The sequence below is a fragment of the Acinetobacter parvus DSM 16617 = CIP 108168 genome, from assembly GCF_000368025.1.
In the GTDB taxonomy this organism is placed as follows: domain Bacteria; phylum Pseudomonadota; class Gammaproteobacteria; order Pseudomonadales; family Moraxellaceae; genus Acinetobacter; species Acinetobacter parvus.
In genome coordinates this window covers 1-57671 of record NZ_KB849212.1, presented here as the reverse complement: position 1 = coordinate 57671, position 57671 = coordinate 1, and the positions used below count along the sequence as shown (strand labels likewise).

Here is a 57671-nt window from a genome sequence, read left to right as displayed (position 1 = left end):
CTTGGGTTATTTCTCACACCGTTTATTTACCAGTTATTTGTAAAGCCTGAAATTATCATTGAATCCTCGCCATTCACTTTAATTGTAGCAGGGCTTTTGGTTGGCTTTGGAACACGTTTAGGTTCGGGCTGTACCAGTGGGCATGGTATTTGTGGTATCAGCCGATTGTCTCTACGCTCAATTATTGCAACGGTGACATTCATGCTTGCAGGAATGATCACCGTCTATCTTGTGCGTCATGTCATAGGAGTCCATTCATGAAAAACCTGTTTGCTTTCCTGTTTGGTGGTTTATTCGCTTTAGGTTTAATGGTCTCAGGCATGTCAAACCCTGCAAAGGTATTGGGTTTTCTGGATGTGTTCGGCGATTGGGATATTAGCCTGATGTTTGTCATGATTGGTGCAATTGCGGTGGCAATCATTCCATTTCAAAAAGCCATTCGACATCCTAAAACTTTATTGGGTGAAACGATGCTATTACCCAACAATAACCAAATTGACCAAAAACTGATGATTGGGGCTGTACTGTTCGGTATCGGCTGGGGAATTGCAGGTATTTGTCCAGCACCTGCAATTACTTTAATTGGACTGGGTTATTCACAAGCCTGGTATTTTATTGCTGCAATGATGTTTGGAATGTTTATACATCGCTTATGGGCTGAACGATAGGAGATATACTTATGCAACATCCTCAAGTCAAGGCTTTTTTTGACCAAAAGACTAATACGTTCAGTTATGTGGTCACTGATCCAGGTACACAGGTTTGTGCAATAATTGACAGTGTGTTGAATTATGATGCGGCATCTGCCTCAACATCGACTCAGGGTGCAGATGAAGTTATTCAATACATTGAAGAAAATCAGCTTAAGGTGGAGTGGATTTTAGAAACTCATGTTCATGCGGATCATTTAACCGCTTCTCAGTATTTAAAAAGCAGGGTAGGTGGCAGAATTGCCATGAGTGAAAAGATCGCGATTGTGCAGGAAACTTTTAGTGCAATCTATCATATTGATCTTAAATATTTTAATACCCATCAAACCTTTGATTATTTGTTTAAGGATCATGAGCATTTTAAAATTGGTGAGTTGGATGCCTACAATATTCCAACACCAGGTCATACGCCAGCCTGTCTAAGTTATGTGGTTGGCGATGCAGTTTTTGTGGGTGATACATTGTTTATGCCTGATTATGGGACAGCACGCTGTGACTTTCCAAAGGGGAGTGCGGAAGTCTTATATGATTCTGTGCAGCAGCTTTATAAGTTACCTGAACAGACTCGCGTTTTTCTTTGCCATGATTATAAGCCTGATGGGAGAACTGAGTTTGTGTGTGAAACCAGTATTCAAGCACAAAAGCATGGAAATATTCATTTAAATGCCAAAACAGCTAAACAGGATTTCGTGCATATGCGTCAGGCGCGTGATGCGACATTAACAATGCCCAAATTGATTCTACCTTCCATACAAATCAATATGGATGCAGGACGTTTTCCTGAACCAGAATCCAATGGAATACGTTATTTGAAATTACCATTAAATTATTTCAAGTCCTAAGCTGATTCGCAAAGAAGCCTTATTTTTGCAATAAGGTTTCTTTTTAGTTCGATTATAAATAGCCTAAGTGAATTTTAAAAATTTGCAGAATAAAACTATCTCATAAATTTAAATCAATTATTAAATATCAATGTCTTGTTTATTATCAATAAAGAAATAAAGACAGCGGATCCATTAATGCGCTGTTTTTAAAATTGAATTTGAAAATTAACTAGTCAAAACTTCTTTATTCCAGCCATAACAATTGCTAAGGCAATTGGCAAGAACAGTGTGATCAATCCAGAATCCATAACTGTTTCTTCCTTTGATATGTTTTTGTCAAAATTTTTAGAAAGCATTCTACTGTAACAATTCATCCCAGAAAAAGTTATCATAATTTTCTCTAGTAAAAATATCCCCACTTAAACAATAACTTAAAAACAGGATTTAATGTTTAGACAATGGTGACGTGTGGGCAAGTGGTTCGTGGGGAAATCGTGACAACTCAAGCAGTTTGACAAGAATTTAATTTCTTATTTTGAAGTGGGGCGAATTTGATGCAGATATGATAATCAACACTAAGAGATAGAAAGGTGATGTTTATCGTAGTAATTTGCATCCTGAGCTGCTTAAATTATTAGTGAATAGGTATTTTTTAGCGGCACGATGATAGAAATAGAAACCCATCCACTCACTCCATTTTTGCCTGGTAATGCAAAACTGCTGATGCTGGGGAGTTTTCCACCACCCCAGAATCGGTGGAAGATGAACTTCTACTATCCAAACTATCAAAATGATATGTGGAGAATATTTGGCCTGATTTTTTTCAGTGATAAAAACCACTTTTTAGATTTACCCAATAAAAATTTTAAGGAAAGTCAAATCCGTGAGTTTTTGTCCCAAATTGGAATTGGGATATTTGATACGGCCTATCAAATTAAACGCTTGCAGGGCAATGCCTCAGACAAGTTCCTGGAAATTGTGACTCCAACCGATTTGTCAGCTTTGCTTGAGCAAATACCAATGTGTAATACCATTATGACAACGGGAGACAAGGCTACAGATACGCTGATGCAGCATTTTCCAGATCAGCCTATCAAGCCCATGATCGGTCAATCGGTAAAGGTGGGTTATGATAATCGTGAGCTAAGCTTATATCGGTTGCCTTCATCATCACGGGCCTATCCATTGGCACTGGAAAAAAAAGCGGACATTTACAAACAGTTCTTTCAACAAATTGGCTTGGTTTAATTATAAAAAGAGGAGAACAGCAGGCAGCCAAAGCAATTGAACATGATTTTCAAGAATTATCCAGCTATTTAAAATCACCTAAATAATCTTATGCTGATTTATGGGGCATAGGCATTAAAATGAAGCCGTTTTGGCACCAAAGCTAAATCTATTCATCAAAAATCAATTAAATAAAAAAATAAGTTATTAATTTATAATAAAAAATGTATCTGGCACATTTTATGCTTTGATTCATCCAAACTTGTATACAAGATAGGATTCATAAAATGTATGAAATAAAAACTTTAGGCTGGACAATTTCAGAATGGCAAACAGCTTATTCAAAAAAAGAAATCCAACTTAATACTTTAAAAGATTTAGTTGCATCAATTGATCCTCAAGATAATGCGTGGATTTCGATTGCCACAGTAGCGCAGATTGAACAGCAAATTCAGGCTTTAAATCTTTTAACGAAAGATACTGAAAATTTACACAAGCAATTTCCATTGTATGGAATTCCATTTGCAGTGAAAGATAATATTGATGTGTCTGGTTTTGCAACCACCGCAGCTTGCAAGGCTTTAACCACAATTGCAGAGCAAGATGCGGAAACAGTGCGTTTGTTGAAGCAAGCGGGTGCGATTGTAATTGGTAAAACCAACCTTGATCAGTTTGCAACGGGTTTGGTGGGAACGCGTTCACCTTTTGGTGCAGTACCAAACAGTTTTAAACCTGAATATATCAGTGGTGGATCAAGCTCTGGCTCAGCAAGTGTGGTTGCTCGTGGATTTGTCCCTTTTGCATTAGCCACAGATACTGCAGGTTCTGGACGTGTACCTGCAGCGTTTAACAATATTGTGGGGCTCAAACCAACTAAAGGGCGGTTTTCAAATCGTGGTTTATTGCCTGCATGTAAAAGTCTAGATTGTATTTCGATCTTTGCTTTAACCGTTGCAGATGCAGACTTGGTTGCAAATGTTTTAGAAACCTATGATCCATTGGATAGTTATTCACGTAAACATCCAAAGAATGTTCCAGCGCATTTCTCTAGCAAATTAAAATTTGCCATTCCAGAGGAACTAAATTTCTTTGGCGATCAACTGGCTGAAAAAGCATTTCAGCAAACAGTTCAATTACTGCAAAGTTTAAATGCTGAAATTAGCCAGATTGATTTTTCAGACTTTGAGCAACTGGCGGTGCAACTCTATCAAGGTTCTTGGGTGGCAGAACGTACCGCAGCCGTTGAATATTTACTGCAAACTAATCCTGATGCATTTGATCTAACGGTATTAGACATTATTAAAAACGGCGAAAAATATTCAGCGGTGGATGCCTACAATGCAGAGTATTTAAAACAAGATTTAGCTCGAAAAATCCAACAAAGACTGGCTGACTTTGATGCCTTAATTGTTCCAACCGCACCTACAATTTATTCCATTGAGCAGCTTCAACAAAATCCGATTGAATATAACGCTCGTTTAGGAACCTACACTAACTTTACCAACTTGGCAGATTTGAGCGCTTTAGCTTTACCAGCAGGATTTAGGGCTGACCATTTACCATTTGGAATCACTCTAATTGCGCCAGCTTGGCACGATGCGGCATTGGTGCATTTTGGTAAGGCATGGCAAAACTATCTTGCACTGAAATTAGGAGCATTGGATAAAAGTCTGCCTTTAAGTTCTGTAACATCTGTTTCTCCGCATCATATTCGTGTTGCAGTCGTTGGTGCTCATCTAACAGGTATGCCGCTGAATTTTCAGCTCACCACACGCAATGCCGTGCACATCGAAACCACAACAACGTCTAAAAACTATGCGCTTTATGCTTTGAATGGAACAGTTCCGCCGAAACCTGGCTTAGCACGTCAGCAAGATGGACAAAGCATCATTGTTGAATTGTGGGATGTTCCTACTGCTCGATTTGGTGAATTTGTGGCAGAGATTCCAACACCTTTAGGCATGGGCAATGTCGAATTAGAAGATGGACGCTGGGTAAAAGGTTTTATCTGTGAGCCTTATGGCATAGATGATGCAGAGAATATTAGTCATTTTGGTGGATGGAGAGCCTATATCCAGCATCGTAACAGCCAAGCAGCAAACACAGCGAATTAATTGGGGGAAATCATCATGTTTAAAACTGTACTTATTGCAAACCGTGGTGAAATTGCTGTTCGAGCGATTCGCACCCTTAAAAAATTAGGTGTAACCAGTGTTGCAGTGTATTCAGATAGTGATCGTTATGCACAACATGTCGAAGATGCTGATATTGCGATTGGATTAGATGGTTTAAAACCAGCCGATACTTATTTGAGTATCGAAAAATTAATTCAGGCAGCTAAACAAACTGGTGCTGAGGCAATCTTCCCTGGTTATGGCTTTCTTTCTGAAAGTGCTGATTTTTCTCGCGCTTGTGAAGAAAATAATATTGCTTTTATGGGACCAACGGCTGAGCAAATTCTAGAATTTGGTTTAAAACACCGTGCTCGTGAATTGGCTGCTGCTGCTGATGTGCCGATGACTCCAGGAACAGGATTGCTGGATAGTTTAGAAGAGGCACTGACTGCCGCAGATCGTATTGGCTATCCAATTATGCTGAAAAGCACCGCTGGCGGTGGGGGTATTGGTTTGACCCGTTGTGATACGCCACAAGCGTTAACCGATGCTTACGAAAGTGTAAAACGTTTGGGCGAGCAGTTTTTCAAGGATGCAGGTGTATTTATTGAATGCTTTATTGATAAAGCGCGTCATGTCGAAGTACAAATCTTTGGTGATGGAAAAGGGCAAGTCGTTGCCTTTGGTGAGCGTGATTGTTCTTTGCAACGTCGTAACCAAAAAGTAGTAGAGGAAACTCCTGCGGCAAATTTACCTGAAGCGACACGAAAAAAACTACATCAAGCAGCCATAGAACTGGGGAAATCCGTTAATTATCGTAGTGCAGGAACAGTGGAGTTTATTTACGATGCCAATCGAGATGAGTTCTATTTTCTAGAAGTGAATACACGCTTACAGGTTGAGCATCCAGTCACTGAGATGGTGACAGGTTTAGACTTAATTGAATGTATGCTGAAAGTGGCAGCAGGTGATGAACTGGACTGGGACTATTTAAGTAATATTCAGCCGAAGGGTGCAGCGATTGAAGTACGAGTCTATGCCGAAGATCCTGTGAAGAATTTCCAACCAAGTCCAGGTGTACTGACAGAGGTTGCATTCCCAGAGGGGATTCGGGTTGATACTTGGGTAAAAACGGGCACAGAGATTTCTCAATACTTTGATCCGATGATTGCCAAGATTATTGTGCATGCTGATGATCGTGCGGCTGCGATTGAAAAACTCAAAACAATATTGGCGGAAACTCGCTTAAATGGCATTAGTACCAACTTGGATTATGCACGTGCCATCGTTTCAGATCAGCGTTTTGAATCTATGCAAATTTGGACAAGAATGTTGGATGATTTCAACTACACGCCAAATGTGATTGAAGTGATTCAGGCTGGCACTCTCAGCTCGATTCAAGATTATCCAGGTCGTACAGGTTACTGGGATATTGGTGTACCGCCATCAGGTCCAATGGATGATTATGCATTTCAGCTTGCCAATCGTATTGTTGGAAATGATGCTAAAGCCGCAGGTTTTGAGTTTACCTTAGTTGGACCAACCTTAAAATTTCATACAGATACGATTATTGCTTTGGCAGGAGCAAGCTGTACTGCATTGTTAGATGATCAGGAAATTGATTTTTGGCAACCTGTTGAAGTTAAGGCAGGACAAATTCTAAAAATCGGTCAAGTTGAATCAGGTTGCCGTACATATTTAGCGGTACGAAATGGTTTGGATGTTCCAGTATATTTGGGCAGTCGCTCTACCTTTGCGCTTGGTAATTTTGGTGGTCATGCAGGTCGTACTTTACGTGTCGGCGACATGATTAAAATGGTTGATCCAGCATTTGCTGGTGCAGAATTGCCACTTGCACATGACGAACCGCAAGCGTTGTCGGCTGACTTGATTCCTGAATATAGTAATGTATGGGAAATTGCGGTTTTATATGGCCCGCACGGCGCACCAGATTTCTTTAAACCTGAGTATGTAGAAGAGTTTTTTGCATCAGAGTGGACGGTTCATTTTAATTCAAATCGTTTAGGTGTGCGTTTGTCAGGACCAACACCAAGCTGGGCACGAGAAAATGGTGGTGAAGCAGGTTTACATCCATCCAATGTCCATGATTGTGAATATGCGATTGGCGCAATTAATTTTACAGGCGATTTCCCTGTAATTCTGGCAAAAGATGGTCCAAGTTTAGGTGGTTTTGTTTGTCCTGTGACGATTGCCAAAGCAGAACTTTGGAAAGTGGGACAGCTAAAAGCCGATGATAAAATTCGTTTTTATCCAATTACGGTTGAACAAGCCAATGAACTTGAACGTCAGCAAATTGAAAATATCCAAAACTTCGCGGAAGCAAGCAAAGTTGTAGAAACGATTGAGCCAATTCAAGAGCTTGTCAGTACGATTTTGTCACAACGTGAACCAACTGAATTGTCGCCAAAAACAGTGTACCGCCAAGCAGGTGATAGTTATATTCTCTTAGAGTATGGTGAAAACGTTTTAGATTTGGCTTTACGGTTACGTGTGCATCAACTGATTCAAATGATTCGTGATGCAAAAATTGCGGGCGTATTGGAACTGTCACCAGGTGTTCGTTCATTACAGATTAAATACGATGGCTTAGTGATTCCACAATCACAATTGATTGCTCAATTACTTCAACTTGAAGAAGAAATGGGCGATTTGAGCCAATTAAAAATCCCATCTCGTATCGTACATTTGCCGATGGCATTTGAAGACAGTGCCACTTTAGGCGCTGTTGAACGCTATCAAGAAAGTGTTTGCTCTAAAGCACCGTGGTTACCAAATAACGTTGACTTTATCCAACGCATTAATGGCTTAGCAGATCGAAATGAAGTTAAAGATATTATTTTTGATGCAAACTATTTAATTCTTGGATTGGGTGATGTGTATTTAACAGCACCTTGTGCCGTACCGATTGACCCACGTCATCGTTTACTCAGTTCTAAATATAATCCAGCTCGTACCTTTACCGCAGAGGGAACGGTTGGGATTGGTGGTATGTACATGTGTATCTACGGCATGGATTCACCGGGCGGCTATCAATTGATAGGGCGTACTTTACCAATTTGGAACAAGTTTAAGAAAAACAAACAATTTGGTGATAAACAATGGTTCTTACAATTCTTTGATCAAATCAAATATTTTGAGGTGACAGAAGAAGAACTGAATCAATGGCGCGCTGACTTTGAAAATGGTCGTGCTGAGATCAAGATTGAAGAAACAGAGTTCGATTATGCGGATTATGTAAAATTCTTAGAGAATGAAGCTGAAAGTATTGCCGAGTTTAAAGCTAAGCAACAACAAGCATTCACAACTGAAGTGGATCGCTGGAAAGAGGAGTTTGCAGCTCAACCTGAAGAACAGATTCAAGAAAATAATCACTCTGATTACAGTCATTTAGCATCATTAAATGCATCGATGACAGGTAATATCTGGAAAATTTTTGTTGAACATGGTCAAGAGGTTAAAAAAGGTGAAACTATTGCTATTATTGAAGCAATGAAAATGGAACTTCCTGTTTATGCAGAAGAAGATGGCATTGTAAAAGCTATTATTTGTAGAGCAGGGCAAACCGTACATAGTGGTGAACCACTGGTTTATATGGAATAAGGCAAGGTTGCATGAAAGAAACCAAAATAAAAACAACAAAAAGCTCAGACAATTTGTCTGAGCTGGTTTACCAACGCATCAAGAATGATATCTTTGATTTCAAACTGATGCCAGGTGAACGTTTCACTGAATCTGAAGTTGCAAAAGCTTATGATGTAAGTCGCACCCCAATCCGACAAGCACTATATCGTTTGCAACAAGAGGGTTATGTTGATGTGAGTTTTCGTAGCGGTTGGCAAATCCGACCGCTCAATTTTCGTTATTATGAAGAACTTTATGATGTGCGGATCGTATTAGAAAAAGATTCGATTCGTAAACTTTGTCAGATGGATCATCAAAACTCGGTTGAATTATCCGTTTTAAAAGATTTATGGTTGATTGAACCTCATCAATATCTAAAAGACATTAAACAATTGTCACAACAAGATGAGGATTTCCATTGCGCTTTAGTTCGTGCCTCAGGGAATAATGAAATGGCGAGAATTCATCGTGATTTGAGTGAGCGAATCCGTATTATTCGTCGCTTAGACTTCTCTAAAGATTATCGCGTTGAAGCGACTTATCAGGAGCATCAAAAAATACTGGGTTATATTTTTAATCGTAAAGTAGATGAAGCCATTCAAGCGATTGAAGCACATATCATGCAAAGTCGTGATGAAGTGAAAAAGATTACCTTACAGATGTTGGATTCGAGTCAGTTTTATTAGGCGATTGCATAGATTGTTTTTCGGTAAACCAGATTCTCAATCCATTATTATTTCAACTTCCAAATAAAAACAGGCTCATAAGAGCCTGTTTTTATCTATTTAAAGATTAGCGGTTTGGCAAAACATCTTTTAAAGCCGCATCCATTTCCAACAGGGCTTTTTCAGTAGTATCCCAGTCGATACAGCCATCTGTCACAGATTGACCATAGACGAGGTCACAAAGATTTTCAGGAATATCCTGACGGCCGCCTTTTAAATGGCTTTCCACCATGATTCCCACGATTGACTTATTCCCATCCAGAATTTGCTCCGTGATGTTCTTTAAAACCAAAGGTTGCAGGTACGGGTCTTTGTTTGAGTTGGCATGACTGGTATCAATCATGATCTTGTTGCTGACTTTGGCTTTTGCCAAAGCTGCTTCTGCTTCCGCAACAGAAGAAGCATCGTAGTTTGGCTTGCCATTACCGCCACGTAATACCACATGCGCATAAGGGTTGCCTTTGGTATTGATAATTGCCACCTGACCATTTTCATTTAGACCCAGGAAGCTGTGGCCATGCTTAACCGACTGCATTGCGTTGGTTGCAACAGTTAAGCCGCCGTCTGTACCGTTCTTAAAGCCAACTGGGGAAGATAAGCCTGAAGACATTTCACGATGCGTCTGGCTTTCAGTGGTACGTGCGCCAATCGCAGACCATGAAATCAGGTCTTGATAATATTGTGGTGAGTTCGGGTCAAGCGCCTCAGTGGCACATGGCAGACCTTTTTCATTAATATCAAGCAAAAGCTGACGGCCAATATGCAAACCCTTTTCAATATTGAATGAATCATTCATATCTGGGTCATTGATCAGGCCTTTCCAGCCCACAGTGGTACGTGGTTTCTCAAAATAAACACGCATCACCAGATATAAAGTATCTTTGACCTTTTCACTCAGTTCTTTTAAACGGTCAGCATATTCATGCGCCGCTTTTGGGTCGTGGATGGAGCAAGGGCCAATTACCACGAACAGACGCTTGTCTTTACCATCTAAAATATTACGTACAGTTTCACGACCTTGCAGTACCGTTTGAGAGGCGATGTCAGACAAAGGCAGGTCTGCTTTGAGTTCCGCTGGAGTAATTAAAGTTTGAATGCTTTTAATATTAACGTCATTGATATCTGGCTGAGAAACTGGATTTGGCTGTAGAGTATTCATTGCTGTCACAAATTCAATCGAAAGAAGAGGTTATTTTGTCTACGAATATAGCATGAAAAGCCGATTGATTAACTAGTGAATCGCATGATTTGTGCAGAATCAATCGGCAATTGGGTTTTAAACGCTGCTTGTTGCTGAACTAGTCTGTTGGATCACCATCGCCTGATGCGTTTCAACTGGTTTTGGCTTGGCTTTAATTGGATTGACCATAAAGTTGATCCCCAATGCAAATAATGTGATACCCAAAATTTTACGAATTAGTCTTTCAGGCATACGGGAGCTAATTAAAGTGCCCACAATAATGGCAGGAATTGAACCAACCAATAGCCACATCAATAATGTAAAATCGACATTACCTGATGACATATGGCTTAAACCAGCGACAGCAGTCAGTAAAACGGCGTGAACCACATCTGATCCAATAATACGAATCATAGGCAAATTTGGAAACATAATCACCAGGGCCATGATACCAAAAGCACCAGCACCTACTGAAGATAGTGTAACAAACACGCCTAGTACAATCCCCATAATAACGATATAAAAACGTTTATGTTGCAGTGCATGTTGCTCGCTTTCCATGTTGACTTGTTCACGATTTCTAAATCGATCAAAGAACTTTTCAATTTGGGCGCGGAAGACAATTGAAATCCCTGTTAAGGTCAACATAAAGCCCAAAACCATAGTCAAAACAGCTTTATAGTGTGTTGACTGGCTTAAGTAATGCTCCAGTACCCAGGAGGTTGCAAAAGAAGCGGGAATACTTCCCAATGCAAGCCAGAGCACGATGGGCCATACAATATTCAGCTTTTTGGCGTGAACAACTGAACCACAGAATTTTGAGATTGAGGCATAAAGTAAATCTGTACCAATTGCGATATGGGGTTCAATTTTAAATAAACTGATCAGGATAGGGGTCATCAATGAACCGCCCCCAACACCTGTAATTCCCACACAGAAGCCAACTAAAACACCAGCTAAAATGAACTCAATAGGACCAAACATCAACAATATGCCTAATTATGCTAAAACTCGCATATCTTATGCTTTTTTTAGATAACTCGTTGTGATGAATAGTGATTTACTTATGCAAAAAAAAGCTAAAGAATTTTAAAAACGCTTTAGCTTTTTTTGATCATTCCAATATTTTTATTGTGAACTATACCCTTGTCGGAGACTTTTTTATTTAAGTTAGGCCAACTGACCTAACGGGTTAATCTTATCATAGTACATTGCTTCAAACTTAAAAGGCGATACATAACCCAGTGCACTGTGTACACGCTTTTTATTGAACCAATCTACCCAGTTTAGTGTCGCAAGTTGTACATCTGCTAAACCTTGCCAATCTGCTTTTAAATATTCAATCACCTCTGTTTTGTATAAGCCATTCACCGTTTCAGCCAGAGCATTATCGTATGAATCACCAGTTGTACCGACTGATGCTCGTAAATTTGCTGCTTCTAAACGATTGGTATAGCGAATAGAAAGATATTGAACACCTCTATCTGAATGATGAATCACATTCTTAGGCATACCTCGATCGTGCAATGCTTGCTCAAGTGCATCGAGTACCATATCTGTATTCATCCGTGTAGATACTTTCCATCCAACAATTGCTCGTGAGAACACATCAATAATAAAGGCGCTATAGACCCAGCCTGAATTTGTTTGAATATAGGTAAAGTCAGCAACCCACAAGTGATTAGGCTGATCAGCTCTAAAATTCCGTTTCACCAAGTCAGGTGCTCGTTTTTGGTCATCTCGGCTACGGGTGGTTTGTTAGTTCTTACCTCGCCAAACACCTTGTATACCTAGCTTTTTCATTAATCAAGCAACAGTACAGCGTGCAATAATATAGCCTTCACGTTTCAGTTTTTGCCAGACTTTACGCACACCATATCGACCTGAACTTTCTTTCCAAATTCGTTTAATTTGTTCAGCATGATGCTCATCATGTAGATCTCGTTTCGCTCGATGTTCTGGATTGTCAGCGAGATCTAAAGTCTGGTAATAGGTTGAAATCATGGACTATCAGGCAGGCAACGATGATAAAGTCATTCGTATTCAATGAATCTTGAATAAATTCAGCACGTTCGGCATTGTCATCAATGAGTGAAATTTTAAGTTTTGACATATTACAGCTTTATTTTGATCCAATGATCGGTACATCTTGAACACATTTATAGGCAATTTCTGCGCCATTTTTATGCAATATTAAGCAGGGTTTTCTGCATTTTTATGATTCTTTTTTGTGCAAAAGTTTTGAAACAGTGCAATTCCATCAATGTCGTACGGGATGGCAAAGCTTATAAAGAAGTTGGGCTAGCGCTTTATCCCTAAAAAATAAGTAAAAAAGCCTTTTTTATAAAATTGGCACAGATCCTGCTAAGTATTTAACAAGATAAAAGTACTGAGTCAAAGGCGACTTATACCTGAAAATTTAGACGGCCAATGACGTCCGTTCTGTTCAATTCTGACCTGCCAAACCCACAGGCTAGGATATTTATAACGTTCAGTTCTGGAGGAAGATGGTCATGTCTTCAAATTTACAAGCTCAAAAAGCAACAAAAATAAGTCTATTCAGTTTTTCCAGCGCAGCGATGCGTGCCTTCCACATGAGCTGGCTAGCATTCTTTGTCTGTTTCTTCGCTTGGTTTGCCTGTGCGCCGCTGATGCCGGTCATTGCGGGTGAATTCAATCTGACCAAAGTACAAATCGCCAATATCAATATTGCTGCGGTTGCTATCACTATTCTGGTTCGTCTGATTGTGGGGCCTTTATGTGATAAATACGGTCCACGTAAAACCTATTCTGCATTACTGATCATCGGCAGTATTCCTGTCTTTGGTGTCGCAGCTTCTAATAGCTACGAATCCTTCCTGTTCTTCCGCTTATTGATTGGTGCCATTGGTGCCAGCTTCGTGATTACCCAATATCACACCAGCATCATGTTTGCACCAAATGTCGTAGGTACGGCAAATGCGACAACTGCAGGCTGGGGCAATGCAGGTGGTGGCGCCACGCAGGTATTGATGCCATTAATGCTGGCTGCCCTGGTGATGTTCGGTGTTGAACAGGCAATGGGCTGGAGAATTGCATTGATTGTGCCAGGCATGATGATGGTGATAGTAGGCTTCCTGTACTGGAAACTGACTCAAGACTGTCCGCAAGGCAACTTTAGTGAATTACGTGCCCAAGGCGTCAGTGTCGGCAGCGATAAAAAAGGCGGCATGGCGATTCTGATGCATGCAGCGAAAAACTACCGCGTCTGGATCCTGTTTGGTGCCTATGCTGCCTGTTTCGGTATCGAAATCTTCATTCATAACATCGTGGCAATGTACTACGTAGAAAACTTCGAGTTTGGCCTGAAAGAAGCGGGTATGGCTGCGGGGATCTTTGGTTTGCTGGCGTTATTTGCACGCGCCCTGGGCGGCATCGTATCTGACAGAATCGCACTAAGCAAAGGTCTGGATGGCCGTACCAAAGTATTGTTTCTGATGATCCTGCTGGAAGGTGTGTTCCTGGTGGTGTTCTCACAAATGAACAGTGCAATGCTGGCAATCCTGACCATGACGGTATTTGCCCTGTTTACCCACATGGCCTGCGGTGCGACCTATGCGCTGGTGCCATTTATTGATCGTGATGCACTGGGTGGCGTGGCGGGCATTATCGGTGCAGGCGGTAACGTAGGCGCAGTTGCAGCGGGCTTCTTATTAAAAGGCATGCTGGATATCCAGACCACATTAATGGTGCTGGGTGGGCTGGTAGTGATTGCTGCGAGCTGTGTATTGATGATCCGTTTCTCGGTTGAGCATAAGGAAAAAGAACAGCGTCTGTTTGAACAGGCGATCCAGGATCGCAACCTTGCTGAAGCGCAAAATTAAGACCAGATATTTTAAAATTAGTAGGAAGTAAACATATGAAAATTATCATGATTGGTCATGGCATGGTGGGCCACAAATTTATCGAATCTGTACTTGAACAGGCGGGCGATGAGGTTGAAATCACTATTCTGGCTGAAGAACCACGTTTGGCATATGACCGTGTTCATTTAACTGAATATTTCAGTGGAAAATCAGCAAAAGACTTGACCCTTTGCCGTAGCGACTTTGCGGATGCATATGGGATCGACCTGCGCTTGGGCACTAAAGCAGTTTCAATAAATCAGCACACTCGTACTGTGACTACCCAGCATGGTGAAGAGTTAACTTATGACAAGCTGATTCTGGCAACAGGTTCCTATGCTTTTGTTCCGCCAATCCCGGGGAATGACCGTGAAAATTGTTTTGTTTACCGTACGATTGAAGACCTGGATGCCATTCGTGCAGCGAGTTTAAATGCAAAAACTGGTGTGGTAATCGGTGGTGGTCTGTTGGGTCTGGAAGCAGCTAAAGCCCTGCGTGATCTAAATCTGGAAACACATGTGGTTGAATTTGCGCCACGTCTGATGGCAGTCCAGATTGATGATCTTGGCGGAAAAGTTTTACGCTCAAAAATTGAAAATCTGGGTGTTAAAGTTCATACCCAAAAAGCAACCTCATCTATTGAAGACGGTGCCAATGCCAAACATGTGATGAAGTTTGGTGATGGTGCGGAACTGGAAACCGATATTATCCTGTTCTCTGCAGGGATTCGTCCACGTGATGAATTGGCACGTCAAAGCGGGCTGGCCATTGGTGAACGTGGCGGAATCATGATCAATGATTATTGTCAGACTTCTCATCCAGATATTTACGCGATTGGTGAATGTGCACTCTGGAATAACAAGATTTTTGGTCTGGTGGCTCCAGGCTATGACATGGCACGTATCGCTGCAAAGCATGTACTACAAGAAGAATGTGCCGCATTTGCTGGCGCAGACATGAGCACCAAGCTGAAACTGATGGGTGTAGATGTTGCTTCGGTGGGCGATGCACATGCCATGACACCAGGTTCACTAAGCTACTTCTACGCCGATGAAGCAACACAGATTTACAAGAAAATTGTCGTAAACGCAGAAAAAACTAAACTGCTTGGTGCAGTGCTGGTCGGTTGTGCCAAAGAATATAACGACCTGCTGCAAATGATGCTGAATGGGCTGGCTGTACCTGAGAATCCTGAAAGCCTGATTATGCCAGGCTTCGATCAGGCGACTGCTAAAGCAGGTGGTAGCGGTGTAGATCTACTTCCAGACAATGCAACCATCTGTTCATGTAATAACGTGTCTAAAGCAGATATCTGCTCTGCGATTGCTGATGGTTCAACTTCACTCGGCGCTCTGAAAAAATGCACCAAAGCAGCAACCGCCTGTGGTGGCTGTGCGCCACTCGTCACTCAAGTATTGAAGTCCGAGTTGCAACGCCAAGGCGTAACGGTAAATAACCATTTGTGTGAACATTTTGCTTACTCACGTCAAGAGCTGTATCACCTAGTTCGGGTTAATGAAATCAAAACGTTTGATGACCTGATTCATCAACATGGGCATGGGCTGGGCTGTGACATCTGTAAACCAACAGTAGCGAATATTCTCGCATCTTGCTGGAATGATTTCGTCTTAAAACCAAGCCATGCTGGCTTGCAGGACAGTAATGACTACTACCTGGGCAATATCCAGAAAGATGGTTCTTACTCAGTAGTGCCACGTATGGCGGGTGGTGAAGTTACGCCTGATGGCCTGATTGCGATTGGTCAGATTGCTAAAGAATATGGCCTATATACCAAACTGACAGGCGGTCAACGTGTCGATATGTTTGGTGCACAAGTGCATCAATTGCCTGAAATCTGGGAAAAATTGATCAATGCCGGTTTTGAATCAGGTCATGCTTACGGTAAATCCTTACGTACCGTGAAATCTTGTGTCGGTAGCACCTGGTGCCGTTATGGCGTAGATGACTCGGTTGGCTTGGCGATCTTCCTGGAAAACCGTTATAAAGGCCTGCGTTCTCCACACAAACTGAAAATGGCTGTGTCTGGCTGTACCCGTGAATGTGCCGAAGCACAAAGCAAAGACGTGGGCGTGATTGCCACTGAAAAAGGCTGGAACCTGTATGTTTGCGGTAACGGCGGTATGAAACCCCGCCACGCGGAACTACTGGCATCTGACCTAGATACTCAAACCCTGATCCGCTATATCGACCGTTTCTTCATGTTCTATATCCAGACTGCAGATCGTCTGCAACGTACATCGGTATGGCGTGACAACCTCGAAGGTGGCCTGGATTATCTGAAAGATGTCATCGTGAATGACTCGCTTGGTCTGGCCGCTGAACTGGAACACCGTATGCAGCGTGTGGTGGGTACTTATCAGGACGAATGGCGTACTGCGATTGAAGATCCTCAAGTTCGTAAACGCTTTAAAACCTTTATTAATGCCAAAGCTGAACTGCAAAATGATCCTCATGTTCAATTTACTGAAGTACGCGGCCAGATCCGTCCGAAAACTGAAGCTGAACGTGATATCACACGTATTCCAGTAGTTGAAGCCTGATTCAAAGCATAAGGAAGAATGAAGATGACCATTTTAAAAGATATGAATGAACTGAATTGGGTGGAAGTGTGTGCACTGGATGATATTACCCCGAATACCGGTGTAGGTGCATTAATTGAAAATCAGCAAATTGCTTTGTTCCGTGTAGGACATGAAAAGCGTGTTTATGCCTTAAGTAACCAGGATCCATTTAGTAAAGCATTTGTAATGTCACGCGGGATTCTGGGTGATCTGCAAGGGGAACGCGTCGTCGCTTCACCGATTTACAAGCAGCATTTCAGTCTGGCAACCGGACGCTGTCTGGAAGATAAAGACCAAAAGCTGCTGGTATTTCCGAGCAAGATTGAAAATGGCAAAGTCTGGATCAGTCCGACCCCTCAAAAAACCTATATCACCAATAATGGCATTTCTCAGGAAAAGATGAAGCTGGTTTTGGTGGGTAATGGCCTGGCTGGTATGCGTTGTTTGGAAGACCTGCTGGATATGGCACCTGACCGTTATGAAATTACTGTGATTGGTGAAGAACCGTGGGGTAACTACAACCGTATTATGCTATCACCAGTACTTTCGGGTGAGAAAACTATTGATGACATCATGCTGCATCCACATGCCTGGTATGCTGACAAAGGCATCCGTCTGTTTGCCGGTGATCTGGCAGTTCGCATCGACCGTCCTCGTAAACACGTATATACCGAAAAGGGCGAAGTGATCAGTTATGATCGCCTGATTCTGGCGACTGGTTCCAAACCATTTGTTCCACCGATTCCAGGGAGTGATTTAAAAGGTGTACTGAGCTTCCGTGATATTTATGATGTCAACAGCATGCTGGATTACTGCAAGACCTGGAAAAATGCCGTAGTCATTGGCGGAGGACTTTTAGGTCTGGAAGCAGCGTATGGACTAAAACAGCAAGGCATGAATGTCACAGTATTGCATCTGATGGATCGCATTATGGATCGCCAGCTGGACAGTAAAGCCAGCCAGATGCTGAAAACAGCGATTGAGCAGAAAGGTATCACGATTCTGACTGCAGCGAATACCGAAGGCTTGATTGGTGAAGAGGGTCATGTGACTCAAGTCAAACTCAAAAACGGGACTGTGCTGGATGCTGATCTGGTGGTGTTTGCCGTGGGGATCCGTCCAAACATGACTTTAGCACAAAGCGCAGGCTTACGTTGTAACCGTGGTGTATTAGTGAATGACACCATGCAGACTTTTGACCCAAGTATTTATGCGGTGGGTGAATGTATTGAACATCGAGGTCAAACTTTTGGTCTGGTTGAACCACTTTGGGGCCAGGCGTTTATTTGTGCATCACATTTGGCCGAGCATGGCAGTCTGACGTTCAAAGCGCCAACTGTTCCGACTCAGCTGAAAGTAAGTGGCTGTGATGTATTTTCGGCAGGTGATTTCGAGCCAAAAGAGGATTTTGAAGATATCGTGCTAAATGATGAGAAACGTCAGATCTATAAACGCATTATTATTCAAAAAGATAGAGTAATTGGTGCCGTGCTGTTTGGTGATACTGAGGATGGTGCTTGGTATGCTGAGCTAATTGCAGATCAGACACCAATCACTTCGATTCGAAATAAACTGCTATTTGGTCGGGATTTTGCATTAAAGAAAGCAGGTTAAAAAATCAATTTGTCATGGTGAAACCAAGATCCGCGGAAACGTCATCCGCAACTGTTTGAGCCAGTACAAAATATGGGAATGAATGTTTCTGCGACCTTTTTGATACATGCCGGATGAGGGCGAGTTTTGCGGATCTTACGCCACAGTGTGGCTCAGGTTTTGCCTACTTTCCCAAAAGAAAAGTAGGTTGAACCGAAGGTTGATCCAAATAAATGAGTTGCATTGAAAAGACATCGTTGTAATGAACATTTTTTGAAAAAAATTAAATTGTGTTTCAACTCCTAAGGAGCATGCATGAACAGTATTCCCGTTGTGGAAATTGAAAGCTCCACAGAATTAAAAACTAAAACCACACAGACCACATGCCCATATTGCGGCGTGGGTTGTGGTGTGACTGCACATGTAACGCCGACCACATCAGGTCCGAAAGTGACTGTTGAAGGTGATGTCAAACATCCTTCGAATTACGGAAAATTGTGCATCAAAGGCAGTAATCTGGCCGATACTTTAGGCTTGGAAACCCGTTTATTGCATCCAATGTTAGGCCGTAAAGACCAGCGTGAAGTTACTGATTGGAATACTGCAACTTCAACGATTGCCCATAAATTCCAGCAATACATTGAGCAGTATGGCCGTGACAGCATTGCCTTTTATGTCTCGGGTCAGCTGCTGACTGAAGACTATTATGTGGTCAATAAGTTCGTCAAAGGCTATCTCGGCACGGCAAATATTGATACCAATTCACGTCTATGTATGTCTTCCGCTGTAGCTGCACATAAGCGTGCCTTTGGTGAAGATCTGGTTCCAGCCAGTTATGAAGATTTTGAATATACTGACATGGTGGTACTAGTGGGTTCCAATACTGTATGGTGTCATCCGGTGCTCTACCAGCGTATCATGAAAGCCAGGGAACAGCGTGACCTGTTCGTGGTCGTGATTGATCCGCGTTTTACCAGTACCTGTGAAGCAGCAGATCTGCATTTGCCTATTCTGCCGGGGCAAGACGTTGCACTATTTAATGGCCTATTACAGTACTTATATCAGCATGGTGATGTAGATCAGGAATTTGTTGCTGCACATACCCAAGGGCTGGAACAGGCCTTTGCCAGCAGTACTGCGGAAGCTTCGATTAAAGATGTTGCGGCACGCACCGGTATTTCAACTGCTAAGCTGAGTCAATTCTTTGAAAAATTTGCCCAGATTGACAAAGTCATGACGTTGTTCTCCATGGGTGTAAACCAATCCTCCCGTGGCGTAGATAAAGCCAACAGTATTATTAACTGCCATTTGCTCACGGGTAAAATTGGTAAGCTCGGTGCAGCCCCATTCTCTATGACTGGCCAGCCAAATGCGATGGGTGGACGTGAAGTCGGTGGTCTGGCCAATATGCTGGCCGCACATCTGGATTTAGAAAATCTGGAGCATCAACAGCTAGTGCAAAACTTCTGGCAAAGTCCATATATTGCCAAGCAAGCGGGTTTCAAGGCAGTTGATCTATTCCAGGCGGTTGAAAGCGACAAGATCAAAGCCATCTGGATCATGGCCACTAATCCGGTCGTCAGCTTGCCCGATGCGGATCAAGTGAAGCGTGCTCTAGATAAATGTGAATTCGTAGTGGTCTCTGATATCTGTCAGGATACGGATACTACTCAATATGCTGATGTATTACTTCCAGCTTTAGGCTGGGGCGAAAAAGATGGAACCGTCACCAATTCGGAACGCCGTATTTCAAGGCAACACGCCTTTTTAGATGCGCCGGGTGAAGCCAAAGCCGACTGGTGGGCGATTGCACAGGTGGCGAAGCAAATGGGCTTCAGAGGGTTTGATTTTCACAATAGCCATGAAATTTTTAAAGAGCATGCCGAGCTCTCTGCTTATCAGAATGTAGAAATTTCCCAACGTCTAGAAACCCCATATTTTCGTTATTTTAATCTTCAAGGCTTGAGTAATTTAACCACACAAGAATATGACAAACTGGAACCAGTACAATGGCCAGTTTGGGATAAACAGCAACCTGTTAAATCTGTAGCCCGATTATTTGCCCAAGGCCAGTTCAGTCATGCTGATGGTAAAGCCAAGTTTATTGCTACAACTGCGATTGATCCGGTCAATCAGGTTTCCAGTGAATATCCTTTAATTCTGAATACCGGCCGGATTCGTGACCAATGGCATACTATGAGCCGCACTGGATTATCTGCCAATCTCAGTACACATCGTGCCGAACCGTATTGTGAAATTCATCCGAATGATGCACTGAAATACGGGATTCAGGATGGTGAGCTGGTCGAAGTTCGTTCTGAATGGGGACAATGTATTTTACGTGCTCAGGTTAGTGACAATATCCGTCGTGGTCAGGTCTTTGCACCAATCCATTGGAATGATCAGGTGGCATCCGATGCACGTATCGGCAAGCTGGTGAATCCAGTGGTCGATGCCATTTCTGGCGAGCCTGAGTTTAAGCATACGCCAGTGTTGATCCAGCCATTCCATACCCAGTGGCAGGGCGTGCTATATGTGCGTGAAGGTTTTGAAAGTTATGTGCAGTCATTTGTTGACAAGAGCATCTGGTGGACCAAGGTCAAAGCGGTCCGAGCAACGCGTTATGAAATTGCGGATCGTCAGAAATTTAGCACCACGACCGAGCAGCTGAAAAGCCTGTTGCCATTTACTGAAGAAGATTTTGAATGGCTGAATCTGGATGACCAGACTGCACATATCAGTCATAGCGTAGTGTTGCAGGACGGCAAGCTGATTGCCAGCCTGTATATCGCACCAAAAGAGCTGTTGCTAGATCGCGAGTGGTTATCGGGGCTATTTCAGCGTGAACGACTCAGTGCCATGCACCGTAAAGCGTTGTTGGCTGGTCAGGCGATCTCAATGAGCAAGAGTGAAGGTGAGCTAGTGTGCAGCTGTTTTAAAGTCGGTAAAAACCGCATCATCCAGACGATTAAAGAAAAAAATATCACCAATGAAAAACAGGTGACCGCATGTCTAAAAGCCGGCGGCAACTGCGGTTCCTGCTTACCTGAAATTCGTGGCCTGATTAAAGCTTGCCAAACGGAGTCCGAATAATGAAAAGAATCCATAAGAATATGAATTATCCACCCACCGATTTAGTCATCCTAGCCGGTGGCCAGGCGCGTCGGATGAATGGCATTAACAAGTTGCTGCAAAAGTTTGATGATGAAATTCAACTGATCAAGATTCACCAGCAGCTCAGATCATGCGTTGGTCAGGTCTGGATCAACAGCCACCGTGATCACTCTATTTATGAACGCCTTATTCCATCAATCCGTTATTTTCAGGATGATGAACCAGGCTTTCAAGGACCTTTGATGGGCATGAAAAGTGCCTGGTCTCATGTGCAGTCTGACTATGTGTTATTTGTACCGTGTGATGTGACTTACATTCCAAAAAAGGTTATTTCTGGATTATATCGGGCTATGCAGCGAGATCCTTTTTGTGAAGTGGCTGTAGTAGAAATAAATGATATAGCGTTGTATCCATTCTGCTTACTTAAACGAAGCAGTTTGCCGACACTGGTTCAGCATCTCGAACAAAATCAGCGCAGCTTAAGACATTGTTTTGCGAAAATGCACATGCAAAAGGCGCGATTTAAAAATCATGCACTGTTTTTTCACAGCATTAACTCCTTTGATGAGTTGCAGCAGCATCAGCAACTGCATTTTCTCTAAGTGCTGATTGAGTAGTGCTTAAAAGCAGGGCAATACACCTTTTTAAAACTCTTATTTTTCTTAAACTCCAATAAATCGCACTCAAATATTAAAAAGCCGCAATTTCTGCGCAAAGTTGGAACACTTATTGCATTTCAACACTAGAGCAATAGTAATTTAATAGGGCATCGGTCAGCAAAAATTTGGCTAGAAACAAAGTTGATGATCGACCCTGATGGAATAAGCAATGAATCACAGCAACTCTTTACAGCAGGCTGAGGCCTCAGTATTTCGGGATCAGTTTGGACGTAATAAGCGTAAGCTCCGTATCTCTGTGACGGATCGCTGTAATTTTAAATGTGTTTATTGCATGCCAGAACATCCGGAATGGATGAAAAAACACAATTTACTCAGCTTTGAAGAACTCTACCATTTTTGTGAATTCATGGTTCGCCGTGGTATTGAACAGATCCGGATTACTGGTGGCGAACCTTTAATGCGCCAAGGTGTGGTGCATTTTATTGCCGAATTACAACAACTAAAAAAAAGCGGCCTGAAACGTATTTCAATGACTACGAATGGTCATTATCTCAAACAATATGCAACAGAATTAAAGCAGGCCGGACTAGATGACCTGAATATCAGTCTGGATAGTCTGGATGCAGAGCAATTTGAACAATTAACTGGAAAAAAACTGCAACCCGTATTAGAAGGCATCCAAGCAGCCCAACAGGCTGGCTTTCAAATCAAAATTAATACGGTGCTGATCAAAGGCATCAATGATGACCAGATTCTGTCTTTGGCACACTGGGCTAAACGCGAACAAGTTGAATTGCGTTTTATCGAGTATATGCCACTCGATGGCGACCAGAACTGGTCACGTGATCATGTGGTTAGCGAGCAGGACATTCTGGATCACCTGGCACAAGCATTTGAAGTAAAGATCAGACAAGATCAGGGGGCTAATCCAGCACGAAGCTATTACATTGAAGGTATGTCGATCGGCATTATTTCAACGATTACCAATTCATTCTGTGGTAACTGTGACCGTTTACGACTGAATGCTCAAGGTGAATTATTTAACTGCTTATTCTCAACTCAAGGTCTAAAACTCAAAAACAGTATTCAACAGTTAAGACAGCACCTAGCATCAGCTGAATACATGCTGCAACAACAGCTGCAACCCTATATCTGGAATAAAGCTGCTGGCTTTCATGCCATTCAGGCTCAGCAAAAACTGTTCAATCCATCCCATAAAACCCATTCAAATTTCCGAAAAATCAGTATGCATATGATAGGAGGCTAATATGACTACAAAACTTCAATCATCGATTATGATCAAAATCGAATCTTTCGGTGCGATCGAACGTCAGTTGCCTCAAGATTTAACTGTGCAATGTCAGATAGACAGTCTGGTTGCCGATGTACTCAATGAAGTCATTCATTCCTTTCCAGAGGCTTTCAGGTTGTTAGAGCGTTGTGCCTGTGCCATCGGTGAAGACATTATTTCTCGCCAGACCCGGTTAACCCAGGACAGTACTCTAGTGTTGCTGTCACCGGTCGCAGGAGGTTGAAATGCAACTAAAACAATTTACCCGTATTCAGGACACACCGCTGCAACAGGACGTATTTGATGGGATTCAATATTTTCCTGAATGTGGGGGAATCGGTATTTTTGTCGGAACAGTACGAAATCATCATGAAGGTAAAGCGGTTAAGGCACTGAAATATACCGCTTATGCACCTGTTGCTGAAAAGATGATTCGCCAGATCGAGCAGGAAATTCAGGCTGAATATGACGTGTCCTATGTCCGAGTTGTACATCGTATCGGTTCACTGGATATTGGTGATATCGCCATTATTGCCATGGCCTATGCATCACATCGTCGGGAAGCTTTTCAAGCCTGCGAAAAAGTCGTGGAACGAGTCAAGCATGAAGTACCGGTCTGGAAAGAAGAATTCTATATGGATGGCAGTAGCCAATATGTCGAAGGTTGCTGCATTCGTCGTGACCAGGGTTCAGATCATCACACTCATAGAAAGCATGTGCATACGCATAACTGTACTGATGCACATAAATCTGAAAAATTGCCTTTGAACCTGATCCAGCCAGATGTTCCTGTTTATCAATGGCCGCTATAAATTCAAGTTTGAGTAAAAAATGAAAAGATTCAAGAAGGATAAGCCATGAAAGATATCGGAATGAAACCAGAGAGTTACCGCACTGCTATTGCCACCGGAATTCTGCATGCGCCGCCACACTGCATTGAATTACTGCGTAATGGTAATACCGACAAAGGTGATGCGCTAAAAACCGCCCGGATCGCAGGGATTTTAGGCGCAAAACGTACTGATGAACTCATTCCTCTATGTCATCCACTGCCAATTTATCGGGCCGATGTGGAATATGAGCTTGAAGAAGCCCATGTAGTGATTACTGCGGTAGTGGAAACGATTGGTCCAACGGGTGTGGAAATGGAAGCACTGACAGCAGTCAGTCTGACAGGTTTGACCCTTTACGATATGCTGAAACCACATTGTGAGCCGGAAGAATTATGTCTGGATCAGGTTAAACTGGGGCAAAAAAAGGGAGGAAAATCACATTTCACCCGTGTTCTGAAAGAACCTTTAGCAGCCTCTGTCATTGTACTTTCTGATACCGTGGCATCTGGCAAGAAAGCCGACACAGCTGGGCAGAATGTGATGGAAATTCTGGAAGAAGCTAATTTTGGCTATATCCACTATCAGGTGATTTCGGACAGCCCTGAACAGCTAAAAGCTTTAATTGAACAGCAAAAAAATGAATATTCATTAATTCTGACAGTGGGTGGTACGGGACTTGGCCCTAAAGATCTGACAGTGGAAACTATTCAACCCTTACTAACCCGTGAAATTCCGGGACTGATGGAAGCTGCACGCAGTTTTGGTCAACGTCGTACACCTTACGCAGCACTGAGCCGCGGGGTCGCAGGTTATATTGAAAACAGTCTGATCCTTACCTTACCAGGTAGCCGCCAAGGGGCTAAAGAATCCTTAGTGGCGATTTTACCTGCACTCGTACATCTGTTTGATGTACAGAAAAATATTCCCCATGCAGGAGGTTATCAATGAACTCTGCTGTAACGACAGCACATTCCGCCTGTGGCAGTGAACTCGGCCTAATTTCTGTCGATCAGGCTCTGCAGATGATTCTAGATCATACTGATCATCTAGGCGTTGAAACACTGCCCTTAAGTCAGGCACTGAACCGTTTTGTAGCCGAAGATATTTACTCAAAAACTCAGCTGCCTATATTTTCGCAAAGTGCTGTAGACGGTTATGCCATCTGTATGGATACCGACATGCCAGCAGAAAGTAGTTTTGAGCTGATCGGGGAAATTCGTGCTGGACAGGGAGCTGATCTGATACTTGAACCAGGTCAGGCAGTACGCATCTTTACTGGTGCGAAAATTCCGTTGCAGACCACGACGGTGGCACGACAGGAAATTGTACAGCTCAGGGACTCGACCATTATCTTGACTGAAGCCTTGCGACTGGATGCTGATATTCGTCAAGCGGGTGAAGAAATTCGTATGGACCAATGTCTGGCTGTTCAGGGGCAGCAACTCAGTATTGGGACAATTGCAGCCTTAAGTATGGCAGGGATCCAGGAGGTTTCAGTTTATCGCTATCCTAAAATTGCAGTGGTGATTACTGGGGATGAAGTGGCTGACACTGTGGAAGACCTGAATTCCGGCAAAATTTTTGATGCCAATGCTCCTTTAATTCAAGCCTGGTTCCAGTCCAGAAACCAGCAGGTTGAGATCATGCATGTTGCCGATACCGAACAGGCGGTCAGCGCGCTATTTCAAAGGTTGAGAACCCAGTATGATCTGATTTTGACCACTGGTGGTGTATCGGTAGGAGATTATGATTTTGTCCGCCCGGTAGCACTGAAAATTGGTTTTGAACAGTTATTCTGGAAAGTCAAACAGAAACCTGGCAAGCCAATGTTCTTCGCCAAATCTGAGCGACCCGATCAAAATCCATGTTATTTACTCGGCCTGCCGGGTAATCCGGCTGCAGTCTATATAGCCATGCAGATCTATGTATCAACCTTAATCAGTACGGTACAAGGTCAAAAGCAATTACCGCAATGGTTTAGTGCAGTAATAAGTCATGACTTGAAAGTTGATAGCCGGGAACGTTTTTTGCGTATGGCATTAAGTTTTGACTCGGGAATGCTAAAGCTTTCCAGCTTGCCGAAGCAACAGTCACATATGCTGAGTAACCTGATGCAGGCCAATTGTATTGTCCGTATTCCGGCAGCGCAAAGCATCCAGGCTGGTCAGATCCTGCAAGGTCTGTTTATTTAAGGAATATGTCACCGATGAAAAAGGGATTGATCTTATTCAGTGCAGTTTTACTGTCCTGTTCAGTCCAGGCCGGAAGTACCGTCCGAGTTTATGCGGCCGCCAGTCTGAGCAATGCGGTGACGGAGATTGCCAGACGTTATGAAAAACAGTATCCCTCAATCAAAGTAGTGCTGGTCTTTGCAGCATCTTCATCGCTCGCCCGACAAATTGAAACTGGCGCACCGGCTGATATTTTTTTCTCTGCCGATCAGGACTGGATGAACTATCTGGTAAAAAAACAAAAAATAGCTAGATCTCAAGTAAAGCCCTTATTAACCAATGAACTGGTATTAATCATTCCTCTACAGCGTCAGCAAAGCTTTCAGGCCAGTTCTCAATTTAATTTTGCCCAGTCCTTTCAGGGGTATGTATGTACCGGACAAATGGAATCTGTGCCTGTCGGTAAATATGCCAAACAGAGTCTAACCAATCTGAAATGGTTAAAGGGTCTGCAAGGCCGCATTGTCGAAACAGATAGTGTTCGTTCGGCCTTGGCTTTTGTGGAACGTGGTGAATGTCAGGCTGGGATGGTGTATAAGACCGATGCGTTACAGAGTAAAAAAGTGAAAATTGCTGGGGTCTTTCCAGCTCATACGCATAGCCCGATTGTCTATCCAATTGCCTTGACTGAGCAGGGCAGTAAAAATGCCGATGCAGTCAATTTCATGCATTTTATGAGTCAGCATACCGAGGCGAAAAAGATTTATCAGCACTATGGTTTTAAACTCTAGGATGGTTCCAGTATGCTGACACCAGAGGAACTCAGTGCATTGTATCTGTCAGCAAAAGTTGCAGGTTTTGCCACAGCGATCAGTTTACCGTTTGCCATTTTATTGGCATGGATTCTGGCACGTTATGAGTTTCGCCTGAAATATGTGGTGGAAGCCCTCTTACACCTGCCGATGGTTTTACCACCTGTGGTATTGGGCTATTTATTATTGATCGTCTTTGGTGGCAATGGTTGGATTGGACAATGGTTGCAGCAGTGGGGCATTCAGCTGGCTTTTAACTGGAAAGGTGCAGTGCTGGCTGCCATGATTGTGGCTTTCCCCTTAATGGTGCAACCGATCCGGGTGTCATTTCAGATGATTAATCCGCAGCTGGAACAGGTAGCAAATTCTTTGAGTGTTCAGCCCTATAAAGTTTTTTGCAGTATCAGCTTACCGCTGGCGTTGCCTGGTATTCTGATTGGCGGTATTCTCTGTTTTAGCCGCAGTCTTGGCGAGTTTGGTGCCACCATCACCTTTGTTGGCAATATTCCTGACGAAACCCGCACTATTCCGATTGCGATCTATTCCCTATTACAGCAACCTGATGGCGAACAGATGGCTTTACGACTAATGCTTTTATCTTTAGGTCTGGCTTTTGCAGCATTATTGGCGAATTACTGGATTATGCAAAAATATCAGCAGAAAATTCAGGAGCGCTAATGCTGCAATGTGAGTTTCATTATCAAAAGGATGCCTTTAGTTTAGATGCAGCAGTCCAGATGCAGAATTCTGTCCTGGGAATTGTTGGACCTTCGGGAGTAGGCAAAACTACTTTTCTTAAATTACTCCTTGGACTCTATCAACCACGATCTGGCTATATTCATTTAAATAAACAGATCCTGACTGATACAAATCAGAAAATTCATATTCCAGTCCATCAGCGTAAAATCGCTTTGATATTTCAGCAGGCGATGCTGTTTCCACATATGAATGTTGAACAGAACCTGCTTTATGCCAAAAAATGGGGCAAATTGGAACAGGAGAAATTCCAATTAAAAGAGATTGCCGAATTACTGGAAATTGATCATCTATTGCAGCGTCGGGTTCAGCAATTATCGGGTGGGGAAGCACAGCGTATTTCGATCGGGCGGGCGCTGTTGTCCAGTCCTAAATTACTGCTCTTGGATGAGCCATTGACTGGCCTAGATACCAAACTGAAACAGCAGATCCTGCCATTTTTTACTCGCATCCGTGATGAAATACAGGTGCCGATGATTTATGTGACCCATCATCATGAAGAGCTGGAACAGCTGGATGCAGAAATTATTGAATTACAGGATCATCAGCTAAGTAATTCACCGATTTTGAGTTTGAAGCAATCTACTATGATAAGATTAATCCGTTAGGTCAGGTGGCCTAACTTAAATAAAAAAGTCTCCGACAAACCCGGTACGGTTCACCCAGTATGAATGTGAAAGCAAAAAGATAAAAAATACTGAGTCGATAGACAAAAGTTGGGGTGGTGGATTTAGCCATAAACAGTCATAAAACACTAAGCCGAGAAGAAATAAAAGATGAAAATGATTATTGTTAATAATATTATTTAAGTAAAGTTCAAGCAATTATTCCTTTATCGCAAATCCAGATGGTATAAGGATTATTTAATGCTATCTTAGATGAGACGCAATTTTTACTGCACATCAACAAATTAGATGATTTTTTATGATTCGGTGTAAAATCATTTTGTTAGAATACTTTTAAATACTGGCAAGGGGCTTAGGTCTTGTTAAAGCAAAAACTAAAAATTGGCATTGTTGTGGGTGAAGTCTCTGGAGACACTTTAGGGGCAAAGCTCATGCGTAGTTTTCGCGAACAAGGAATTGATGCTGAATTTGAGGGGATTGGTGGTCCACAAATGATTGCTGAGGGTTTCCATAGTTATTACCCAATGGAAATTCTATCCGTCATGGGGATTGTTGAAGTATTAAAGGACCTGAAAAAATTATTTGCAGTCCGCGATGGTCTGGTTGAGCGCTGGACTGAACATCCAGTCGATATTTTTATTGGGATTGATGCACCTGATTTTAATTTACGTTTATCTAAAAGCATCAAGGAAAACAGTCTACCCATTAAAACCGTTCAGTATGTCAGCCCATCGGTCTGGGCATGGCGGCAAGGACGGGTACATGGCATTAAACAAAGTATTGATTTAGTACTGTGCTTATTTCCCTTTGAAAAAACCTTTTATCAAAACTATGATGTCCCTGCGGCATTTGTCGGGCATCCACTGGCAAAGCAATTGCCCTTAAAAAATCCAATTACCGAAGCAAAACACCAGCTTGGACTGTCTGCCCATAAAACCCATATTGCTTTACTCCCTGGTAGCCGTCGGGGTGAAATCGAGCGTTTACTGCCTTTATTAATCGGTACAGCCGAAATTTTGCATAAGAAATATCCCGATCTTGAGTTTTTAATCCCTGCAATTAATGACGCACGTAAGCAGCAGATTGAGCAAGGAATTCAGAATATGGATACCGAACTAAAGGTAAAAATCCATATTCTGGAAAATACTGATGCAGAATCCAAAATTGGTCGTATGGTGATGAATGCCAGCGATATTGTGGCACTTGCCTCTGGTACGGCGACGCTTGAGGCCATGTTGTTGCATCGTCCAATGGTGACGTTCTATAAACTGAACTGGCTGACTTATATTATTGCCAAGTTTCTGGTTAAAATTCCTTATTACTCATTGCCGAATATTATTGCGGGCAAGAAAGTGATTGAGGAACTGATTCAGGCAGATGCCACACCACAGCATTTGGCAGCAGAAATTGAAAGATTGATGGATTACGAAACCGCACATATTCAAATGATGCAACACCTGAGTATGCATAAACAGTTAATCTCAGGAAATACCGAAGACCCCGTACAGGCAATTTTGAGTTGCTTAAAAACAGAAGAAGTATAGAAAAGGTGGCTTAAATGCCACCTTTTTATTTATGCACGTAGGATTAATTCATAACCCGTATATTTACGGATATTGATCACCCCAATATCCAGTAATAAATACTGACCTTTAATGCCCTGCAAGACACCACGAATTTTCGGTGTCTTGTCCAGATTCAACGATTTAATCTTTTCTGGATATTGCTCAACTGGATAAATAAATTCTCTGGGCAATTCATTTTCCAAAAATTCCAGATTTTCATCAAACTCAAGGTTTTGGCTAAATTCATCACGAATTGTTTGAATTTTAGGAGCAAATTCCTCAAGAATCTGATCGCGTTGTTCAATCAGGTTTAAAGGTTCAGCTTCACCTTTGAGTAATTTACGCCAATCTGTTTTATCGGCAATCTGAGTACCAATTAATGTTTCCAGATGACCAGATAAGCGGCGTGAACCTACTTTCAGGATGGGAAGCGCCTGCGTTGCGCCTTGGTCCAGCCAACGGGTTGGCATGTTCATAATACGGGTAATCCCGATTTTTAAAGCACTGGAATTGGCCAAATAAACAATATGCGGCTGGAAACAGACACTATGTGCAAACTCATCTTCACGGCATGTATCCAGATGGTAATGGCAGGTTTCGGGTTTCATAATACACAAATCACATTCCGCCTTGGTTTTAAAACATTTAAAACAATGACCCTGTGAATATGACTTTGGGGTTTTGGCACCGCATGAGGTACAGAAAATATTACCTGTCCATTCAATCTCCAACTCCTGCCCCAAGACAAAGGGTAGGTCGATTTCTGAACGATCCAGTATAAATTTATATTCAACATTTGCCTTGTGTATTGCCTGATCAGGTACACTATGCGTCTTGAGCGCTGCGTGCATTTTATGGCAAATGCCTTGTAGTTCCATCATCCTCTCTCTTTTCAACTTAGGTGGCTTATGGCTGGACAAAATGTCATCACTTCGATGCTAGACGATTTATCTAAGGAACAGCCCATTGCTACCGCACTGTGTATTGGTCAAAACATTGACCATCATGCTTCAATTCAATGGCATTATTTTAACGTAACTGACTTTTTAAATCTGCCATTTACACAGCGTTATGATTTAGGTTTTGTATTATTTGATACTGAAGAAATGCAGGACATCAATCAAACGCAAAAGGCACAGTTATTGGTGAAGTTGCGTGACCTCATGGCAAAACGAATTGTTGTGGTCAGTAAACTGGATGATGAAAAGTTATTGCGTTCACTGGGTTTTACCCAGCTCATTGACAAGACCACACATGATAGTAATTTTGCTTTATGGCAGTTTAATATCTTGACCTATAAGCATGTACCAGACTGGTTTAACTCCAAGTTCTGGGCCAATCCTGAAAACTGGAATAAATTCCGCTGGTAAATCTCAGCAATGATTTAATTTCTGTGGAACTTCAACCATTCAATAGGCAAGATTGGATAGAGATTTATCGCAAGCTCTTGCAAAATTTAACAATTCAATTTTGTTTTGTGTATTCAAAGCAGCGTATTCTTTTGGATAAATAATTCCAAAAGGAACATATAAGTCATGACAGATTTAACCAACATTGTTGAAATTTTAGCAAAACAGGCTTTAGGCGGTCAGCAGCAATCAGGTCAGGGTGGTGGTTTAGGCGGAATTTTAGGTTCGGTATTGGGACAGCTTGGTGGACAACAGCAACAAAATACCCAAAACCAGCAACAAGGTGGTCTAGGCGGAATTTTGGGTTCTGTACTGGGTCAATTAGGTGCTGGTAATACTTCAACACAAAGTAATGCAGCAGGTGGTAACACAGCACAAACATTGTTAATCGCCGTTTTGCCTTTAATTCTTGCATGGATTCAAAAACAGGGCGGTTTGCAAGGTGCATTGGATAAACTGAAAAATGCAGGTTTGGCAAATCAGGTACAAAGCTGGGTCGATCCACACCAGCAAAATGCACAGGATATTCCAGCACAAAATATTCAAAGCCTATTCGATGACCAGGATGTGGAGCAGGTTGCCCAGCAAACCCAAACACCAAAGTCAGCAATTTATGGCGCAATTGCTTCAGTCTTGCCCCAAGTGATTGATTCCTTAACTCCACAAGGTGGAAACACTAATCCACAGGAAGCCAACAATGATATTCAACAAGTTTTAAACTTGCTCAGTGGTTTCTTAAAGAAATAAAATGGATAAAACAAAAGGGCATATCGCCCTTTTGTTTCTTTATTTAGAACTGAACTTCAAATTAGAAGTTATATTCCATACCTAAACCAATATTGGTTTTCTTATCATCTTTAGTTAACCAGTCACGTTTTTGCTGAGCAACAATACCGTAGAAACGAGCTTGTTTGTTGATTTGGTAGTCAGCACCAAGACCATAAAGATCTTGTTTACGATCATCACGACCGTCTGATTCAGTCGTTGCAGAAATGTACTGTGCTTTTAACTTCACAGGTGTTGATGGAATTGCATACGCAGCCGTTACACCAAAAGCATTTTCTTTTAAGCCTTTAAATGAATTATTAGTGACTGTGTCTGGTTTCCCAGTTTCTTTAGTCGTTGTGATGACAGCCACAACATCATCTGTAGGCTTAGCTGTTTGCCATAATGCGCCAAATACCAAACCATCAACACCAATTGGGGTAAAGTCTAAAGAGCCTGTAACACGAACGGCATCAGCATAAACGCCAGTTAAGTTATGTGCACTAAATTTAGTTGCTACAGCACGGTTTGCAGCAACTGCCGCAGCTAAACCGACATCTTTATTTTCATACGTTAAAGATGCTGAAACACCATCACCAAAACCATCACGTGCATCTTTTAAACCATAGTTTGTAACTACAGTTGTTTCTTTAGTAACGCCAGCTGTTGAAGTTGTAGATGTTTTTGCAGTTGCAGATGTTGCTGCATTTTCACCTTGCTGGAACATGATGTTGAAAGCTAAGCCACCCAGTAATTTTTTATCAGTTTCAAAACCAATAACATTCTTTAGGCGATCTTCACCAGCTAAAACTGCTGTCATATCAAGTTCATTGTGATCGTTAAAAATATCTTGGTTATTACCAGCTGCAGTTTTGAAGTAAGAATCGTAATGACCAACTTTTAATGTTGCAACGCCGTTAGATTTAATACCGACAAAACGGTTACGCATACCTAAGTCTGTACCGTCGCCATCAGTATTGACTTGCCATTCAGCCAAGTAAACTGCTGAAAGACTATCAGTAAGTTTCTCTTCACCCTTTACACCAATACGCGAAGCGTTAGAATTTACTTTAGTTACGCTTTCGTCTTTAAAGCCATTTTTATCAATTTGATCCAAAGTCACATTGAGCTTACCATACAATGTTGGTGCTGCTTGCGCTGCATTCATGGCTAAAGTTGCTACAGTAGCAGCAAGAAGCAATTTTTTCATTGAGATTTCTCCAAAACACTTTTTTGTAAATGGCAGTTGCCTTAGTTACGGTTATAAGCTTGCTTATGTACAAAAAGTTACACAGCTCACTGACTTGTATGCAGTATCGGTAAACTTTGTGACAGAGAAGTGAAAGGAAAATGACAATTTGATGACAGTTTATATTTGGTAATAATTCTATTTGTTATTGATTATTAAATAGTTATCAAATAAAAAAACGGAGTAACAACTCCGTTTACGAAAAAATTATCAGTTACAGGGCGGCCTTAATCTTTTCAGCAAGCGCCTTAATCTTCTCCTGATCACCCATTTGAGCCGCATGACGACCTAGATGATGAATTGAGCCTGGAATCAAATGAAAGTGTACATGCGGCACAGTTTGACCCGCAGCTTCGCCAGAAAGTTGCATCAGTACAATACCCTTAACATCCAATGCAGACTCAATCGCACGGGCAATCTTTTGAACGATCTGGATGGTATAGGCAGCCGCATCGGCAGGCAGGTCTAGCAATGTCACTGCTGGCGTTTTGGGAATAACCAAAGCATGACCATCTGCCTGAGGCATGATATCCATAAAGGCAAGAACCTGTTCATCTTCATAAATTTTAATCGCAGGCAATTCGCCACGAAGAATTCGGGCAAAAATATTTTGGTCATCGTAAGCCATGATGAGTCCCTTAATATAAATAATTCAAGTTTCCTCTCCTAAAAAAATAAAAAGGAGAGGACAAAATCTAATAATCAGTTTCTATTTACAGTCTAGCTCTTTTTGGCGAGCTTTAATCTCATCGAGACGTTGTTGCTCTTTGTCAGAAAACTTTGGTTTGGTGGTATGGCAGTTTTCATTGCCGTACTTGGCTTTAGCATCTGCATCCTTGAAACAGAAACCCTTAGACGCATAAATGAGGTTATAGTCATCCTGCAACTTTTTACAGTCTTGTTCTGGGGCTGCGGCTTGAACACTAAACCCTGTAAGGGTTATTAATCCAGCAAAAACCGCAACTGTAAACTTCTTCATGAGGTGATCCTCTAATTTAAAAGGTATAAACCAAAAGTCTTGTGGAATAGAAATATTCTACATGCTTTGGTCGCAACGTTAGTACTAATATAAGGCGTTTTAATGAAAATTCAATAGTGTATTTGAATATCTAATAAGCTTTACATTGTGGCGGTTTCTACTTTTACTTCACCAGATGGCAATGTAAAGATAACGATTGATACAGTTACCGCAGCAAGCGGTCATGGTTCATACGTGGTAAACCAGAGTAATGAGGAAGAAGCGTCCAGACTGCTTAATTTATTAATAGACTCATTCAAATAATTACAAAAATGATGACTGTTCACTGTTGAATCTGTCTGGCAATTATTTAAGCATGAAGTGACATAGCTTGATTAAGGAATAAAACAACATGATAGATCAGAATAAGCCTTTAAATTTTCAAGATGATGATGAACCTCTGGATTTTGAAGATGAGGAATTTATAGATGATAAGAAAGAGGATGAGTTATACAACAGCATTACCAAAGATGGTTCCAGTGTTGACCCAGCCGATGATGGTGAACGGCATATTCGCCCAAAAGATGGTGATCCAATAGAAATTGAGGAATAAACAAGACCCGCTTTATTAAGCGGGCTTTTTTAGACTGGTATCTTAATTAGATATAAAATATTGTTTTTAAATGGTAATTCTATTCCAGTGTAATTTTACTCCATGATTCATACAGTTTAACTGCTGCGGAGAAATCACTATTCGCTTCGGCAGTTAAACTTGCAGCCTGAATCAAGCTTTGGGTCAGGGCAAGTATAGGCGCTGGAAGTTTCGCGTTATGTACTAAATCTAGCGCAATTCCTGTATCTTTTGCCAATAAAGGCAAGGCAAAGGTGCAGGGAAACTCACGACTCAGTACGCGTTGAGGAAAAATATTTTCAGTGACTAGACTTTTGCCACTGGAAGCATTAATACAGTTGAGTGCCGCGTCCAGATTGACACCATGTGCCTTTAATGTGGTAAATCCCTCGGCAACTGACCATAAATTGACGGCAAGCAACATATTGTTGATGGCTTTTACTGCAAAGCCTGCACCTGAATCACCGACATGCTGAATCAATTTTCCAACGGCTGCCATCGCAGAATAAGTACGCTCAAAAGCACTAACATCGCCACCTACCATTACGGTTAAAGTCGCATTTTCTGCACCGATGGTTTGTCCACTCACAGGTGCATCGAGAAAATCGACGTTCTGTACTTTTAGCTTTTCGGCCAGACGGCGAGCTGTCTCGGGCACACCACTGGTACAGTCAATCCAGATTGCACCTGATTTAATATTCACACCATCAATCAAGGCTTCAACATCTGCACTTGTTGGCAGGCATGAAAAGATAATATCTGCCTGTACTGCCTGAGCCAGTTCAACCGCTATAGTTCCATATTCTGTTGCATGTTGTTGAGCTTTACTAAAGTTTCGATTCCAGACATAAACTTCCTCGAAATGCTTTGGTAGATGGGCTGCCATACGATAGCCCATAGCGCCTAAACCGATAAATGCAACAGATTGACTCATAGTTTACCTTTTGATAGGAGTTGATCGTTCGGCCAACCAGTTGGTCAGTGTTGGCCAGAACTCAATAGAACTGTTTTGACTGGACATTAAACCTAAATGTCCGCCAGGGATTAAAGTAAAGGTGACATCCTGACTGCTTGTCAACTGGGTCAGTGGAAAAGCGGCATCGGAAGTCACCAGTTGGTCACCTTTACCAGCACCTACCAATAAAGAACAATTGATGTTCTTCAGTTCAATCGTCTCATTCTTGAGTTTGATTGCGCCATGCTTCAATGGATTTTGTAGCCATACATTAAACAGCATGTCCTGATTGATACCACCTGGATAGTCAATCATGTTATTCAGGAAATGGCTCAGTGTGGCATTTTCCTGAACCAGCTTGAGATTATCCAGATTTTTGAGTAACTGGATATTGCCATCAATCCAGCCTTTTGGATCAAGTAGTTTAAACCCTAAAGAGTTTAGGAAGCCTGGTGAATGAATCATCAGCTTTGGCAAACGGTTATAGGCATAATCTTTAATGGTTGGGTTACGCGTCGTAATATATGCCAGTGTTTTGTATAGTTTGCCAATATAGCCTGAAGCATAACTGTCAATTGGGCTACCGAGTACGACCAAATTTTTAACTGGATTGGATGGATGGCGGGCTGTGTAAAGTGTGACAAAAATGCCAGCCATACTCCAGCCATGTAGAGAAATTTTTTCAGATTTAGAATGTTTCTGGATGGCTTCAATACAGCGTGGAATAAACTTATCAATAAATGACAAGAAATTAACCTGATAGTTTTTATAAGTGAGTTTGCCCCAGTCAATCAGGTACACATCAAAACCACTGTCCTGGAAATGTTTGACTAAAGAGCGATAGGGATATAGGTCATAAATATCCATATTAATCGCAAGCGGCGCAACAAAGACCAGTGGCTCTTTATAACGTTTGTTTTCTGAGCCATAAAAACGAACACGGGTTTGTTTAAACTCGGCAATCACTTGATAGGCGGTTGATTGAGACAGCACCAGCCGATCTGTGTCAAATACACGCATGGCTAAATGTTTAAAGTTTATTTTTTGTTGATCCATAAGCGATTTCATCTTTGAAAGTCTCATCATGAGTCAAGATTGCACGAAGTCTAAGCGATAATTTCATCTTACGCCTTGACCTTAAATACCCTGGACGCTCAAAATGTTGGCATATTGAAGCATGATGATCATAAGGCATACAAAACCATGAATCCAAGCGATGATTTAGAATATCAACTCGACACTCTGGCAATTCGCACAGGGCATGATCGCACCTTTGAGGGCGAACATAGTGAACCTATCTTTTTAACATCTTCTTTTGTTTGCGAAAGTGCAGCTGATGCTGCCGCAAAATTTTCTGGGCAAATCGTAGGTAATACCTATTCACGCTATACCAACCCAACAGTGCAAGCCTTTGAAAAACGTTTAGCTGTTCTGGATGGCGCAGAGCGTGCGGTAGCAACCAGTTCAGGGATGGCAGCAGTACATGCCATGTGTATGGCGTATTTAAAAGCGGGCGATCATGTGATTTGTTCACGCGCCGTTTTTGGTTCAATCATTGCCTTATTTGAAAAGTACGTTGCAAAATTTGCTGTTGAAGTGACTTTTGTTGATTTAGATGATCTTGAAGGCTGGAAACAGGCAATTCGTCCAAATACACGTATTCTCTTTATTGAAACACCCTCGAATCCTTTGGCACAGGTGGGCGATATGCAGGCAATTGCAAATATTGCCCACGCGCATGGTGCTTTATTTGCAGTGGATAACTGTTTCTGTACACCTGTGTTACAGCAGCCGATTAAGTTTGGTGCCGATTTGGTTCTTTATTCAGCAACTAAATATATTGATGGTCAGGGACGGGCTTTAGGTGGTGCAGTTGTTGGTAAGAACGATTTGGTTGAAGAAATTAACGGCGTTGTGCGTACCCTTGGTAATTCAATGAGTCCATTCAATGCATGGATTTTCCTAAAAGGCTTGGAAACGCTCAGTATCCGTATGAAAGCGCACTGTGAAAATGCACAAAAACTGGCTGAATGGTTGCATCAACATGACAAGGTTGAAAAAGTGTATTACGCAGGTTTGCCTGACCATCCTGGGCACGAGCTTGCTAAAAAACAGCAAAAAGGTTTTGGTGGTGTGGTTTCATTTGTTGTAAGAGGTGAGCGTCAAGGCGCATGGGCGGTGATTGACAACACGCGTTTCCTATCGATTACCAGTAATCTGGGCGATGTAAAATCAACAATTACCCATCCAGCAACCACCTCGCATGGTAGAATGTCTGCCGAAGCCAAACAAGCCGCAGGGATTGAAGAAGGATTGATCCGTGTATCTGTTGGCTTGGAAGATATTAATGATATTATTCGTGACTTATCACGCGGTTTAGATTTGATTTAAGAGAGAGACTTATGAATATTAATATGCTCATGCAGCAAGCCCAGCGCATGCAAAAGGATATGGAATCCAATATTAAGAAAGCCAAAGAAGAGCTTGCAAAAACCGAAGTTCACGCTGAGGCGGGCGGTGGTTTGGTTAAAGTGACCATGACCTGCCGCAATGTTGTAAAGCGTATCGAAATTAGTCCAGAGCTGTTACAGGACGAAGCGGACATGATCGAAGACTTGATCGCTGCTGCAATCAATGATGCGGTACGTCAGGCCGAAGTCATTTCTGAAGAAAAGCTTCAAGGTGCCAACTCAGGTATGGGCTTGCCACCAGGTTTATCTGGTTTATTCTAATTCAAGAAAATCTCCAGCCTTTTTATAAAAGACTGGAGAAGCTTTTGTAAAACAATCGAGTCTATTTGTGTTTAGTGAACGATTTGAACAATTGGTTCAGGCATTACGTATCTTACCCAGTGTTGGTCCAAAATCAGCACAGCGTATGGCATTGCATTTGCTGATGAAAAACCGTGAGGGTGCATTTGCTTTATCGCACGCCTTACATGAGGCATCAAGCCATATCCATGAGTGCCGCATTTGTCATTCCTTAACTGAAAACGAAATTTGTGGCATTTGTGCCTCTGTGGAACGGGATGAACAACTTCTCTGTGTGGTTGAATCACCTGCGGATGTAATGGCAATTGAACAAAGCGGCAGTTTTCGTGGCAAGTACCATGTACTCGGTGGGCATTTGTCACCGTTGGATGGGATAGGCCCTGAGGAAATTGGAATTCCCTATCTGGTTCAACGCCTAAGTGAGGGGAAAATTGAAGAGGTGATTCTTGCCACCAATGCGACAGTTGAGGGGCAGGCAACGGCGCATTATCTGGTTGAGGCAACTAAACATTTGCCAATTCACATGACCCGAATTGCTCAAGGTGTACCTCAGGGTGGTGAACTTGAGTATGTGGATAGCCATACACTAAGTCAGGCTGTACATAACCGTATGAAGATGAAATAGGATGTTTATCCATTATTATTTTATCTACTTTAAATTTATGATGTTAATTTAAACAAATAATTAATTTTTTACATTTTGTCTAACATTATCGTTGATATATTTGCTGTAATTTGTGGCACTATGGACAGGCGAAAAGGATTTTCGTTTTTTGATGATATAGAAAAAGGAGTAATTTTATGTTTTGCATGTGGAATACTGATTAAATTTATTTTTGTATTTGATTTCGCTTGAGCAATGACTGCAATTTGGCAGTGCCATTGCTAATGGTTCTTTATTATTTTACTTGAGCAAATATGTTTCAGTTTATCCAGCAGCAACAAGATTTAGCTGTTCTCCTTACTCAAATGGAACAATGTTCCACCTATGCACTTGATACTGAGTTTATTAAGGTTGATACCTTATATCCAAAACTTGGGGTGTGCCAAATCAATCTGAATGGTCAGGTTTCCCTGTTGGATGGGACTGCACTGGATTTGGCACACTTCTGGCAAAAAATATTTGACGCACAACAGAACATTTTCCATGCCTGTGGTGAAGATATTGACCTGATTTATCACTATGCAGACCAGAAACCACTTGGCAATGTCTTTGATACTCAAGTGGCAATGGCTTTTTTGGGACATGGTCTACAAGTCAGCTACCAGAATGCCTTAAAAACTCGTTTGAATATTGATATAGAGAAAGACCAGACACGTTCAGACTGGTTGGCTCGACCGCTCACTCAGGAGCAAATGAGCTATGCAGCCAATGATGTTCTTTATTTAACCAAACTTGCTGATGCATTGAAGAATGACCTAAAAGTGAAAGGTCTCTATCAATATGTATTGGAGGATTGCCAAAATCTCACCAAAGAAATTGCACTGGAAACGCCACTTGCAGCGCTTTATACCGATATTGGTAATTACCGCCACTCACGTAGAGAGTTAATGCAGTTACAACAACTCAGTATCTGGCGGGAACAAATCACCAAGGCACTCAATCAACCACGCAGTTTTATCCTTAAAAATGCCACCATGATTGATTTGGTGGAGAAAAATCCACGTAATCATTTCCAGCTTGCTCAGGTGAAAGGCATACGTCCGAATATTGTGCGTGAACATGGTAAAACCATTTTAGATTTATTGAAGTTTTTGCCCCCTGAAAATGAGTGGCCATTAAGAATGGCTCGGCCTGTAAAAAGTAATTCCAAGGAAGTGGTACCACAAATAGAGATTTTAATAGAGCGTGTGGTTCTTGAAACAGCCATTCCCAAAGAAGTCTTGCTACGGAAAAAATGGCTGAACGCGATTTATGAGCATGTGGTTTTTCATCTGGATGAGCAGGATTTACCCAACTATTTATTGGGCTGGCGTTATGAAATCTTAACCAGACCATTGATTGAACTGTTGCGGCAGGATATTGAATATTTGGGCACACAGATGAAGATTTCCCAGTAAACAAAACACGACTGCTGCGTTAACATTCCTTGATGTACCTGTTATTTTTTTCATGTATGCTGTTTTTGATTGATAAGAGTTGTGAGTAAATATGCACTGCGATATTTATAGATCGAGCAAAAAAGACGAAATGTATATGTATATTGCTCGTCCAAACTATCCTGATGACAAGGAACCAGAAAATCTGTTTGATGGTATTCCTGAAGCCGTGTTGCAAGCATTTGGCAAGGCGACTTTTGTCATGCATCTGGAGCTGCACAATGAGCGCAAGCTTGCCCGTGTGAACGTTCTTCATGTTTTGGACTCACTACACAGCAAGGGGTTTTTTATCCAGATGCCGCCTGAGGGATTAATTAATCCAAATGCGGTGGAACCAGAGGGTTTGCGCGGTGCTTGAAACTTTAACAGCGATCTGGTCCAACATCCTGTCAGTGCTGGATCAATTCCCTGAAGAGAATGTTGCGATCATTGTTTATGTGACAGGAACACTCATTGCATTATGGTGCTGGTATCGCCTGATGTCGCGTTTACCCAATCCAGTCGGTGGAATCCTATGGATTATTGTATTTGCCATTCTGGCAACACCTACGATTTCCGAGGGTCCAAACTCGGCATTAGCACCAGCAGTCTTTGGCCTGATTTTTGGTATATTGACCAAAGAGCATATTTTAATCTGGTCAAACCTGTCACTAATCCTGTTTGTCATTGGTGTAGGTCTACTGGTTGGATTTTGCTGGTCAAAGTATTCCGCAAATAAAACTGTACGTTCCGCTTAAATATTCACACTAAAGTAAAGATAGAAAAATAAGGTTGTTTAAATGTCTGCTGATACTCAACACTTCACTGGTACAGATCAATATATTGCAACTGAAAGCCTTAAACTTGCAGTAAAAGCTGCGCGTGCTTTGCAAAAACCACTTTTGGTCAAAGGTGAGCCAGGCACAGGTAAAACCTTGCTTGCAGAACAGGTGGCTGAAAGTCTGGGTTTAAAGCTGATTACCTGGCATATCAAGTCAACCACCAAAGCCCAGCAAGGCCTGTATGAATATGACGCTGTTTCACGTTTACGTGACAGTCAGTTGGGTGATGATCGTGTTTATGACATCAAGAACTATATTAAAACAGGTAAATTATGGGAAGCCTTTACCAGCGAAGAACGTTGTGTATTGCTGATTGATGAAATTGACAAGGCTGATATTGAGTTTCCAAATGACTTGCTACATGAACTCGATAAAATGTCGTTCTATGTCTATGAAACAGGTGAAACCATCACTGCGACCCAACGTCCAATTGTGATCATCACCTCAAATAATGAGAAAGAACTTCCAGACGCGTTTTTACGCCGTTGTTTCTTCCACTATATTGAGTTCCCAGATGAAGCCACCATGCGTGACATCATCGCGGTTCATTTCCCGAATATCTCAAATATTTTGGTCAGTGAAGCCCTACAGGTGTTCTTTAAGTTACGTGAAATTCCAAACTTGAAGAAACCCCCATCAACCTCTGAATTGATCGACTGGTTAAGCCTACTCATGGCAGATGATATGCCTGAGGATGTGTTGCGTAATCACGATAAGTCAAAAGCGATTCCGCCGTTGTATGGCGCGTTAATCAAGAATGAACAAGATGTGCAACTGCTTGAACGTTTAGCATTTATGTCACGCCGCTAAGAGTGTTTACCAATGTTTGTACGATTGTTTTACACCTTGCGCAAATATGGTGTACCTGTAACAACTCGTGAGCTGATTGATCTCAATCAGGCGGTGGCATCAGGTCTGGTTTTTGCAGATCAAGAAGAATTCTATCAATTGGCTAAAACCATTTTGGTCAAGGATGAGCGTTTCTTTGACAAGTTTGACCGTGCCATGAAAGACTATTTTGATGGTATTGAAACTTTTGATCTTGATGAATTACTTAAACAAGTTCACAAATTACCAAAAGACTGGTTTGATCTTGAGCTATTGGAGAAACATCTCACTCCTGAACAACGTGCAGAACTACTCAAAGCAGGTTCGCTTGAAGAACTGATGAAAATGCTGGAAGAACGCTTGCGGGAACAGCATAAAAAACATCAGGGTGGCAATCGTATGATTGGTACAGGTGGAACTTCACCTTTTGGTGCTTTTGGTGATCATCCAGAAGGTGTCCGCATCGGTGGGCCAGGGCGTAAACGTTCAGCGGTAAAGGTGTGGGAACAGCGCAAATACCAGAATCTTGATGACGATCAAGTGTTGGGAACACGCCAGATGCAAATTGCGTTGCGTCGTTTGCGTAAGTTTGCCCGTCAGGGTGCAGCCGAAGAACTCGATGTTGACGGTACCATCCGTGAAACGGCCAAACAGGGTATTTTGGATGTACAACTCGTGCCTGAGCGCCGTAACCGTATCAAGGTGTTGATGCTGTTTGATGTTGGTGGTTCAATGGATGCTTATATCGCTGAATGTGAGAAGTTGTTTAGCGCCGCAAAATCAGAATTCAAAACGCTGGAATATTTCTACTTCCATAACTGTCTTTATGACTATGTATGGAAAGACAACCATCGCCGTAGTTCAACACGCATGAATACATGGGATCTATTCCATACCTATGGACGTGATTACCGTGTGATTGTGGTGGGTGATGCCAGTATGGCACCATACGAACTCAAGTCGGCAGGTGGTTCAGTTGAATATATGAATGATGAGTCGGGCGAAGTATGGCTTAGACGTTTACGTCAGCATTTTGACAAAACCGCTTGGTTAAATCCTGAAATGGAAGGTTACTGGCATTACACCCAGACCATTAACTGGATCAAAGAAATTTTTGAAAATCATATGTATCCAATGACACTAAAAGGCATTGAAGATATGACCAAATATTTATCTCGTTAAACTTCATAAGGCTGATTCATGTTGGATCAGCCCAGTTTTCCAGTGTTAAATCTGTAATGCGATTAAATTCCTTACAATTGTTGCTCACCAAAATACATTTTTCGGCAAGTGCATGACTTGCAATCCATAAATCATTATTACCAATCGGTGTTCCAGCTTGTTTGAGTAATAGTGCATGATGAGCATAGTACTCACAAAGTTGTTGTTGAGTACTATAAAGGACAGGGATTCGCAGAATCAGGTTTTCAAGCTGTTTTAAAACAACAGTCTTTCGCTGACTGCCGTAGGCTCCTTTTAATAATTCCGCATAACTGATAAATGACATACACAATTCATCATCCTGTGAGAGTTGATTGACTCGTTCAATCACACTCAGGGGTTTATTCTTCATGAAATAGATCAGAATATTGGTATCCAGCATATATTTCATAAAGCATCACGCTCTTGTACTTGGTTATCCTCTAAACGATTTTTTTCTAGAGCCTCAACAAAGTCATCATCAAATTCATTTAAGGCTTGCCATAATGCTTCACCTCGATTTTCATTTAAATCTGCAATAGGATGAATGACCAAATCTCCATTCTGATTCAAAAAAATTTCTACCCGCTTGGTATTTAAACGAAATTCTTGTGGAATACGAACGGCTTGACTATTGCCATTCATAAATACACGAGATGTAATTGATGTGCTCATCATAGCCTCCAATGTATGTACACATAGTGTGTACATTAAAGCATTAAATCAAAATATTGAATAGTATTTAATCAATCCAATTGATCTATTTTTTGTTTTCAGTGGATTAATGATGAAACATTAAAAAATAGTTGAAAAACACGATAGAATAAGCCGTTTTGCAATCCTTGCCTGTGGAGACCTACGTGGATCGACCAACCATTCCCCCTGAACATTTACAAGAAGCGTCTGAGCATTTATCAACAATTCGGGATTTTATCCGTTTTGGGGTGAGCGCATTACGCCAATACGATGCACATTTGGGGCAAGGTACAGAAGATTATTTTGCAGAAAGTTCAGCTCTGGTTTTGCAAACATTGTCACTGGAATGGTCTGCTGATGCAGAGATTCTAGATGCTAAACTTTTACCAAGTGAAAAAGCTGAATTTTTAAGTTTATTGGAACGCCGTATTAATGAGCGTGTTCCGACCTCATATTTATTGAATCTTGCATATTTCTTTAATAAACCTTTTTATGTGGATGAGCGTGTACTGATTCCACGTTCACCAATTGCAGAGGCGATTGAACAACGTTTTGCGCCATATTGTCTGGATGAAAATGGGCAGATGCGTGAAGCCTTGAATAATTTACCTGAGAATCCAGCAGCAAAAACGCCGCAACGTATTCTGGATATGTGTACAGGTTCGGGATGTATTGCTGTGGCCTTGGCTTATGCTTTCCCAGACTCGGAAGTGGATGCAACCGATATTTCCAAAGAAGCTCTCGAAGTCGCTTCAATCAATGTAGAGCATCATAACAAGCAATATCAAATTGCATTGCTTGAATCTGATCTATTTGCAAAAATTCCTGCTGAAAATCAATATGATCTTATCGTGAGCAATCCTCCTTATGTCGATGCAGAAGATATGGCGGACTTACCTGATGAATTCCTGCATGAACCTGAGTTAGCCTTGGCTGCGGGTCAGGATGGTTTGGACCTTGTTCGTAAAATGCTGGCTCAGGCGGCTGACTATCTTACAGAGGATGGCCTGATTGTGATTGAAGTGGGCAACTCTGAATGGGCAATGCGTCAAAACTTCAACACGGTTGATTTCCACTGGTTAACTTTCCAGAAAGGTGGTTCTGGTATTTTTGCATTAACTGCTGAACAATGCCGTCGTTATAAAGATCTATTCCAGCAATCCATTCAAAATTAAGGGGCTAAAAATGGCAGGGAACAGTATTGGTCAGCTTTTTCGGGTAACCACCTGTGGCGAGTCGCACGGTGTTGGATTAATGGCGATTGTTGACGGTGTACCACCAGGTTTGGAACTATGCGAAGATGATTTACAAAAGGACCTGGATCGCCGTAAACCAGGAACCTCAAAGTTTGCGACCCAGCGTAAAGAACCTGATCAGGTTGAAATTATTTCAGGTGTTTTTGAGGGTAAAACCACAGGTACGCCGATTGGCCTGTTGATTCGCAATACAGATCAGAAATCTAAAGACTACGGTAATATCGCGCAGACATTCCGCCCTGGACATGCTGATTATACCTATACACAGAAATATGGCTTCCGTGACTATCGTGGTGGTGGCCGTTCAAGTGCGCGTGAAACGGCAATGCGAGTTGCCGCTGGTGCAATTGCCAAGAAATATCTTGCTGAAAAATTTGGTATTGATATTCGCGGCCATGTCACACAAATTGGTAATGAAGTTGCTGAGAAGCTGGATTGGTTGGAAGTACCGAACAACCCATTTTTCTGTGGGGATGTTGATGCAGTGCCGCGTTTTGAACAGCTTGTAACCTCATTACGTGAACAAGGAACCAGTTGTGGTGCAAAACTGGAAATTCTTGCTGAAAAAGTACCAGTGGGCTGGGGTGAACCTGTTTTTGATCGTCTGGATGCTGATATTGCCCATGCCATGATGAGCATTAATGCCGTTAAAGGTGTCGAAATCGGTGATGGCTTTGCTGTTGCAGGGCAGTTTGGTCACGAAACCCGTGATGAACTGACTACAGATGGTTTCCTCGCCAATCATGCTGGCGGCATTTTAGGTGGGATTTCAAGTGGTCAAACCATTCGTGTTGCAATTGCCTTAAAACCGACTGCAAGTATTACCACGTCTGGTAAAACCATTACAATTGAGCGGGAAAATACGGATGTGTTAACCAAAGGTCGTCATGACCCATGTGTGGGTGTGCGTGCCACGCCAATTGCCGAAGCCATGCTGGCGATTGTGTTAATGGATCATTTCCTACGCCATCGCGCACAGAACGCAGATGTGATTTCACCATTTCAGCCAATTGAACCTTAATATAAGCTTATAATTAGGCCACACATATGATTCATTCTATGTGTGGCTTTAATAGTATTTTAAATATATCTTTAAAACTTTTTAAGTATTATTAAATTCAACAACAAAATTATAGTGCTTCAGAAATAACATTATCTGAAGTGGAAATATAATATTGATTTCTACCATTACGCTTGGCCACATATAATGCATGGTCAGCTTGAGAAATAAATTCCGAAAGACTGTCATTTAAACGCGGTGTGACTGTTGCCACCCCCACACTAATCGTAACATGCTCGGAAACATGACTTCTTGGATGAATAATTCCTATATTGCGAACCAGCTCCATTAACCGTTGTACCTGTATCACAGCTTGATCCTTATCTGTCATGGAGAATAACAATAGAAACTCCTCACCACCATAACGGGCAGCGAGATCGCCACTACGAGAGGCAATTGAACCCAATAAAATGGCAATCTGCCTTAAACACTGATCTCCTTGGATATGCCCCAGGGTATCGTTGTATAGTTTAAAGAAATCAATATCAATCATCATGATTGTAATAGGCATTTCATGGCGAATGGCTCGTTTCCATTCATTTTCAAGAACCTCATCTAGATAACGGCGGTTGGCCAAACCAGTTAAGGCATCCTGCCGCGATAGAACCGAAAGCTGCTGTGCCTGACGTATGAGCTCCAGCCGATTAAGTTCGATCATACAATTCTGTAAATAGTTTTCCCGATGTTGCCTGTCTGTGGCATATGCCAATGCCATACCCAAAAAGCTGCTAAAAGTATAGGTGCGGTTTAAAAAAGTCCAATCAATATAGCCACTTAGCCATGTACTAACGATCAAACCCACAAGCCCACCACACCATCCAGCAAGAATGGCTGTGTAGAAACGCATTCCCACAAAGCCATAAATAATCACGACTGCATACATCATGGCAGCATGAAATAGCACATTATGTTGGCCTTGTTCTAATACGTTGATCAAGGTGAATATAATTGCAACAGCGCCCATTGATCCCAGACAAACATAATGATCAAACCATTTATTCATGATGGGAACAAAGGCTAGTAGCCAGGCGAGTAAAATGATAATACCGACCCAACCGTAATACGCACCCCATTCAAGACGCAAAACAGGGGGTAATACCTGATAGGTACCGAAACTAAGAAATAAATATAAACCTAGAATGATAGGCGCACGATAACGAAACTCATGGGCAGCCTCATTTCTGTATTGATCTCGATAGATCACTTCTAATTCTTTAGGAAACCAAACTAAATTTAGCCCGCGAGAAATTAGTAAGTCGATTTGTTCTTGTCTCAATATATTGGAAGCTTTCAACTTCATCTTATCTCTCACCACTTCCAAATATTGTTATAAATATCAAATAGGAATTATTTTTTACTACGTTACACTGATTTTAAAAAAAATGTGTATCATATTATAAAAAATTATTAATTTTTTTAACTCAATCATGTTTTATTATTCAGAATTTATCATACGTCTAACTTTCATCAGAAGTTCTAATTATGAACTAGTATGATAGACCTCTTGCGAAAATCAAAATTTTATCAGTGATAAGCGTTGATTTTTAAATATATATTAAATTCTAAAATAGTCAAAAATAATACTTTCTAAAGAGATCTAATGTTTCAATTTACTAAAATCTTAAAGAAACAAAAAATGTTACAAATTAAACAGTAATGATTGTATATTTACTGTATTAGAATGCAATTTAGACAAAAACAACAATCATGGAATGTGATTGAATCAAGTCATACGAAATAGGATGCATCGCAATGACTGCTATGAATCAATATGCAACAAAACTAGAAATTACCCCTCATACTGAATGGGCTCAACGGTTCTGGGATGGACTTTTACCTGCAAAAGAAAGAGTGAGTAAACATCCTTTATTTTTAGACATGGCGAGTGGTTCATTAAGCCTTGAATGTTTTCGTTCGGCATTACTTAACTTTTACCCTTTAGTTGCTCATTTTCCATCCTATATGGCAGGAGCATTGGCCAAGGCAACTTCTTTCTCATTGGATGGTGTAACTGAAACCAGGGACTGGCTTATTCAAAATATTAAGGTTGAAGAACGCCATTTAAACTGGTATCAGGATTGGGCAATGGGTTTTGGCCTTACACTGGAAATGCTGAATGAAGTAACACCACCTGCCGCCATGAATGCAGTCAATCATTTTCTCTGGACAACCAATTATCGAGGGAGTCTGGCCGAAAGCATTGCCGCAACAAATCTGGCAATTGAGTGGGCAACAGGGGACTGGACTATACAGGTGTATAAGGGAATTCAAACCTACACCCAACATCCAGAAGTCAATATTAATAAACGATCACTTGCCTGGTTAAGAGCACATGCACATTATGATGACCTACATCCTTATGAGGCTATGGAACTGATCAAGCGACTGTGTGACAAAGATCCAGTTTTGCAGAGAAAGGCTTTTTTAGCTGCCAAAGAAGGATTGGCCTATTATGAGCTTGCTCTTGATGAGTGCTATAAGTTGCAGCATAAAAATTAAAATCCATAAGACAGCTATTTAGTTAATACTAAATAGCTGTCTGGTTTTTATATTTTGATCAATTTAATAGTTGCATTTTTTCATCAAAGTTTTCTAGAACAAGACATTTTAAATGTTGCAATTCATCAAAACAGGTAGCGTAAAAACCACATACATCAGAAAGGACCTTGCAGCGCCAGCTCACGAATGAGCAAACATCTTTTCAAAGCATTATTTTATAGAGAGATTTCTACAAACTAAGGGCTGAAGTTATTGAAGCGAAAAAGTCTGATCTTTTACAGGGATACCTAAATGATCCAGAGCATCATGCAAATTATCCTAAAAATTAAGATGGAAAAATATTTAGTTTGTATTTCGCATAATGTATATTATGTTAAATCAGATACAAGTCACCACTACAGCAACGCTCTCGCTCTTACAATCGCAATGGTGAGCATTGACAGCTTGACTGTCAACGCTATCCGAATGAACATAATCTAAGTTATGCGGAAATCCTAACGCCTATAATATGAGTTGCTGACCGTCAGGTTATTAATGAACCGTTGCAGTTTCATATCCTGCTGTATTGCCCATACCATCAACTTAACCTCTGTGATCTGTTCGTCAGGTGCATTTTGCTCCTGGAGCAACTCGAGATACGAGTCAAGCATTGTGATTAGTTTATCCGTGTTCATAGACCACCATATTAAAAGCCTTAGACTACGCCTTGTCGACCCTGCGCACTGCTCGGGCACGACAATTCCCCTGAAAGGCTTTTATGGTTAATCCCTCATAGAACATGAGGGAGGATTTTGTAATCAGGGCAAGGATGGTCAAATTTAAGCACATAAATATGGCTATTCGGAATAACGTGTGGAAAGGCTCTTAATTTAGAGCCTTTAATAATTGATTAAGCGCATCATCGTTCGACTTTAAGTTATTTTCTGTTTTATATTTTTCGATCAAATCAAGACTTTCTTTTGATAACCAAAGGTCTTTGCGAACAAAGCCTTTGTCTAACATTTCTTGACGTTGTTTAGCTTTGCGCTCTGCTGCTGTCTGAGCCATTTTAATTACTCCTCAACTAAGATTGATTCACGATTGAGCATTGGGATGATGTAAACCACACCTTGCTCATCATGATCTTTACAACCATCAAAGCCCATTCTTTTAGCACATTCACCACGTTTAGCTTGAATGAACCAATCGTTTTCAGCATCAGCAAAGTCATGATTCCAAACACTATCTGAGCCATCTAATAAGCTTTCTGCATCATCTAAATCAATCTCAAATCGTTCAGCAATTTCCGCTATGACTTCACTATCATGCAAATCAGAAGCATCGATAAAGCGCATATCATCAGCATTAATTGAGTAAGTGATAGTTTCACCTGCTGACATTTCATAAACATTTGTAGAGAAGAATAAGCAATCATCAAAGTTACCAAACTTAGAAACTTTCTCAATTTTGTTTGGGCTTGTGTGGAATAATTTCATTATCAATCTCCTTGTCTATGTGTTAATTATAAAGTGTGACCGCTCACAAAACAAGAGTTAATTGGAATTATTTTGAATTACCAACAAATGGCAGTTTCCACACCTTATTCCGAATAGCCATAAATATAATTCTCGCAGCAAGAACCAATAACGCCATGCCAAGATCATACGCAACGAGGCATAGAGCATGATTTTGATGAATTGTGGCAAGGCGTGAAATAACCTTTCATCTTAAAATACACAATATATATTGACAAAACACTATTGGCACATGTTTTGCTTATGATGAATATTTGATCTTGTAACGTCATTATTTGTCGTAATAAGATTGTCAAACATTTTATTTCTATCATTATTTATTTTTTATCGTGTTTTTGAATTAATGATCTCTGCCCTATTTTTGCAATGGCAATAAAAAAGGGCGTTGATCGCCCCGGGTTGTACATCGTTGCGGGAAATCTTAAAGGGTCGGCTGGTTTGTCTGTGTAGAAACTTCGCTTCGCTGCATCTCTGTACTCGACATATCAGTCCGATTATTGACAAAGTAATTAAAAGGTCTGTCGTTGTTCTCAATGAGACGCTGACAGTCGGCTTGTGATACATCAAGTTTTGTCCCTTGTTGTGTATATGCTTGATATTTACTACCTGTTTTCATACAACCACTAAATAATGGTTTTGCCGTAACTTCATAAGAAACATGGTTTTGTATGTCATTATCAAACGGTTGAGCTGGATTATATGCAACAGTTGTATGGCCATTCTCCCCAGGGGAAACCGAAGAACCATTTTTGGTAATCTGATCAAACCATTTTACACATTCAGGTTTTTCAACATTTGCGCCTTTTCTGCATTCTGTATCTAAATTCTGGGTACCACTGGGGACAGATTGCGTACTCTGAGTCGATTGACTTTTATTTTCTTCAGTAGGTTTTTGCCCTGTCATGCCACCTATGGCATTACGTGCGAGCTTGTCACCGCCCGACTTTGTAAACAGAAACCATGACGCAGACATTAAAACCACAATGGCAATGATTGCGTAAATGAACTTACTTTGTATTTTGAACTGTACTGAAGTATGAGCAGATGCACTGGTGTACATGTCTTGCCATTTTTTCTTATAGAAGAATTTATAGCTGTCCTGATAATTAACAGTACGTGTTGATGCAGCAGCTTGCCACGGATCACGAAGCCATCTTTCAAATTCATAGATAGTAGCAAAATTAGGTTTTTGAACTGGTCGTTTAACCAAGTACATTTTTTCAACTAATGCTCTAATACCCTTGTTTAGTCTTTGTGGGTCTTGAGTCATCAAGATAATGTCTTTATTTTGATGCCCATGCGTTGTTAAATCAACAATCATGGGATTTTGAGACATTTTGCCATCATTATCAGTATATTCAGGCCTTTTATGTATTTCATCCATAAAAATAATGGAATTATCAGGAACATCACGCCAATCTTTTGGTGCAAGTTTTATAAAGTCACACTTTTCTGCATGACCCTCAATATCTGAGTAAATTTGTCGCACAATGTCCGTTTCAGGATTAAACTTTCCAGAATCTATACGTTTTTGAATCTCAATGTTTTTTTCGTGATATTCATAAGCCATTTTAGCAGCAAATTGGCTTTTTCCGTGTCGTGGCTGCCCAACAATTAAATAAATAGCCATTAGCTTGATGCCTTTCCTAAAGAGACCTTGTTAATCATCAATGTAACCTTGAGAACACATGCCCCAACAATGATTGACAGCCCGTAGTCAATATTGCCCAGGGCAAGTATCTGCAATACGTCAGCAGACATTTTGCCCCACTCAGTTTGAGCGTAAGAAATCAATTGATTAAACAAAGTGAGTACAACAGCACTAGAAAACACCCCTAAACCCAAACCCTTTAAAAGTGATTTTCCTGTTTTTGATAATGTTGCATCTGCGACAGATACAAGTATTGATTTCAAGCTCATATCTCTGAATCCTCACCTTTACGGCCAACCCCAACAAGAATCATTGCACCTGATAGAAAGCCTATTAGCGGAGCAACAAAAGACCATTTCGAAGCAAACTGACAAATAGGTTCATAACTAATTGATCCAGTACCTTTTGTGCCAATTGTGATATTTATGGGAATAGGTGCAGGACAGCCTGCAGTTGCTTTAAATGTGCCCGTATTTAGTTCTGGCAAAGGTATGTCTTGGACTGGCAGACTATTATCAGAATCAGGATTAGGTTCATTTTTAAAGAAGTCTGTAATTGATGTCACAGCAGCTTCATATTTTGTTTTAGTCCAGTCCCAAGAATCTGTAACAGCATCAGCCCATACTTGTGGCTGTGTAATGACCCATTTAGCAGCTTGACAAATACTTGGCGCCCAGTCACAGAAAATCGGAAAATCTAAAGTTAAATCTGTTGCAGGGGCAGCTACCGACGAGCTGGGATTTTCAGTATTCGCATTTTCTTTAGGTACAGCATCACCTTTTGCTGTCTGATCTGTAGGAATAGATTGCGTATTTTCAAGTTGATTGATAATAGGACGGGCTTTTGTATTGTCTGTTTGAGCATCATTGATAATGTCAGCAGCAGCAGCAGTTGTTGCTACTTGTGCGTTAGTATCTCCATTTTCAGCATTAGAAATAACCTGTTGAGCAACAGTATCTAAAGGAATTGATTTTCTATCTTCTTCAGGAATAGTAGTATTTTGAGTCCCAGCTGGGAATAAAGGAAAATTTGGATTATCAGATAAAATACAATAACCAGCATAAAGACCAACTTTAGCATAAACAGCTTTTTTCGCCCATTCACTACCAGCACCGTACTTAATTGCAGCTTGTTCTTGACAATATTTATCAGCAGGACTTTTTACGTTAGGATCAACGTAAGTAATTCGATTATTCGCAGGATCAAGAACCCAATCAACAGCGCCAAGCAATTGTTGCACTGCTACTGATAAAGCATAACCAGCAGCGCCACGCGCTAGTACTTTCGAGACCTGAGCAGCCGTAGGTGTAATCTTTGCTGTACCAGTAGCTATTTTTTTTGCACCATTCAAAATGACTTCTTTCGTACCTGTCAGCACTGTAGAAGCACCTTGAACAACTGTATTTGTAATAGACCAAGGAGCAAAACCACCAGCAGCATAAGCAGAATTAAAACAATTGAAGTAAAGCGTAAATATAAGAAATACAGAGAAGATTTGTTTTAAAAGAGCCTTGCGCCCACGATTAGCCACATGATTATGCATATATATGCCCCTAAACTTTCTATGTCCATATTTCACCCAGTTAAAAAGAAATGCCCTCAAACGAGGGCATCGTTATTACATTGCTGATCGTGCCCACTTGAACACTTTGATAACTACAACTAAAGACAGCACAGCAAGCCCAATAGAGCTTACAGTTGTCACGCCATCTGTGATGGTTCCAACCACTGATGTAACGTCAATTGGTGCAGCATTAGCGTTGCTCATAAGCGCAGCAGATACAGCAATACCAAAGCCATATTTCTTCACAGCAGCAGCAAAAGCAGCAGGGTTGCCATAGGTTTTGTTCATTGCTTCATTTACTTGATCTTGGGTTAATTTGTCCATGATGGACTCCTTTTAATGTAGTGCTTTGATGCACTTCTTGATTACAAAGACCGTTGCAAACACCATTAGACAAGCAAAACCAATGGTATTACCCTCTACTAGTGTGAGCTTCGGCAGCACAGTGGGCATTTCTACCCATTCAAGGCACTGGTTAGTTGTCGAGTCGAGTTGATTGCAAACCAGTGCCATTTCTTAGATTCCTTATGCAGCTTTAACCGCTTTTTCTTCCAACTGGAGAGGCTTGCCATCTCCAGTGGTTTTATAAAATATGTTCATGCCATTCATTTGGGTTGATAACTCAACTGGCAGATAGATTTCACGACCTTTGAATGACATGTAAAAGTCTTTCATATGATGATGATCTGAAATAACAGAGACATTTTGAGAACAAGGGACAATTTCATCCAAACCCTTATCATATTTTTGGGACTTGAAAACAAGACGCATCTTGAGTTCGCCCTTGTCACCCACTGAGGTTAGGATATCGAGTAGTTTTGCTTTAAAGATTAATTGAGACATGGTATTCACCTTATGCGGTACGTAGTTGATAACTGAACGTTGAAACGGGTTCGATAAAGTTTGGCGGTAGCTGATCTTCAAATTTCATTTCGAACATTTTGATAAATGGGATAACGTTGTTGCTTGACTGGACATGTAGGTTTTGGATATAAACTTTTGAATAACCACACTTTTCTAAAGCTGCTACCAATTTACAGAATTGAGCTTTGCTATATTTAGTTCGCATTTCATCAAAGCCAAATTTTTCAATGTCATAGTAGAAACGCTCGATATTCCGAGCCTTACGGTCTGACACCGTGCCCGCAGGGATTTCTTTCCTGAAAGCCTTGAATATCTGGATATAGACGTCAAAACGGGAAAAGTTCTGTGACGGCTTCTCATGTAGGCGCTGGAGGTATGTGCCACTAAAGCCCGCATCAATCAGGTCCGCTGCAAGGTTGAGGAAACGCTTGTGGGTATATTTCTTTTTGGTTTCATTGTGGCCAATGCTCTCCAGTAGGAGGTAAAACTCCATGAGTTCATCGACCTTTCTTGTACAGATTTTCTTTTCAGTGGATACGGTTTGGTGAACGGCAAGAATATTTTTAAATACAGTTTCATGGTCAGATACTTTCATGTTTGTACCCTCAAATGCTTGGAATAATTGACGATTTGCTTTAAGCCAGATGTCTTGTAAAAAATTGGGATTGGATTTTTGGTAACGGATAAGCTGGAATAAATTAGTTGGGATATCGAGTTCTTTCATAACGTAGGCTTTGATGCCTGTTTCAAATCTTAATAGACCACGTGCAAAGGCCTGTAGTTCAGGATCGGACATGACCTTAACGACACGCTGGGCACATTTGTCATTTGCCTTGGCAAGCTTGATTTGTTCCTGTAATTGTTCGTGGAACTCATTGGACTTCACATACACTTTACGGGCAAAACGCTTGCAACGTTCAGAACCGAAATACAGCGTATTCTTGAACATGGCATCTTTGGTGGATTTGCGGATGTGCTGTGTTGAGACATTCCGCATCAAGGCCAGAACCTTTTCAGCTTCTCGGTCATCACGAAAACGGAATGAGTAGGTTGCGTCGAGTTGCTTAACCTCAGTCATGCCGACATCGAGGATGTCATAAAGCGCAGGGTTTGATTGAGCCAAGAAGCCCAACATTTCCAAAGCACCCTCTTCTATCCAGTCAGTGCCGTATACGTTATGCCCTTGCATGATCTTGGCAGGTGAACATTTCAGTTCCACATACGGATGCCCAGGAACATCATGGAACAGCTTGAATGACATGGCAGTATGAGAGGTGGGGATTTTTGACCAGACATGATGCAGGATTTGAGTTTTTACATTCCCATCTTCATCCTTGTATACATCGTAAGAGCCAACTTTAAGATTCAGGTCAAGCAGGTCAAAACAAATAATGCAGTGTCTACCGTCGCTTGTTAATTCAACAAGATCAGTCTTGACAGGTATCCACATTACAATTTTGTCTAGCATGATTAGAGACTATCAAGACGATCTTGCAAAGCAACCAATTCATCATCACTGAATACATCAGTAAGAGAACAGGCAGATAGAAAGCCTGCAATAATCCCCTTGTAGTAATCTGGCATTGTAGAAATACCATGCGCCACAAAATAACTTTCAATCCGAGCTAAAGCTTGTTCTTTATTCATGTTATGCCCCATCTTGAAATATCAAATATTTACATGCAACAACATCACACGCAACAAATTGACAGAAAGATAACAGAATTGCACGTAACAAAGCAACGTGTGACACAATAATGCTGTTGCATTAAACATTGTTAGGAAATCACATGAAAAAATCAGACTTATCAAAAACTTATAGAATTAGAGGGGAATTTGTGGAAGCAATAAAAGAAAAATCACTAGACTTTATTATCGAAAAAAAGGAAAGAATTGAGGAAGCTGATGTAATAAATGCTTTAATTTATAAACACTTAAAAGAAATAACTGCAAAAGATGTAACAAAATATATCGAAGAAATAAAAAAAGCCGACTAATAATAAATATTGATCCTGACTATTAAGGAAGAAGATGAGCCAAATCATATTTTTAATCATTGGAATAGCCATTGGCTATTTCATTGGTATCAATAAAAAGAAAGAAATGCCAGAAGCCAAAAAAAGAAAAATAATAAATTATACAGAAAGGCAAAAAGCAAAAATCCGCTATGAAACAGATGCAGATCGAATAAGGCAACTCAACTTACTATCACCCAATGAAAGTAAGTTTATGAGAATGCTACAACATGAATTCACCAACGAAAAAGTTATCGTAAAAGATAAAAGATTCTACATAGCAGATCAAGACAACTACCCTATTGCGATATTTGAATACAGAGATGGAACAAAATCAATTAAAAGCAAAGACATGGAAGATGGATTGCCATTATTTTTGTATAAAGCTTTACTATCTAGTCAATCCATTAAAGAAGATAAAATATCATTAAAATTATAAATAGATGTCTCGAATATGAGACTTAAGTCCACTCCAGAGAACGTGGACTTTTTGCAAGATTTGCGCTTTGCAATGGTCGAGCTGCGAGCCCTCGCTCCGCCCCATTGCAAAGCGCGTAGGCGTACAGAATGTCGCATAACTTAAAATTATGTTAAAT

General features: G+C 41.2%; 57 protein-coding genes and 1 pseudogene (1 of these 58 running past the window's edge). 37 read left to right on the top strand and 21 right to left on the bottom strand.

Annotation, left to right across the window (positions count from 1 at the left end):
- The 7 genes from F988_RS06650 to F988_RS06620 all read left to right on the top strand — a co-directional run.
- Positions 1–261, top strand: the 3' portion of a protein-coding gene (locus F988_RS06650) for a YeeE/YedE family protein (protein ID WP_004682026.1). 159 nt of this gene lie to the left of the window's left edge; 261 of the gene's 420 nt are visible here — the last part of the coding sequence; its start codon lies beyond the left edge, outside the window; it ends in the stop codon at positions 259–261.
- Positions 258–668, top strand: coding sequence for a YeeE/YedE family protein (locus F988_RS06645; protein ID WP_004677356.1), 411 nt, complete (start codon positions 258–260; stop codon positions 666–668). Before F988_RS06650 ends, F988_RS06645 begins: the two co-directional genes overlap by 4 nt.
- Before the next feature lie 11 nt (positions 669–679).
- The gene (locus tag F988_RS06640; RefSeq protein WP_004682024.1) at positions 680–1552 is read left to right on the top strand and encodes an MBL fold metallo-hydrolase; all 873 of its coding nucleotides are present in this window, start codon (positions 680–682) and stop codon (positions 1550–1552) included.
- A gap of 645 nt (positions 1553–2197) precedes the next feature.
- Positions 2198–2782, top strand: coding sequence for a uracil-DNA glycosylase family protein (locus tag F988_RS06635; RefSeq protein WP_004682022.1), 585 nt, complete (start codon positions 2198–2200; stop codon positions 2780–2782).
- 266 nt (positions 2783–3048) lie between these two features.
- On the top strand, positions 3049–4875 hold the full coding sequence (gene atzF, locus F988_RS06630) for an allophanate hydrolase (RefSeq protein ID WP_004682019.1): 1827 nt from the start codon (positions 3049–3051) through the stop codon (positions 4873–4875).
- Positions 4876–4890: 15 nt separating this feature from the next.
- On the top strand, positions 4891–8496 hold the full coding sequence (gene uca / locus F988_RS06625) for an urea carboxylase (protein WP_004682018.1): 3606 nt from the start codon (positions 4891–4893) through the stop codon (positions 8494–8496).
- 11 nt (positions 8497–8507) lie between these two features.
- On the top strand, positions 8508–9203 hold the full coding sequence (locus F988_RS06620; protein WP_004639207.1) for a GntR family transcriptional regulator: 696 nt from the start codon (positions 8508–8510) through the stop codon (positions 9201–9203).
- 106 nt (positions 9204–9309) lie between these two features.
- Here F988_RS06620 and F988_RS06615 read toward each other — a convergent pair whose 3' ends face one another.
- The 3 genes and pseudogenes from F988_RS06615 to F988_RS14505 form a co-directional block, all read right to left on the bottom strand.
- Complete coding sequence (locus F988_RS06615) at positions 9310–10401, bottom strand: 3-deoxy-7-phosphoheptulonate synthase (protein WP_004677392.1); 1092 nt, start codon at positions 10399–10401, stop codon at positions 9310–9312.
- A 117-nt stretch (positions 10402–10518) separates the two neighbouring features.
- A complete protein-coding gene (locus tag F988_RS06610) occupies positions 10519–11406 on the bottom strand; it encodes a sulfite exporter TauE/SafE family protein (protein ID WP_004682016.1) in 888 nt (295 codons plus the stop codon).
- 186 nt (positions 11407–11592) lie between these two features.
- Positions 11593–12420 (bottom strand): annotated as a pseudogene (locus tag F988_RS14505) (IS3 family transposase); the annotation flags it as partial.
- 515 nt (positions 12421–12935) lie between these two features.
- On the opposite strand from F988_RS14505, the gene F988_RS06595 reads away from it, so the two are divergent.
- The 14 genes from F988_RS06595 to lpxB all read left to right on the top strand — a co-directional run bounded on the left by F988_RS06595 (position 12936) and on the right by lpxB (position 30248).
- On the top strand, positions 12936–14285 hold the full coding sequence (locus F988_RS06595) for an MFS transporter (RefSeq protein ID WP_004682014.1): 1350 nt from the start codon (positions 12936–12938) through the stop codon (positions 14283–14285).
- A 35-nt stretch (positions 14286–14320) separates the two neighbouring features.
- Positions 14321–16867, top strand: coding sequence for a nitrite reductase large subunit NirB (gene nirB / locus F988_RS06590; protein WP_004682013.1), 2547 nt, complete (start codon positions 14321–14323; stop codon positions 16865–16867).
- A 24-nt stretch (positions 16868–16891) separates the two neighbouring features.
- Positions 16892–18502 (top strand): nitrite reductase small subunit NirD, encoded by a 1611-nt coding sequence (gene nirD / locus F988_RS06585; RefSeq protein WP_004682012.1) that lies wholly within the window; start codon positions 16892–16894, stop codon positions 18500–18502.
- 294 nt (positions 18503–18796) lie between these two features.
- On the top strand, positions 18797–21574 hold the full coding sequence (locus F988_RS06580; protein ID WP_004682010.1) for a nitrate reductase: 2778 nt from the start codon (positions 18797–18799) through the stop codon (positions 21572–21574).
- Positions 21574–22197, top strand: a complete 624-nt coding sequence (gene mobA, locus F988_RS06575; RefSeq protein ID WP_004682009.1) for a molybdenum cofactor guanylyltransferase — start codon at positions 21574–21576, stop codon at positions 22195–22197. The genes F988_RS06580 and mobA overlap by 1 nt, the downstream gene beginning before the upstream one ends.
- Before the next feature lie 226 nt (positions 22198–22423).
- On the top strand, positions 22424–23482 hold the full coding sequence (gene moaA / locus F988_RS06570; RefSeq protein WP_004682007.1) for a GTP 3',8-cyclase MoaA: 1059 nt from the start codon (positions 22424–22426) through the stop codon (positions 23480–23482).
- A gap of 1 nt (position 23483) precedes the next feature.
- The gene (locus F988_RS06565) at positions 23484–23750 is read left to right on the top strand and encodes a MoaD/ThiS family protein (RefSeq protein ID WP_004682006.1); all 267 of its coding nucleotides are present in this window, start codon (positions 23484–23486) and stop codon (positions 23748–23750) included.
- 1 nt (position 23751) lies between these two features.
- Positions 23752–24318 carry a molybdenum cofactor biosynthesis protein MoaE gene (locus F988_RS06560; protein WP_004682003.1) on the top strand — a complete coding sequence of 189 codons (567 nt, stop codon included), beginning with the start codon at positions 23752–23754 and terminating at the stop codon, positions 24316–24318.
- 45 nt (positions 24319–24363) lie between these two features.
- Positions 24364–25287 carry a bifunctional molybdenum cofactor biosynthesis protein MoaC/MoaB gene (moaCB, locus tag F988_RS06555; protein WP_004682001.1) on the top strand — a complete coding sequence of 308 codons (924 nt, stop codon included), beginning with the start codon at positions 24364–24366 and terminating at the stop codon, positions 25285–25287.
- Positions 25284–26531 carry a molybdopterin molybdotransferase MoeA gene (locus F988_RS06550; RefSeq protein ID WP_004681999.1) on the top strand — a complete coding sequence of 416 codons (1248 nt, stop codon included), beginning with the start codon at positions 25284–25286 and terminating at the stop codon, positions 26529–26531. The genes moaCB and F988_RS06550 overlap by 4 nt, the downstream gene beginning before the upstream one ends.
- Before the next feature lie 14 nt (positions 26532–26545).
- Complete coding sequence (gene modA / locus F988_RS06545; RefSeq protein ID WP_004681998.1) at positions 26546–27301, top strand: molybdate ABC transporter substrate-binding protein; 756 nt, start codon at positions 26546–26548, stop codon at positions 27299–27301.
- Positions 27302–27313: 12 nt separating this feature from the next.
- Positions 27314–28000 (top strand): molybdate ABC transporter permease subunit, encoded by a 687-nt coding sequence (gene modB, locus F988_RS06540; protein ID WP_004681997.1) that lies wholly within the window; start codon positions 27314–27316, stop codon positions 27998–28000.
- Positions 28000–28686, top strand: coding sequence for an ATP-binding cassette domain-containing protein (locus F988_RS06535; protein ID WP_004681995.1), 687 nt, complete (start codon positions 28000–28002; stop codon positions 28684–28686). Before modB ends, F988_RS06535 begins: the two co-directional genes overlap by 1 nt.
- Before the next feature lie 377 nt (positions 28687–29063).
- Entirely contained in the window at positions 29064–30248 is a 1185-nt protein-coding gene (gene lpxB / locus F988_RS06530; protein ID WP_004681993.1) for a lipid-A-disaccharide synthase, read from the top strand.
- Between the two features lie 29 nt (positions 30249–30277).
- On the opposite strand, the gene F988_RS06525 is transcribed toward lpxB, so the two are convergent.
- Positions 30278–31147: a DUF2797 domain-containing protein gene (locus F988_RS06525; protein ID WP_004681992.1), complete on the bottom strand. Its 870-nt coding sequence runs from the start codon at positions 31145–31147 to the stop codon at positions 30278–30280.
- 30 nt (positions 31148–31177) lie between these two features.
- Here F988_RS06525 and F988_RS06520 point away from each other — a divergent pair, with 30 nt between their 5' ends.
- The gene (locus tag F988_RS06520; RefSeq protein WP_004681990.1) at positions 31178–31639 is read left to right on the top strand and encodes a DUF6231 family protein; all 462 of its coding nucleotides are present in this window, start codon (positions 31178–31180) and stop codon (positions 31637–31639) included.
- Positions 31640–31804: 165 nt separating this feature from the next.
- On the top strand, positions 31805–32425 hold the full coding sequence (locus tag F988_RS06515; RefSeq protein WP_004681988.1) for a YidB family protein: 621 nt from the start codon (positions 31805–31807) through the stop codon (positions 32423–32425).
- Between the two features lie 61 nt (positions 32426–32486).
- Here F988_RS06515 and F988_RS06510 read toward each other — a convergent pair whose 3' ends face one another.
- The 3 genes from F988_RS06510 to F988_RS06500 all read right to left on the bottom strand — a co-directional run bounded on the left by F988_RS06510 (position 32487) and on the right by F988_RS06500 (position 34671).
- A complete protein-coding gene (locus F988_RS06510; protein ID WP_004681987.1) occupies positions 32487–33653 on the bottom strand; it encodes a porin in 1167 nt (388 codons plus the stop codon).
- Positions 33654–33906: 253 nt separating this feature from the next.
- Entirely contained in the window at positions 33907–34320 is a 414-nt protein-coding gene (locus tag F988_RS06505) for an HIT family protein (RefSeq protein WP_004681986.1), read from the bottom strand.
- An 81-nt stretch (positions 34321–34401) separates the two neighbouring features.
- Entirely contained in the window at positions 34402–34671 is a 270-nt protein-coding gene (locus tag F988_RS06500; RefSeq protein WP_004677435.1) for a YARHG domain-containing protein, read from the bottom strand.
- 391 nt (positions 34672–35062) lie between these two features.
- On the opposite strand from F988_RS06500, the gene F988_RS06495 reads away from it, so the two are divergent.
- Positions 35063–35263, top strand: a complete 201-nt coding sequence (locus F988_RS06495) for a hypothetical protein (protein ID WP_004681984.1) — start codon at positions 35063–35065, stop codon at positions 35261–35263.
- 79 nt (positions 35264–35342) lie between these two features.
- On the opposite strand, the gene F988_RS06490 is transcribed toward F988_RS06495, so the two are convergent.
- Positions 35343–36215, bottom strand: coding sequence for an NAD(P)-dependent oxidoreductase (locus F988_RS06490; protein WP_004681983.1), 873 nt, complete (start codon positions 36213–36215; stop codon positions 35343–35345).
- A gap of 3 nt (positions 36216–36218) precedes the next feature.
- Entirely contained in the window at positions 36219–37304 is a 1086-nt protein-coding gene (locus F988_RS06485) for an alpha/beta fold hydrolase (protein ID WP_004681981.1), read from the bottom strand.
- Between the two features lie 135 nt (positions 37305–37439).
- Between F988_RS06485 and F988_RS06480 the strand changes: the two genes are divergently transcribed.
- The 8 genes from F988_RS06480 to F988_RS06445 all read left to right on the top strand — a co-directional run bounded on the left by F988_RS06480 (position 37440) and on the right by F988_RS06445 (position 43938).
- Positions 37440–38627 carry an O-succinylhomoserine sulfhydrylase gene (locus F988_RS06480; protein ID WP_004681980.1) on the top strand — a complete coding sequence of 396 codons (1188 nt, stop codon included), beginning with the start codon at positions 37440–37442 and terminating at the stop codon, positions 38625–38627.
- 11 nt (positions 38628–38638) lie between these two features.
- A complete protein-coding gene (locus F988_RS06475; RefSeq protein ID WP_004677441.1) occupies positions 38639–38968 on the top strand; it encodes a YbaB/EbfC family nucleoid-associated protein in 330 nt (109 codons plus the stop codon).
- Between the two features lie 67 nt (positions 38969–39035).
- Entirely contained in the window at positions 39036–39632 is a 597-nt protein-coding gene (gene recR / locus F988_RS06470; RefSeq protein WP_004681979.1) for a recombination mediator RecR, read from the top strand.
- A gap of 293 nt (positions 39633–39925) precedes the next feature.
- On the top strand, positions 39926–41068 hold the full coding sequence (locus F988_RS06465) for a ribonuclease D (protein ID WP_004681978.1): 1143 nt from the start codon (positions 39926–39928) through the stop codon (positions 41066–41068).
- 91 nt (positions 41069–41159) lie between these two features.
- Positions 41160–41465: a YcgL domain-containing protein gene (locus F988_RS06460; protein ID WP_004681976.1), complete on the top strand. Its 306-nt coding sequence runs from the start codon at positions 41160–41162 to the stop codon at positions 41463–41465.
- Positions 41458–41844, top strand: coding sequence for a hypothetical protein (locus F988_RS06455; RefSeq protein WP_004677448.1), 387 nt, complete (start codon positions 41458–41460; stop codon positions 41842–41844). Before F988_RS06460 ends, F988_RS06455 begins: the two co-directional genes overlap by 8 nt.
- Before the next feature lie 42 nt (positions 41845–41886).
- Positions 41887–42738: an AAA family ATPase gene (locus F988_RS06450; RefSeq protein ID WP_004681973.1), complete on the top strand. Its 852-nt coding sequence runs from the start codon at positions 41887–41889 to the stop codon at positions 42736–42738.
- Positions 42739–42750: 12 nt separating this feature from the next.
- Positions 42751–43938, top strand: coding sequence for a vWA domain-containing protein (locus F988_RS06445; protein ID WP_004681972.1), 1188 nt, complete (start codon positions 42751–42753; stop codon positions 43936–43938).
- Positions 43939–43954: 16 nt separating this feature from the next.
- On the opposite strand, the gene F988_RS06440 is transcribed toward F988_RS06445, so the two are convergent.
- The gene (locus F988_RS06440; protein WP_004681970.1) at positions 43955–44368 is read right to left on the bottom strand and encodes a type II toxin-antitoxin system VapC family toxin; all 414 of its coding nucleotides are present in this window, start codon (positions 44366–44368) and stop codon (positions 43955–43957) included.
- Complete coding sequence (locus F988_RS06435) at positions 44365–44631, bottom strand: antitoxin (RefSeq protein ID WP_004681968.1); 267 nt, start codon at positions 44629–44631, stop codon at positions 44365–44367. Before F988_RS06435 ends, F988_RS06440 begins: the two co-directional genes overlap by 4 nt.
- A gap of 185 nt (positions 44632–44816) precedes the next feature.
- Between F988_RS06435 and prmB the strand changes: the two genes are divergently transcribed.
- Entirely contained in the window at positions 44817–45827 is a 1011-nt protein-coding gene (gene prmB, locus F988_RS06430; RefSeq protein WP_004681967.1) for a 50S ribosomal protein L3 N(5)-glutamine methyltransferase, read from the top strand.
- 10 nt (positions 45828–45837) lie between these two features.
- On the top strand, positions 45838–46929 hold the full coding sequence (gene aroC / locus F988_RS06425; protein WP_004681966.1) for a chorismate synthase: 1092 nt from the start codon (positions 45838–45840) through the stop codon (positions 46927–46929).
- A 109-nt stretch (positions 46930–47038) separates the two neighbouring features.
- Here aroC and F988_RS06420 read toward each other — a convergent pair whose 3' ends face one another.
- Positions 47039–48268, bottom strand: a complete 1230-nt coding sequence (locus F988_RS06420) for a GGDEF domain-containing protein (RefSeq protein ID WP_004681965.1) — start codon at positions 48266–48268, stop codon at positions 47039–47041.
- Between the two features lie 452 nt (positions 48269–48720).
- Here F988_RS06420 and F988_RS06415 point away from each other — a divergent pair, with 452 nt between their 5' ends.
- The gene (locus F988_RS06415; protein WP_004681963.1) at positions 48721–49467 is read left to right on the top strand and encodes an iron-containing redox enzyme family protein; all 747 of its coding nucleotides are present in this window, start codon (positions 48721–48723) and stop codon (positions 49465–49467) included.
- 864 nt (positions 49468–50331) lie between these two features.
- On the opposite strand, the gene F988_RS06400 is transcribed toward F988_RS06415, so the two are convergent.
- The 9 genes from F988_RS06400 to F988_RS15210 form a co-directional block, all read right to left on the bottom strand.
- A complete protein-coding gene (locus F988_RS06400) occupies positions 50332–50514 on the bottom strand; it encodes a hypothetical protein (RefSeq protein ID WP_004681961.1) in 183 nt (60 codons plus the stop codon).
- Between the two features lie 5 nt (positions 50515–50519).
- Positions 50520–50942, bottom strand: coding sequence for an AcrIF11 family anti-CRISPR ADP-ribosyltransferase (locus F988_RS06395; protein WP_004681960.1), 423 nt, complete (start codon positions 50940–50942; stop codon positions 50520–50522).
- 460 nt (positions 50943–51402) lie between these two features.
- Positions 51403–52611 carry a zonular occludens toxin domain-containing protein gene (locus F988_RS06390; protein ID WP_004681958.1) on the bottom strand — a complete coding sequence of 403 codons (1209 nt, stop codon included), beginning with the start codon at positions 52609–52611 and terminating at the stop codon, positions 51403–51405.
- Positions 52611–52901: a DUF2523 domain-containing protein gene (locus tag F988_RS06385; protein ID WP_004681956.1), complete on the bottom strand. Its 291-nt coding sequence runs from the start codon at positions 52899–52901 to the stop codon at positions 52611–52613. The genes F988_RS06390 and F988_RS06385 overlap by 1 nt, the downstream gene beginning before the upstream one ends.
- Positions 52898–54175: a virulence factor TspB C-terminal domain-related protein gene (locus F988_RS06380; RefSeq protein ID WP_004681954.1), complete on the bottom strand. Its 1278-nt coding sequence runs from the start codon at positions 54173–54175 to the stop codon at positions 52898–52900. The genes F988_RS06385 and F988_RS06380 overlap by 4 nt, the downstream gene beginning before the upstream one ends.
- Before the next feature lie 75 nt (positions 54176–54250).
- Entirely contained in the window at positions 54251–54520 is a 270-nt protein-coding gene (locus F988_RS06375) for a major capsid protein (protein WP_004681953.1), read from the bottom strand.
- A gap of 201 nt (positions 54521–54721) precedes the next feature.
- Entirely contained in the window at positions 54722–55039 is a 318-nt protein-coding gene (locus F988_RS06370; RefSeq protein ID WP_004681951.1) for a hypothetical protein, read from the bottom strand.
- A 10-nt stretch (positions 55040–55049) separates the two neighbouring features.
- Entirely contained in the window at positions 55050–56528 is a 1479-nt protein-coding gene (locus tag F988_RS06365; RefSeq protein WP_004681950.1) for a phage/plasmid replication protein, II/X family, read from the bottom strand.
- A gap of 2 nt (positions 56529–56530) precedes the next feature.
- Complete coding sequence (locus F988_RS15210) at positions 56531–56707, bottom strand: hypothetical protein (protein ID WP_167539030.1); 177 nt, start codon at positions 56705–56707, stop codon at positions 56531–56533.
- A 143-nt stretch (positions 56708–56850) separates the two neighbouring features.
- Here F988_RS15210 and F988_RS06355 point away from each other — a divergent pair, with 143 nt between their 5' ends.
- Both F988_RS06355 and F988_RS06350 read left to right on the top strand, forming a co-directional pair.
- Positions 56851–57057, top strand: a complete 207-nt coding sequence (locus F988_RS06355) for a hypothetical protein (RefSeq protein ID WP_004681947.1) — start codon at positions 56851–56853, stop codon at positions 57055–57057.
- A 34-nt stretch (positions 57058–57091) separates the two neighbouring features.
- A complete protein-coding gene (locus tag F988_RS06350) occupies positions 57092–57514 on the top strand; it encodes a hypothetical protein (protein WP_004681946.1) in 423 nt (140 codons plus the stop codon).
- Positions 57515–57671 lie beyond the last annotated feature (157 nt).

Coding starts and splice junctions, on each gene's coding strand:
- F988_RS06620 (WP_004639207.1), top strand. CDS start 8,508: ATGAAAGAAACCAAAATAAAAACAACAAAAAGCTCAGACAATTTGTCT.
- F988_RS06355 (WP_004681947.1), top strand. CDS start 56,851: ATGAAAAAATCAGACTTATCAAAAACTTATAGAATTAGAGGGGAATTT.
- F988_RS06515 (WP_004681988.1), top strand. CDS start 31,805: ATGACAGATTTAACCAACATTGTTGAAATTTTAGCAAAACAGGCTTTA.
- F988_RS06635 (WP_004682022.1), top strand. CDS start 2,198: ATGATAGAAATAGAAACCCATCCACTCACTCCATTTTTGCCTGGTAAT.
- F988_RS06460 (WP_004681976.1), top strand. CDS start 41,160: ATGCACTGCGATATTTATAGATCGAGCAAAAAAGACGAAATGTATATG.
- F988_RS06490 (WP_004681983.1), bottom strand. CDS start 36,215: ATGAGTCAATCTGTTGCATTTATCGGTTTAGGCGCTATGGGCTATCGT.
- F988_RS06450 (WP_004681973.1), top strand. CDS start 41,887: ATGTCTGCTGATACTCAACACTTCACTGGTACAGATCAATATATTGCA.
- F988_RS06380 (WP_004681954.1), bottom strand. CDS start 54,175: ATGCATAATCATGTGGCTAATCGTGGGCGCAAGGCTCTTTTAAAACAA.
- F988_RS06415 (WP_004681963.1), top strand. CDS start 48,721: ATGACTGCTATGAATCAATATGCAACAAAACTAGAAATTACCCCTCAT.
- mobA (WP_004682009.1), top strand. CDS start 21,574: ATGAAAAGAATCCATAAGAATATGAATTATCCACCCACCGATTTAGTC.
- moaCB (WP_004682001.1), top strand. CDS start 24,364: ATGAAAGATATCGGAATGAAACCAGAGAGTTACCGCACTGCTATTGCC.
- moaA (WP_004682007.1), top strand. CDS start 22,424: ATGAATCACAGCAACTCTTTACAGCAGGCTGAGGCCTCAGTATTTCGG.
- F988_RS06475 (WP_004677441.1), top strand. CDS start 38,639: ATGAATATTAATATGCTCATGCAGCAAGCCCAGCGCATGCAAAAGGAT.
- F988_RS06485 (WP_004681981.1), bottom strand. CDS start 37,304: ATGAAATCGCTTATGGATCAACAAAAAATAAACTTTAAACATTTAGCC.
- F988_RS06525 (WP_004681992.1), bottom strand. CDS start 31,147: ATGGAACTACAAGGCATTTGCCATAAAATGCACGCAGCGCTCAAGACG.
- F988_RS06595 (WP_004682014.1), top strand. CDS start 12,936: ATGTCTTCAAATTTACAAGCTCAAAAAGCAACAAAAATAAGTCTATTC.
- F988_RS06500 (WP_004677435.1), bottom strand. CDS start 34,671: ATGAAGAAGTTTACAGTTGCGGTTTTTGCTGGATTAATAACCCTTACA.
- F988_RS06615 (WP_004677392.1), bottom strand. CDS start 10,401: ATGAATACTCTACAGCCAAATCCAGTTTCTCAGCCAGATATCAATGAC.
- F988_RS06640 (WP_004682024.1), top strand. CDS start 680: ATGCAACATCCTCAAGTCAAGGCTTTTTTTGACCAAAAGACTAATACG.
- aroC (WP_004681966.1), top strand. CDS start 45,838: ATGGCAGGGAACAGTATTGGTCAGCTTTTTCGGGTAACCACCTGTGGC.
- F988_RS06495 (WP_004681984.1), top strand. CDS start 35,063: ATGATAGATCAGAATAAGCCTTTAAATTTTCAAGATGATGATGAACCT.
- F988_RS06390 (WP_004681958.1), bottom strand. CDS start 52,611: ATGGCTATTTATTTAATTGTTGGGCAGCCACGACACGGAAAAAGCCAA.
- modA (WP_004681998.1), top strand. CDS start 26,546: ATGAAAAAGGGATTGATCTTATTCAGTGCAGTTTTACTGTCCTGTTCA.
- F988_RS06565 (WP_004682006.1), top strand. CDS start 23,484: ATGACTACAAAACTTCAATCATCGATTATGATCAAAATCGAATCTTTC.
- nirD (WP_004682012.1), top strand. CDS start 16,892: ATGACCATTTTAAAAGATATGAATGAACTGAATTGGGTGGAAGTGTGT.
- F988_RS15210 (WP_167539030.1), bottom strand. CDS start 56,707: ATGAATAAAGAACAAGCTTTAGCTCGGATTGAAAGTTATTTTGTGGCG.
- F988_RS06435 (WP_004681968.1), bottom strand. CDS start 44,631: ATGAGCACATCAATTACATCTCGTGTATTTATGAATGGCAATAGTCAA.
- F988_RS06375 (WP_004681953.1), bottom strand. CDS start 54,520: ATGGACAAATTAACCCAAGATCAAGTAAATGAAGCAATGAACAAAACC.
- F988_RS06645 (WP_004677356.1), top strand. CDS start 258: ATGAAAAACCTGTTTGCTTTCCTGTTTGGTGGTTTATTCGCTTTAGGT.
- F988_RS06550 (WP_004681999.1), top strand. CDS start 25,284: ATGAACTCTGCTGTAACGACAGCACATTCCGCCTGTGGCAGTGAACTC.
- F988_RS06520 (WP_004681990.1), top strand. CDS start 31,178: ATGGCTGGACAAAATGTCATCACTTCGATGCTAGACGATTTATCTAAG.
- F988_RS06505 (WP_004681986.1), bottom strand. CDS start 34,320: ATGGCTTACGATGACCAAAATATTTTTGCCCGAATTCTTCGTGGCGAA.
- F988_RS06400 (WP_004681961.1), bottom strand. CDS start 50,514: ATGGCTCAGACAGCAGCAGAGCGCAAAGCTAAACAACGTCAAGAAATG.
- F988_RS06445 (WP_004681972.1), top strand. CDS start 42,751: ATGTTTGTACGATTGTTTTACACCTTGCGCAAATATGGTGTACCTGTA.
- F988_RS06365 (WP_004681950.1), bottom strand. CDS start 56,528: ATGCTAGACAAAATTGTAATGTGGATACCTGTCAAGACTGATCTTGTT.
- F988_RS06370 (WP_004681951.1), bottom strand. CDS start 55,039: ATGTCTCAATTAATCTTTAAAGCAAAACTACTCGATATCCTAACCTCA.
- F988_RS06465 (WP_004681978.1), top strand. CDS start 39,926: ATGTTTCAGTTTATCCAGCAGCAACAAGATTTAGCTGTTCTCCTTACT.
- F988_RS06580 (WP_004682010.1), top strand. CDS start 18,797: ATGAACAGTATTCCCGTTGTGGAAATTGAAAGCTCCACAGAATTAAAA.
- uca (WP_004682018.1), top strand. CDS start 4,891: ATGTTTAAAACTGTACTTATTGCAAACCGTGGTGAAATTGCTGTTCGA.
- F988_RS06510 (WP_004681987.1), bottom strand. CDS start 33,653: ATGAAAAAATTGCTTCTTGCTGCTACTGTAGCAACTTTAGCCATGAAT.
- F988_RS06560 (WP_004682003.1), top strand. CDS start 23,752: ATGCAACTAAAACAATTTACCCGTATTCAGGACACACCGCTGCAACAG.
- atzF (WP_004682019.1), top strand. CDS start 3,049: ATGTATGAAATAAAAACTTTAGGCTGGACAATTTCAGAATGGCAAACA.
- F988_RS06440 (WP_004681970.1), bottom strand. CDS start 44,368: ATGAAATATATGCTGGATACCAATATTCTGATCTATTTCATGAAGAAT.
- F988_RS06480 (WP_004681980.1), top strand. CDS start 37,440: ATGAATCCAAGCGATGATTTAGAATATCAACTCGACACTCTGGCAATT.
- F988_RS06610 (WP_004682016.1), bottom strand. CDS start 11,406: ATGTTTGGTCCTATTGAGTTCATTTTAGCTGGTGTTTTAGTTGGCTTC.
- modB (WP_004681997.1), top strand. CDS start 27,314: ATGCTGACACCAGAGGAACTCAGTGCATTGTATCTGTCAGCAAAAGTT.
- nirB (WP_004682013.1), top strand. CDS start 14,321: ATGAAAATTATCATGATTGGTCATGGCATGGTGGGCCACAAATTTATC.
- F988_RS06420 (WP_004681965.1), bottom strand. CDS start 48,268: ATGAAGTTGAAAGCTTCCAATATATTGAGACAAGAACAAATCGACTTA.
- F988_RS06395 (WP_004681960.1), bottom strand. CDS start 50,942: ATGAAATTATTCCACACAAGCCCAAACAAAATTGAGAAAGTTTCTAAG.
- F988_RS06350 (WP_004681946.1), top strand. CDS start 57,092: ATGAGCCAAATCATATTTTTAATCATTGGAATAGCCATTGGCTATTTC.
- F988_RS06385 (WP_004681956.1), bottom strand. CDS start 52,901: ATGAGCTTGAAATCAATACTTGTATCTGTCGCAGATGCAACATTATCA.
- F988_RS06535 (WP_004681995.1), top strand. CDS start 28,000: ATGCTGCAATGTGAGTTTCATTATCAAAAGGATGCCTTTAGTTTAGAT.